This is a genomic window from Mycobacterium colombiense, assembly GCF_003284935.1.
GTDB lineage: Bacteria > Actinomycetota > Actinomycetes > Mycobacteriales > Mycobacteriaceae > Mycobacterium > Mycobacterium arosiense_A.
Genome location: NZ_QMEV01000011.1, coordinates 1 through 57,052 on the forward strand (window position 1 = coordinate 1; position 57,052 = coordinate 57,052).

Genomic DNA, 57,052 nt, shown 5'->3' on the forward strand with positions numbered 1-57,052 from the left:
GCTGGTGCGCCAGCAACTGGACGGAATGGCCGCCGGCGAAGCCCGGCCGGCAGGCGGTGTCGCGCTGGGCCGCGGCGGACGACGACCGGCGCGCACCGCCGACACGGCGTCGGCGAACGGGCCCCCGCTGCGATACCGCATCGCGGGGTTCTTCACCAGCGTGATCTCGATGAGTTCGCGCACGTTGGGCGGCAGCTCCGCGGGCAGCGGCGGCGGCGGCTCCTTGATGTGCTTCATTGCCACCGTCAGCGCGCCGTCACCGGTAAACGGCCGCTTACCCGAAACAACTTCGTAGCCAACGACTCCCAGCGAGTACACGTCGCTGGACGGGGTGGCGTCGTGACCCAGCGCCTGTTCGGGCGCGATGTACTGGGCGGTGCCCATCACCATCCCCGTCTGGGTCACCGGTGCGGCATCGACGGCCTTGGCGATACCGAAGTCGGTGATCTTCACCTGGCCGGTCGGGGTGATCAGGATGTTTCCCGGTTTGACGTCGCGGTGCACCAGGCCGGCGGCGTGCGCCACCTGCAGAGCGCGACCGGTCTGTTCGAGCATGTCCAGCGCGTGCCGCAGCGACAGCCGGCCGGTGCGCTTGAGCACCGAGTTCAGCGGCTCGCCGTTGACCAGCTCCATCACCAGGTACGCGGTCCGGCCTTCCCCGTCGAGCTGGCTTTCGCCGTAGTCATGGACGGCGGCGATGCCGGGGTGGTTGAGCATCGCGGTGGTGCGTGCCTCGGCGCGGAACCGTTCGATGAACTCCGGGTCCTGGGAGAACTCCTGCTTGAGCACCTTGACCGCGACGCGCCGGCCCAGCCGGCTATCCACCGCCTCCCACACCTGACCCATGCCGCCGGTGGCGATCAGGCGCTGAAGGCGGTATCTGCCTGACAGCGTCACACCAACTCGCGGGCTCATGGTCCTCCCTGTAGCGCAGCCTGGATCACAGCCCGTCCGATCGGCGCGGCGAGTGCACCCCCCGTCGCGGACAGGCGGTCGGCGCCATTCTCCACCAACACCGCCACCGCGACCTTCGGGGTCTGTGCGGGCGCGAACGCGATGTACCACGCGTGCGGCGGGGTGTGCCGCGGATCGCTGCCATGCTCTGCGGTACCAGTCTTCGATGCGATCTGCACGCCGGGAATGGCCCCTTTCTGCTGTGCGACCTTCTCGGCGCCGACCATCAGCTCTGTTAGCTTAGCGGCGACCTGCGGCGACACGGCGCGCCGCTGCTCATACGGGGCCGTGGTGCTGATGGTGGTCAGGTCGGGCCCCTTGAGGCTGTCGATCAGGTAGGGCTGCATCGTCACCCCATCGTTCGCGATGGTCGCGGCGATCTCGGCGTTCTGCAGGGGCGTCATAGCGACATCCTTCTGGCCGATGCTGGTCATTCCCAGCGCCGCGGCGTCCGGAATGATCCCGATGGTCGATTCCGCGACCTGCAGCGGGATGACACTGGGCGTGCTGTCCAGCCCGAACGAGTGCGCCATGTTGCGCAGCGCGTCGGATCCCGTGAGCATTCCGAGCTGGACAAACGCGGTGTTGCAGGACAGCGCGAAGGCCTGCTGCAGCGACACCGTCGGCTCGCTTCCACACGGTTCCCCACCGTAGTTCTCCAACGATGCGGTGCTGTTGGGTAGCGGAATCGAGCGCGCGGCCGTCAGCTGCTGGGTGTCGGACGCACCGGCCTGCAGCGCCGCCGCGGTGGTGATGACCTTGAAGGTGGATCCGGGCGGGTAGGTCTCCGAGATGGCGCGGTTGGTCAGCGGATTGTTCGGGTCATCCCGCAACTTCTGCCACGCCTGGGCTTGCACCTCGGGGTCGTGCGACGACAGCAGGTTGGGGTCATACGACGGCGACGACACCATCGCCAGGATCCGGCCGGTCGACGGCTCGAGGGCGACGACGGCGCCCTTGCAAGGCGGACCGCCGCAGCCCTGCTGCATCGCGTCCCAGGCGGCCTGCTGCACCCGCGGCTTGATCGTGGTGTCGACGTTCGCGCCGCGCGGATCGCGACCGGTGAAGAAGTCGGCCAGCCTGCGCCCGAACAACCGCTCGTCGGAGCCGTTCAAGAGCGGATCCTCGGCACGCTCCAGGCCGGTACTGGAATAGCGCAGCGAGTAGAACCCGGTGACCGGCGCGTACACCGCGGGGTTGGGGTAGACGCGCAGGAAGCGGTAGCGGTTGTCGGTGGCGGCCGAGTAGGCCAACAGCTGGCCGCCGGCCACGATCTGGCCGCGCTGGCGCGAATACTCGTCGAGCAGGACCCGCTGGTTGCGCGGGTCGGCACGCAGCGAGTCGGCGGCGAAGACCTGCGTCATCGTGGCGTTGATCAACAGCAACACGATCAACGCCATCACGGTCACCGAGATCCGGCGCAGGGAGGCGTTCATACTTTCTCGATCACCTCGGTGCCGGCCGCCGCGATCGACGGCTCGTTGCGTGCGCGGGTACGCAAGGGACGACGGGCGCTGTGCGAGATGCGCGCCAGGATGGCCAGCAGCACGTAGTTCGCCAGTAAGGACGAGCCGCCGTAGGACATCCACGGGGTGGTCAACCCGGTGAGGGGAATGAGCTGGGTTACCCCGCCGACGACGATGAACAGCTGAAGGGCCAGCGTCGACGCCAGCCCCGCGGCGAGCAGCTTGCCGAAGCTGTCGCGGGTGGCGATGGCCGTGCGCAGGCCGCGCACGATGACGATGGTGTAGAGCATCAAAATGCTGGCCAGGCCCACCAGCCCGAGCTCTTCGCCGAACGCGGCGATGATGAAGTCGGTCGAGGCGGCGGGCACGGTGTCCGGCTGACCGTTACCGAGGCCGGTGCCGAAGATGCCGCCGGTGGCGAAGCTGAAGAGCGACTGGACGATTTGGTAGCCGCTGCCGTCGGGGTCGGAGAACGGATCCCACCACATCTGCACCCGCACCCGAACGTGGGCGAAAATGTAATACGCGACAACGCTTCCCGCGACGAACAGCACCAGGCCGATGCCTACCCAACTAAAGCGTTGGGTGGCAAGGTAGACCACCACCAGAAACGACGTGTAGAGCAATAGCGAAGTGCCGAGGTCTTTTTCGAAGGCCATCACGCCGACGGAGATCACCCACGCCGCCAGCAGGGGCGCGAGGTCGCGGGGACGGGGCAGCGTCAGTCCCATGAAATGCTTACCGACGCTGGTGAAAAGGCCCCGCTTGGCGATCAGCACCGCGGAGAAAAAGATCAGCAGCAGAATCTTGGAGAACTCGGCGGGCTGAATTGAGAAGCCGGGCAAGCGAATCCAGATCTTGGCGCCGTTCTGTTCGGACAGCGATGCCGGCAGCAGGGCGGGGATCACCAGGAAGATCAGACCGACCAGTCCGCAGATGTAGCCGTAGCGCGCCAGCTGCCGATGGTCTTTCAAGAACGTGACCACCAGAGAGAACGTCACTACGCCGATCAGGGTCCACAGCATCTGCTGGGTCGCGCTGGGGTGGTGCCGGCCGCTGAGCTGATTGGTGACCAGATCGAGCCGGTGAATCATCACCAGGCCAAGTCCGTTGAGCAACGCCACAATTGGCAGCAGCAGCGGATCGGTGTAAGGCGCGAAGCGCCTGACGGCCATGTGTGCCGAGCCGAAGACGACGAGAAACACCAGCCCGTAGCTGATGGCGGTCCAGTGCAGGTTGCGCTCTTGGTTGGCTTCGACTATCAGCAGCGCGGCGACGGTGATCAGTGAGGCGAAGCCCAGAAGCAACAACTCGGCATTGCGCCGGGTGGGCAACGGGGGGGTGACCGCGACCGGCGGCTGGAGTTGTGTGGTCATGCCACCGTCCGGCAATCGATGCCCGGTTGTGGTGGCGGCCCGGGAAGCGCGGTGACTGTCTGCGACGTGGTCGTCGGACCTGCCGGCGCAGAGTTCGCGGGGCCGTTGGCGCTCGTGCTCGGTGCGGGAATGGCGCTCGAAGAGCTGGTCGTCGGTGGTGCCGGTGCTGCTGTGGTGCCGGATTCTGGTGTTCCGCTGCGGGGGGTGGATGATGCGGGCGGCGACGTGGCGCGCGGGGGCGGACAGATCGGCAGCAGATACTCGGCCAGCAGTTGCCGCAGTTGCGATTCGGCCTGGTCCAGGCTGCCGCCCGGCAGCCCGGTTTGCACCTGAACCTGTCCTGGCCGGCGCAGGTCTTGCGGCGTCATCAGCTGGCAACTGGAATGGCCGCCGGTCTGCCCGTAGCTGACCAGGGACAGCTCGTTGCGGGTGTTGAGGCAGCCCACCAGGTAGGGCTGCTGCAACGGCACACCCAGCAGCGTGCCCTGAATGCCACGGACGATGGAGATCTTGCCGCTGTATTCCGCGACGTAGTAGTTGCGTTGGATGACCCACCATCCGACGGTGAGGCCGGCGAATACCACTAGCACCGCCAGCGCGACCGCGAAGAACATCTTCCGCCGCGACCAGCGCGGCCGGTTCGGTGTTTCCGGTTGCGGCGCAACGCGTTTGGCGGACTCATCGCGCGGCCGGATCGCAGAGGCGCGTCCGGCGGAAGTGTTCGGCAGGGTCATCTGATCCTCGTCGCCGGACACCGCGCCGGCGAGGATCGGCTGGGTCTGCCCGTAGTCGTAGTCGACCACGTCGGCGACCACGACGGTCACGTTGTCCGGGCCGCCGCCGCGCAGCGCCAACTCGATGAGCCGGTAGGCGGCCTCGGCCACGTCGGGGATCTGCAGCGCCTCGAGAATGGTTTCGTCGCTCACCGGATCCGACAACCCATCGGAGCACAGCAGATAGCGATCGCCCGCGCGCGCCTCGCGCATGGTCAACGTCGGCTCCACCTCGTGACCGGTCAGCGCCCGCATGATCAGCGACCGCTGCGGGTGGCTGTGGGCCTCTTCCCGAGTGATCCGGCCTTCGTCGACCAAGGTCTGGACGAACGTGTCGTCCTTGGTGATTTGAGTGAGCTCGCCGTCGCGCAGCAGATAGCCCCGCGAGTCACCGATGTGCACCATCCCGATGCGGTCGCCGGCGAACAGGATCGCGGTGAGGGTGGTGCCCATCCCCTCCAGCTCGGGTTCGGCTTCGACCTGCGCGGCGATGGCCGCATTGCCGGAGCGGACCGCGTCGTCGAGCTTGGCCAGCAGATCGCCGCCCGGCTCGTCGTCGTCGAGGTGGGCCAGCGCGGCGATCACCAGCTGGGATGCCACCTCACCGGCGGCGTGGCCGCCCATGCCGTCGGCCAGCGCGAGCAGTCGCGCGCCGGCATAGACCGAGTCTTCATTGTTGGCGCGTACCAGGCCGCGATCGCTCCGCGCGGCATACCGCAGGACCAGCGTCACGGGCGCAACTCGATCGCCGTTTTGCCGATCCGAATCGGCGTTCCGATTGGAACTCGTACCGCAGTCGTCACCTTCGCCCTGTCAAGGTAAGTACCGTTGGTCGATCCTAGATCCTCGACGTACCACTCCGAGCCGCGCTGAGACAGCCGGGCGTGCCGCGTCGAGGCGTAGTCGTCGGTGAGCACCAGCGTGGAGTCGTCGGCCCGTCCGATCAGTACCGGCTGTCCACTGAGGGTGATGCGTCCGCCCGCCAGCGCCCCTTCGGTGACCACCAGATAACGGGCCGCATGCCGGCGCTGACGAGAAGGCAGCAGCGTGCTGCGCAGTGCCAACCCCCGTCGCACCATGACAGCACCGGTGGGCGCGTAGATGTCTGTCCGAAGGATTCGCAGTACGGACCAGATGAATACCCACAGCAGCATTAAAAACCCGGCGCGCGTCAGCTGCAGTACCAGTCCCTGCATCTGGCGTCCTTTCCGTCCTAGCGTCGCATCCCTAGTGCCCGTGACTCCGAGCAGATCGGCTACGTCACGATACTTGGACGGCGGTCGACACGGGGCGAAGCACGGCAGCGTTAAGCCCAGTGGCTTAGTGGATCCGGACGATGATCTCCGAATGGCCCAAGCGGATCACGTCGCCGTCGGCGAGCTGCCACTCCTGGATTGGTGCGTTGTTCACCGTGGTGCCATTGGTCGAATTCAGATCCGAGAGCAGCGCGACCTGTCCGTCCCAGCGGATCTCGAGGTGACGCCGTGACACGCCGGTGTCGGGCAACCGGAACTGAGCGTCCTGGCCGCGCCCCACGATGTTGGAGCCCTCGCGGAGCTGGTAGGTGCGACCGCTGCCGTCGTCGAGCTGCAGAGTGATCGTGGTCCCGCCGGCCCCATAGCCGCCTTGGCCGTAGCCGCCGTAACCACCCGCCTGCTGGCCGTAGTCGGCGGGCTGACCGTAGTCGGCCTGCTGGCCGTAGTCCGCCGGCTGCCCGTACTCCGCCTGCTGGCCGTACTCGTACTCGGGGCTGGCCGCCTCGGGGTAGCCGCCGGCCTGACCGCCGTACGTGCCGCCCTGCGCGTGCTCGGAGTACTGGGTGTACTCGCCGGAGCCGTAGTCCTGGCGGCCGTATCCCCCGCCCTGCTGGTAGCCCTGGTCGTAGCCACCGCCCTGCTCGGGATAGGCGGGTCGTTGTTCTGGCGGGGCGTAACCGCCCTCGTCCTGGCGGGCCGGACCACGACCGTAATCGCCGTATCCGCCGTAGCCCTGCTGACCGCCACCCTGCTGACCGCCGGGGGGCCCGTAGCCGCCGCCTTGGCGGTAGCCCTGGTCGTAACCCTGGCCGCCGTAACCGCCGGGGGCGGGCGGACGCTGCTCGTATGACTGCGGGTAACCGCCCTGCCCCTGCTCGGGGTAGCCGCGCTGATCTTGGTAGCCCTGCTGAGGGGGATAGCCGCCCTGCCCTTGCTGGTCGGGATAGCCGCGCTGTTCTTGGTAGCCCTGCGCCGGCGGGTAGCCGCCGTGCCCCTGCTCGGGGTAGCCGCCCTGCTCCGGGTAAGCGCCCTGGTCGGGGTGTCGGGGCGGCGGGTAGCCCTGCTGAGGCGGATAGCCCCCCTGCTCGGGCGGATATCCGCCCCGCTGGTCGGGTGCGCCCTGCTGGTCCGGGCCACCACGTGCCTCGTCCTGGGGACGCCCATAGCGGTCGTCGTAGTACTCGTCGCCGGGGCGCCCTGGCCCCTGAGCCCCGCGGTAGCCAGAATTGTCAGTCATTGCTGCTACTCCTCGTTCTTCGCCGAACGCATTATTTGATTGTGGCCGGACGGGATCGTCGACCGTCGGGCGGGGCTGGACATCAGGGTTGACAGCACCGCGGGCGCGGTACTGGCCGGTGTGCAGGTTCGTCGACTGCTCGAACCGGACGACCACCTCACCATACGTTTGCCACCCCTGTTCGTGGATGTAGTCAGCCAAGTACCTCGCGAAAGCGCTCGACGTGAGATCCGGATCGGCGCTCACCTTCTCGAAGTCGTGCATACCGAGGGTAATGATGTATTCGTTGGGGGCCAAAAGGCGATTTCCGTGAAGCTGCTGCACGCCGTCACGCGCTTCGCGGCATAACAGGGCTTCGACCTCTTGGGGAACGACCGATCCACCGAATACCCGGGCGAAGGCATTGTCTACCGTCGCCTCGAGTTTGCGCTCGATGCGCGCGACCAGCCCCCGTTGGCTACCCATGTCCTACCGTTCGTGTGCACTTGCCATGAGGTATTGCCGGTGGACGGCAAACGAATCACCCCGGTGCTGAATCACTCCCGCATGGTATCGGGACATCGTGTCGCCGCGGCACTTTCGAAATCGTGAGAACTGCATCGGCCCAGTTCAGAGCGATGCGGGCGGACCGGTGCGCAGCACGCGACGGTGTACGGGCCCACTGCGGCGGTTCGGGGATCGGGCCATTAGAGTGATATGGTCCATCGGTTGTTTTTCCGGGCGAGTGGCGGAATGGCAGACGCGCTGGCTTCAGGTGCCAGTGTCCTTCGGGACGTGGGGGTTCAAGTCCCCCTTCGCCCACACTGAGCGGTTCTACGAAAGGTCACGGCCTCGCAAGAGGTCGTGACTTTCGTGTTTGTGGGAAAGGCTTCTCGCCCTGCTATGGGTCGACGACGTGGTAGGTGCCGCGGCCCTCGATGACCGCGTCGCCGGCGAAGGTCAGGATCTCGTTGACCAAGTTCCCGCTCTGGTTGCGGTAATTGATGACGATCGTGTCGACGCCTTGGTAGACGCCTTCGACGGTGAACCGGAGTCCGGGGATGCGTGCGACGGCCTCGGTCCAGTACCGCCGTAGGGCGTCCTTACCGCGAACGACGCCGCCCGTCGCCGGGAGGAGCTCGGCGGCTACCGGTGACGTGAACACGACGTCGTCATGGAAGTCGGCGAGTACTGCTTCGACGTCATGGGCGTTCCAATTGCGCACCCATCGTTCACTGAACTCGACGGCATCGACATTCATGCTCTGCACCGTAGCGGCGGGGTCCGGCGCGGCTCAGAGTTGATGGCGGATGTCGAGAAGGTGGTGCTGCAGTTCGTGCGCGGTGTGGACGGCGACCCAGCGCAACGACCGCTCGCTGGTCTTGGGATAGTGATAGACGACCGTGCGATCCCAGTCCGTGGCGGAGAGCCGAAGGAGCACATTGCCGAATAGTGCTGCGGCGTCGGTGAGTTGGCGCGCGACCGCGGCGGGGTCCTGTTCGTTGTAACCCTCGTGTTCAGCACGCTCTTCGCGGCCCATCGGCACGCAGTCGGCCCCGTTGTGCCGCCGGGCCGCGAGCACTCGTTCGCGCTGCACCAGCAGCACATCCCGCAGATGGCACGCGTACTCCAGCGGGGACCAGACGTCGGGACGCGGACGCCGCCGCACGTGGACCCCTTTATTGCACAGGAGCGCAACAACTTCGGCGGCCTGGGCGCGGATGTCGTCGGCAGCGGCTGTGGCGCGCCGCAGGTCATAGGTGAATCCGCAGCTCGCGCAGGGGTCTGTCACCTGATCATCCTTGCAGCCCGCGCATCTGCGCAGAACACTTGTCCTGGCGGCGCCGGAGCAGGGACCACGAAACGTGTTGCAGCGCTACCCATTAGGCGACTGCGCGCGGGTCGCCGGGCCACATCGGCCGCGACGGTGAGACAACCCACACTTTGCAATTAGGGTAGCCTTACCTAAATCAGCGCGGTATGGTCCCGACATATGACTTTCGCCAATCCCCCTGTGCCCCGCGCCGTTGACGAGCAGTCGATCAGCGCCCCGACGCACCAATACACAAGTGCGACAGCCGATTTAACGGACGCTGAGGTTAGCGCATGAACGTGCTTGCCGCCGCGATGCGTGAGGCGATGACCCGGTCACCGCATGACTTGATGGTGTTGGACAAAGACACGGACGCATGGTCGGCGTGTCCGTGGCCCGAAGTCCATGGGATCGCCGAAAGCGTCGCTACGCGGCTGCTGCAGCAGGATCACGTCGGCGCCGTGGGGCTGGTCGGCGAGCCGACCGTCGAGCTCGTCGCCGCCATTCAGGGCGCGTGGCTCGCGGGCGCGGCGGTATCGATCCTCCCGCGCCCGCGGCGCGGCGCCGACCCGTCCGAGTGGGCGCACAGCACCTTGAGCCGGTTCAGCGGAATCGGCGTCAGCGTCGTCCTCAGCCACGGGGCCACCTTGCGCATTCTCGCCGATGCCGAGTCCGCCTTGACCGTCTGCGACCTCGGCGAGGCCGGACGCACCCGGACATCGAACACCCTTCAGGGAACGCAGGATTCGGCGTTCGCGATCCTTCAGGGGACGGCCGGCTCGACCGGCGATCCCCGCACGGCCGCCCTGTCGCCCGCCGCCGTGTTGAACAACATGCGGGGCATCGCCGACCGGCTACGGCTCGACGGCTCGTACGACCGCGGATGTTCGTGGCTGCCGATCTATCACGACATGGGCTTGGCCTTCGTCCTCAGCTGCGTTCTGAGCGGGATGCCGTTGTGGCAGGCGCCGACGGGCGCGTTCTCCGCCGCACCGCTGCGCTGGGCGGAATGGCTGTCGGCCAGCGCGGCGACGTTCACCGCCGGACCGAATTTCGGGTACGCCACGCTCGGCCGCTTCTCGGGCCGCGTGTCGGACGTCGACCTGGGACCGCTTCGGATCGCGATCAACGGGGGAGAACCCGTCGACTGCACGGGATTCCAGCAGTTCGCGACGGCGATGGCGCCGTTCGGCTTCCGGGCATCCGCGTCGACTCCCGCCTACGGGATGGCCGAGTCGACGTGCGCCGTCACGATGCCGGAACCCGCAACGGGATTGCGCATCGACGAGCGCACCGAATCCGGGAGACGCCAAACGTACGCCGTGTTGGGCCGCCCTGTTCCCGGCATGGAGCTGCGAATCAGCCCGGGCGAGAACACGTCTGACGATCGGATCGGGGAGGTCGAGGTCCGCGGAACCTCCATGATGACCGGCTATTTCGGCGATTCCAGCTCCCCCGCTGGTCTCGATGAGGGCTGGTTTCGCACGGGAGACATCGGCTACCTGGTCGACGGCGAGCTGGTGATCTGTGGGCGCTCGAAAGAGGTCATCACCATCGCCGGCCGCAACATCTTCCCCACCGAAATCGAACAGGTAGCAGGCCAAGTCGACGGTGTACGGCAAGGCGCGGTGGTTGCGGTGGGGTCCGAATCCGGGCCCGCCCAGTCCCGGTTGCTAATCGCCGCGGAGTTTTTGGGTTCGGACCACGATGTGACCCGAAGCGCGGTCATCAAACGGGTCATCTCGGTGTGCGGCGTGACCCCGGCCGACGTCGTCTTGATGCCGCCGGGATCGCTGCCCCGCACCTCCTCGGGCAAGCTCAGGCGACTCGAGGTGGGCCGGCAGCTTGCCACCTGAGGCAGGCGGCGTCGTGACGACCGGCGTGGCGGCAGCCGCACTCCCCCGTGAGCTCACGGATATCTCCGAGGCCGTCCGCACCGTTCCACCCTCCGCCGATACCGGAATTGCTGTCGCCGAGCAAGATTCGCGTCACCGATCCCGACGGAGCAGATGTATTTGGAGATCTACCGGCCCGCCAAGGATTCCATCGCCCGCGTTAGGACAGCCATCCATACGATCTCGACTGCACGGCGTGACGTAAGCGGATCGCACTGTCATCGCCGCTCGCGGTGCGGGTCAGCGCCTAACCCGTGCTCCGTGACCCGCGACGCCGGGTGAATTGACCAGCGTGCCTTGATCAGTACGCTTACGTGCAGCTCAGGAGGTCGGGAATGGGTATTGACGTCGAATGCTCGTCTCCGACGCGAATGCACGCCCGACCGTTCCGCCGTGAGACGCAAAACCCTAGCTAGGCATCTACGGTGTCATGGGACTTCCCTACATAGATGAGCGGGCGCTGGTCGCCGAAGCTGGCGGCGACCCCTGGGCGATTAACGCGAGCCTGCAGGCTGGCAGCCCGTTGCATATTTCGAATCTCGCCGGTGCCTTCCATCGCGCGGGCCGATGCACCGCGGAGTCTGACAACGCTTTCCAGCAAGCCCGCACCCGCTTCGAAGCCGCCTGGAATCACCAGGACGGCGGTCATCCGATCAACGACTCCGAAGAAGTCCAGCGGGTGGTGAAATCTCTTGGAGCGCAGTCGTTGCAGCTACCCAAGATCGCTGCGGACCTCGAGAACATCGCCGCGGCGTTGGCCGACGCCCAAAAGGCAGGCTCAGCGCGGATCGCGGCGTTGGACGCGCAGTTGAAGAGCATCTCGGACTCAATCGCGCAGGCCGTCAACCTGTTGAACAACGACAAAAGCCTCACCGCCGCGGACAAGGATGCAGTGCATGCGTTCATCAACACATGTGAAGACGACGCCCTCCGGGACACCAAGGCGGCGCTAGCTGCACTGCAGTCAATTCGCAACGGCTACTCCGACGGCCTTAAGAAGTCGCTGGATAGCCTGCATGCCGAAGGGTATGACGGCGCGCCCCTCCACGGAGCCGACGCTGACGGTGTCGCCCCGCCGTCTCCCGCCCAACAAGCCGCACTGGCGGAGATCCGCCAAGTCACCAAACAGGCGGTGGCGGACCAACTGGCCAAGGTACGCGCTGCGCGGGACGCTCTCAATAAGGCCGCGGCCGACACGTACACCCACGGCCCCGGGTCGCCGGAAGCCGAGGCCGCCAATGCCAGGCTGCCCAAGCTCAAGGACGATCTGGCGAAGGCTCTCGACGACCTGCGCAAGATACCCGACTACACCGCCATCGATCCCGCGTCGGTGAGCATCACCCCCGACGGGCATTTCATGTTCACCTATAACGACAAGGGACAGCCCGTACAGGTAATCGGTCAGCTCAAGAACGGAACGGGCGAGTTCTTCGACCAGGCCACCGGCACCTACTACAGCTTCAACGGCGGCAAGTTGACCGGCATGCGCACACCGGATCCCGGGCAAGTGGAAGCCACCCCCGAACCGCTATGGACCGCTATCACCCTGGCGGTCGGGGGGCCGGGGCTGAAGGCTGGCGGGGAGGCGCTTTTACAAGGCGCGAAGGCGCTATTCGGTCGAGAAGCGTTTGAGGGCCTGACGTCCGAAAGTCTGACGGCCAGTGGCATGAGCGGGCCAGAGTTGCGTGCCGCCCTGGCCGAGGCGGATCTTCCCCCGCACGGCGCACCTGGGATTGGAGGTGAACCCGTCCCCGGCACGCATCCTCTTGAGCCGCCTCCGGTCGAGCACGCTCCGCCGGCCGCCGATGCACCCGTCGACCATGCGCCAGCTGGGCCTCACGCACCTGTGTTGCCCGACAGCCCGCCACCCATTGCGATTGACCCAGCGCATCCGGAATTCATCCTCGACGACCCCCTGCGCTACATGCCGCCCGAGTTGCGAGCGCTATCTGAACAGCATCTGACCGGCAGCGGCGAAACCGTCCTCGGACCATTCCAACCGGAGAACGGAGGCCCCTCCTACATCGACGTCGCACGCGACCACAATGCCAGTTATTTTGATCTCGGCGATGCGTGGTATTCATTCACACCCACTGAGCAACTGGCTGCCAATCAGCATGTATTGGATGTCGCGATCGCAAACCGGGACACTATTACACTGTCAGTACCATATGACGAGATCAAGCCCAACACCTTCACTGCTGCCGAGATCCAATATCTCAAAAACCACGGCTATCAAAGGATCGGCGACTCTACCTTTGTTCCACCACAATTGGGAGGTAGGCGATGAGGACCCTATTAGAGTTTTACCTTAACTACTTCGATTTCTTGTACCTCGACCCGCGCTACCGGATTACAAATTCGAAGACAGGGAACGCCACCATCAATGGCTCATTGACCGTGACGGGACCAATTATCACGTGGCTGGTGGTCAACGACCGCGGACAGATGCAAATCTCACTAGCGCCCACGTGCCTTGCGTTGCCGCGAAACTGGTTTTGGGTCTCGCTCATCAAGCAATATATCAACCATGAACCCGAAATCGAGTACCTCTCCGCGACCGATGAAGTTGAGTGGATGCGCCAGAACGCCACTCGTGTCGAAGAGCTTTTCTGCAACGCGTCTACAGTGGCGAACGTGTGTGAAGAATTGAAGGAGTTGAGACGCGCTAATGCAGACAAATATTGGTCACAATAGCCTGAGGACGGGCCTGGCCAGATCCGACCTGTTGTCTCGCACAAATAGGATCCGGAGAAAATGAAGACATTGCTGGAGTTCTTCATTGAAAACTTCGGGTTCTTGTATGTGGACCCCCGCTACCGCATTACAGATTCGGTCACGTCCGGCATACCCACAATCAACGCCGGCCTGAATCTGACGGGCCCACTTCTCAGCTGGTCTTTAGACAACGATCGAGGAATCCTGGGGTTTGCCGTCGCACCGACTGAACTGGCAGGCTCACCGGACAACTGGTTCCGAATATCGCTCATTCGACAGCACCTCGACGACTACGACGAGCTGAACCGTGCAGACCCCGTGGAAAAGGCGACGTGGACTCGCACCAACCTCGCCCGCATCGAAGAAATGTTCTCTTCAGCTAACGCGCAAAGGTCGTGCGAAGAGTTAATCGCCCTGCGAAAGGCGCAGGCGGATAAGTACTTCGGCCCGCCCATTACGTAGCCCTGCACACGCTACACCAATGCACCTCGCCGCTTAGCTCCGCGCCTACGAGCGCACCCACCGCGAGATCTCGGGAGTGACCGGATCGGTGATGTCGTCGAACTCGGGATGTTTCTTGAGCACCGTGCCGATCATCGAGCACACCGGAACGATCCGCTTGCCCTCGTCGCGCGCCTCGTTGAGCGCCTGCTCGACAAGGATCGTCGCGAGCCCACGCCCGCCATACGCCGGATCGATTTCGGTGTGGTAGAACACGCGCTGATCGCCGCGATCGGCAAAATCGGCCAGCCCCACCGTTTTACCATCGACGGCGATCGTGTACTTGCCGTCCTCGAGGCGAACCGTGGCTTCGGCGCCGGTCTTATCGGTTGTCATCTGTACTTCCCTCTCTGTGCGGTACTTGCCGTGGCCGCAGCCGTGCGGTCGGCAGCGGTGGAGCGGGCAGCCGGGCGAGTGCTCCCCGGTAGCCCCGGACGGCGCCGAATCGGTCGTCGGCGTCCTCCCACTGTTGTCGGTAGCCGACGATGTCCTCGTGGCTGCGTCCGACGAAGTTCCACCACATCACCAGCTCCTCGGTAAATGGCGCGCCGCCGAGCAGCAGCACCCGCGCGCGCCTCTCCCCCGCGTTGCGCACCTGCAGCTGCGCCGGCCCGGGGCTTCGATACGCCAATTCGGCGATCGTCAGGCCTGTCCCGTCCACGTGCACAGCCCCGGAGTCACACAGCACCCCGTGCTCGAAGGTCGGGTCAACGTCGATATCCAGCGTAGTCCCGGCGTCGAGATCGATCTGGGCGCCTAGTAATGGCGTGAATGTCGGTACCGGCGAACGACTTCCGGTCAGCTCACCGAGGAAGACCCGAACCTGCGCGCCGGGCAACGCGACTGGCGTGGGCACGTAATGGGTGAAATCCCGCCCGGCGTCGCGGCCGGATGCGGGTAGGGCGACCCAGAGCTGGACACCGTGCAAGGGGGCGCCGGACTCCGCCGATACCTCCGAATGGCAGATGCCAGCCCCGGCGGTCATCAGATTCAACTCGCCGGGCCGAACCGCCGCATGAACGCCAGCGCTGTCACGGTGCTCCACTTCCCCACTGAACAACCAGCTGACGGTCTGTAGTCCCGTGTGCGGGTGCGGCGGTACATCCATGCGCGCGGCCACCGGGCCGTAGTGGTCGATGAAACACCACGCGCCGACGAGTGAACGCTGCCGTTGCGGCAGCGTGCGTTGCACCCGAATCGCCCTCGGGCCGCCCAACGGCACCTCGCGCGGCTGCAGCACGTGCACCAGCGGCGGGGCGTCACGCTGTGGTGAGGCGGCGCAGGCGAGTTCGGCCGGCGCGACCTCTAGGTTGCTCATCGTCCACCCTCCGTCGCGGGGCCCGCAAGCAGCGCCGTCATCCGCGACCGTACCCGGCGCCCTACTTGCGCGGGGGCCGCAGCACCTTCATCGCCAACCGCATGATCGGCTCGGGCACCCGATCCTTCATCGACAGCGCGCTATCGGCGGCCCGGGATCGCAAGGGCGTGCCGCGCCCGAATACCCGGTTCAACGGTCCGCCGGACGGCTCGAGCACCACATGCAGCGGCGGGGTCCCGACGGCGGCACCCAGCGCGTTGGAGATGACCATCCGCTGGATCTCGCTGGTCCCCTCAAAGATGGTGTACAGCTTGGCATCCCGATACCATTTCTCGACCGGATGGTCGGTGATGTAACCCCAGCCGCCCATGGTCTGGATGGCGCGTTCGGTGGCCATGACCGCGACTTCGCTGGCGGCCATCTTCGACATCGAACCCTCGCCCCGCTCGAAGGGAACGTTGTTGGCCGCCATCCACGACGCGCGCCAGGTGAGTAACCGGGCGGCGTCGATCTGGGTGGCCAGCTCCGCCAGCGGGAAGGAGATGCCCTGATTGTCGATGATGGGGCCGCCGAAGGCCTCGCGCTCGGTGGCATACGCGGTGGCGTATTCGAGTGCCGCGCGCGCGATGCCGATCGCCTGGGCGGCGACCATGGGCCGCGTCTGCTCGAAGGTGCCCAACGTCGCTGAACCGGACCGCTTGCCGCCCGCCACCACTTCCCTGGCCTTGGCGAGCTTGTGGTCGAGCTTCTCTTGTCCGCCAAGGAGATTGGCTCCCGGAACGCGCACCCCCTCGAAGGCCAATTCGGCGGTATGGGAGGCTCGGCAACCCAGCTTGTCCAGCTTGCGCACCAATTTCAGGCCGGGCGTGCCGCCGGGCACGACGAACAATGCCTGACCCCGGTGGCCGAGCTCCTCGTCGACCACGGCGTTGACCACGTGCACGTTGGCGATGCCGCCATTGCCGATCCACATCTTGTGGCCGTCGATGATCCAGTCGTCGCCGTCGCGGCGCGCGTGGGTGCGCAGGTTGCGCACGTCGCTGCCGCCCTCGGGCTCGGAGATGGCCAGCGCGGCGAGCTTGAGATCCCCTGGCGTGCCGAAACATTCAGGGGCCCACTCCAGCATCTGTTCGGGGGACGCGGCCTGCCCGATCGCCGACAGTGCCAGCGCCGGCATGACGATGGCCAGCCCGATCCCGGCGCAACCCCAGAACAGCTCCTCCATGAACATCGGTAGGGAGATGCCGGTTGGATCACCGATGAGATCGCGGTAAAACAGCGGGCTGTAAAAGCCGCGCCGCGCCGCCTCCTCCAGCACCGGCCACGGGAACTCCTGCCGCTGGTCGTACTCGAGGGCTACCGGGCGGATGCATTCTTCGGCGAACTCATGTGTGCGCCTGGCAAGGTCGTGTTGTGCGGCCGTCGGGGTCAGGTCGAACGTCATGGGTGCGCCTCTGGGTCGACAGACTGGTCTTGCCGACCCCGACTACCCCGTTGACCGGCTCAGCAAACTGCGCGCCGGGGTGCCGCCGAAATGTCAGGCGGCCGAACGAGGTTTGACTTGCGCCAGCGGCAGGTGCAGCACCACCGCGGGCACCGCGACGGCCTCGTGTTCGTGGCGTGCCAGCAGCGCGGCGTTCTCGGGCAGCTGCCGGGCATTGATCTCGCCGGAAGCGATGCGTCGCAGGACCTCGTGCGCCTGGGCCAACTGTTCACGCTTGCGGTATTGGCCGCCCGGCAGCTTCACGCCGGCCCACACGCCGTACTCCTCGCGGTGCGCGATGGCATGCGCGGCGCACCGGCGCTGTTGTGCCAGCGGGCAGCGGCGCAGGCATTGGATCCGCGCCTCGGTGGCCGACCGCTCGTATGCGCGCGCCTTCGCGGCGCCGTCACCACCGTCGTCGTCGGGGTAGCCGAACCACAGTTCCGGGTTGGCTGCGCAGGGGTGTCCCATGTCGGTCTCCTTGTCGAGCGTGAAACGTAGATAGAAGCGTATACAGAGCGGCGGGCAGAACGCAAGAGAAACGTGACAGAAACGTATAAACCTATAACCGGGAGCCCGGCTGTGTAATATCCGGCCCATGGCGGGGAGCGTGCGGTGACCCGTGAGTCGGCCGGGGCGGCTATCCGCGCGCTGCGTGAATCGCGCGATTGGTCGCTAGCGGATCTCGCCGCCGCGACCGGCGTCAGCATCATGGGGCTGAGCTTTCTGGAGCGTGGCGCCCGCAAGCCCCACAAAAGCACAGTTCAGAAGATCGAAAACGGCCTCGGTCTGCCGCCGGGCACCTACTCCCGGCTGTTGGTGGCCGCCGATCCGGACGCCGAACTGGCGCGGTTGATGGCCGCCCAGCCGCCGGCCCCGATGCCCGCGCGGCGCAGCGGACCGGTGGTGGTCGACCGTCACAGCGACACGGAAGTGCTGGAAGGCTACGCCGAGGCACAGCTCGATGCGCTCAAATCCGTCATAGATCGATTGCCGGCGACAACATCAAACGAATATGAGACGTATATTCTGTCTGTGATCGCGCAGTGCGTGAAGGCCGAGATGCTGGCCGCCAGCTCGTGGCGGGTGGCGGTGAACGCCGGCGCCGACTCGACCGGGCGGCTGATGGAGCATCTGCAAGCCTTGGAGGCCACGCGTGCGGCGCTGTTGAAGCGGTTGCCGAACAGCCTGAGCGCCCGCTTCGACCGGGCGTGCGCACAGTCGTCGCTGCCGGAGACCGTCATCGCCGCCCTCGTCGGCGTCGATGTCGACGAGATGTGGGACATCCGCAATCGGGGAGTGATCTCGCCCGGCGCCCTCCCCCGCGTACGCGCCTTCACCGATGCCGTCGAGTCGAGACAAGAGGGTGCAAGCCAGGACGACAACGAGGGATCATCATGAGTCACAGCGACCTCGAGGCGCTGAGCAGGGCCCACCAACTATTTGCCGGCCGCACCCAGCCGTCGTCCCTGGACACCGCCGCCGGGCACTACCGCAACGTGTTGCTGCGAGCCGGCCGGCTGGGCAACACGATGGCGCACGGCGGCTACCAACTCGCGGTCGATCACAGCCGGCAACGCCTGGCGGAGGCAGCGGGCACCGACGCCGCGGTCACTGACGTCATCGCAGGCGCGCACCGTGACCGAGCACAGGCCGGCGCTCTGACTCGGACCGTCCTGGACGCGGCCCTCGCCGATGCTGCCACGACGCCGTCCACGCCATTGGCCCAGCGAGAGGCGATGCGGCGCCGCGCAACTCGGCTGCGAGCGCAGCGGGCCCATGTCTTGTCGGCCCGCGTGCGTGCGCGACGGCGCCACGCGGAACTGCTGGCCTTGCGCTATCGGCTGCGGCGGCTCGGGATCTCGGGGCTGCGCGGCGTGCAGGCCGACCGCGCCGCGTTGGCGGTGCGGGCGGCACTGTCCCGGTTGGGGCGACCGTACGTCTGGGGCGCGACCGGACCCGACCAGTTCGACTGTTCCGGCCTGGTTCAGTGGAGCTATGCGCAGGCCGGTATCCACCTGGATCGCACCACCTATCAGCAGATCAACGAAGGGATCCCGGTGTCCCGCTCTCAGGTGCGGCCCGGCGATCTGGTGTTTCCGCACGCCGGGCACGTGCAGCTCGCCATCGGGAACAACCTCGTCGTGGAGGCGCCCTACTCGGGGGCCTCGGTGCGAATAAGCCGACTGGGCAACAACGTTGCGATCCGCAGGCCGATATGACAAACCGAGACCGCCCGGCACCGCGGGCACGACGAAAAGGGTGAGCCGATGCCGGAACAACCCGGACCTTCGTTAGAGGCCGTCGAGGCGCGGCGCTCGGCACTGGCGAGTCAGCACGGCGCCGCATCCGAAGCCGACCGTTTGCTGAACGAGCTGCTGACCAGCGCTCACGACGCGGCGCGCGAGAGCGTCAGGCGACTGGACTCCATCGCCGAACAGATCGACCACGCGACCGTGCACCAGGCGGACCTCGCCCTCGATACACCCATGGGGGCCCGCGAGTTTCAGAAGTTCCTGATGGCCAAGCAACGCGAGATCGCCTCGGTCGTGGCCGAGGCGCGCGAATTCGGCCAGGCCAAAAAGGCTGTACTACAGAGCCTTCGGGCCCAGTACACCGCGGAAAACGGCTAGCCGGAACCAGTCCACACCCGTCCAGCACACTGAATTGTCACCAGCTATGCCCCTGAGTACCGTCGCCCGACATGGAGGGGTCGCGTCGTTTCCCGCAGCAGCGTTCGAGCAGACTGCGCCGCCGCCTGCCGGACTGATGTCCGCGTATGACGACCTGCTCGCCGCGGTCAAATATGTGCGAGACCGCACCGGTGATCCGAACGCATGGCAGACGGGATTGGCGCCGCAGGAAGTGACCGCCGTAATCACCCCGGCCACCCGCCCCGAACAACTCGAGGCGATCTTGCGCAAGATCCGCCAACAGCACGCGGACGTCTTCGGCGTCACAACAACGACCAACCCGCCCGCCGAGAACGCGTTACCGCCGGATCGCGAGTCAGGCGAAGCGGCGGATGCCATCGCGCACGCCGAAGCCGCTCTCGCACAACAGAACTCGGCCAGCTCACAACTGGACATGCAGGTGGTCTCGGCCATCCTGAACGCGCACCTGCGTGCGGTCGACGGCAGAGACGCGCTGACCAGGTTGCAACACGAGACCGAAGCAGCGGTGCGGACCAGGTCCGACCTGGACACGCCGGCGGGGGCGCGCGACTTCCAGCGGTTCCTCATCGGCAAGCTCCGAGATATCCGCGAGGTCGTGCTCAACGCCAGCCTGGACGACACGTCAAAGTCAGCGCTGATGGCCGCCTGGACATCGCTGTATGACGCCTCCAAAGGCGACGCGAAGGCGCCAGGCGAGCAACCGGGCGCGGCGGTGGCCGTCGGCGATGCACCGGCGGGCGGAGTGCCCGAGGATCCCGGCGCCGAGTGGGATCCGCTGCTGGACTCCTTGTTCGGCGACGACGACGGACTGCTAGGCGGCGATGTCCCGGGACCGGATCCTGCCGCCGGCGCCGCGATGCCCCCCGCCCCGCAGCAGCCGAGCGCACCGGCCATGCCCACCTTCGGTGGCGGGTCGCTGCCGGGTCTGGGTTCGGTGCCCGCATCCATGGCCGGTTGGGAAGGGCCCGGCGGTCTTCCGCTCTCCGGATTGCGCGGCGCCGACGGGGCCGACCCGGCTCTGGAAGAACTGGCCGACGACGACCTGCCGGACGCCCAAGACCCGGATCCGAGCGCCCAGGACGCCTCGAACGACGCCGGCGACGGGACCGACGACGGGCCGGACTCGCCGCCGGAAGAGCCGGCGGCCGGTCCCACACCGGTGACCCTGCCCGACGGCGAGACGATCACCGCCGCCAGCCCGCGGTTGGCCGCCGTGATCGAGGCAGCCGTCAACGGCACCCCGATAGCGGACGCCTTCCAACAGCAGGGAATGACCATCCCCGCACCGGGAACCGCGGTTTCCAACCCCATCGATTCCCTGCAGGTAAGCCCCGGTGATATCGGAATGTTCACCGATCGTCACGCGTTGGCCCTCAGCCCTGGCAAGGCGCTCCTCGATGGCCAAATTCAACACATCGGCACCGTGAGCGGCCCGAGCTTCCTAGGCTGGGAGCATCCGCCGGCGGCGACCGCGGCACCAGCGACGCCGGCCAAGCCTGACCCACCGACACCTACCCGGCCGGCGACCTCGTCGACCACCTGACAACAATGAACCCACCGGCAGCGCCGGCGGTCGTCAACAGGAGACAGCGGATGGCAGATTCGATCCATGTAGTGCCTGCGCACCTACGTCAGGCTGCCGCGCACCACCAGGACACCTCGGAGTATTTGCGTACCGTCCCGTCGTCGCACGCCGCGATCCAAGAGAGCCTCGATTCACTCGGGCCGATCTTCGGCGAACTGCGGGACGCGGGTCGCGAGCTGCTCGAACTGCGACGCCAGTGTTATGAGCAGCAAGCCGCCGACCACGCCGATTTGGCCGACAAACTGACCGATTCGGCGGCGATGTGGGAACAGCACGAGCAGGAGTCGGCAGGGAAGTTCGGTGACATCGTCGACCGCGGTCGATGACCGACGCTAATCCCGCTTTCGACACCGTTCACCCAAGTGGACACATCCTCGTCCGCTCCTGCCGCGGCGGCTACATGCACAGCGTCGCGCTGAGCGAAGAGGCGATGGAAACCGATGCCGAGACGCTGGCGCAGGGCATTCTGCTGACCGCCGACGTCTCTTGCCTCAAAGCGTTGCTGGAAATTCGCGACGAGATCGTCGCCGCGGGGCACACGCCGTCCGCGGAGGTTCCGACTCCCCGGGATCTCGATGCGGCCATCGAGAAGTTGCTGGCGCACAAACTGCGTCGCCGCAGCGGCGCGGTTTAGCGACCCTCAGCCGAGCTGCCGCCCTAGCGCAGCCACGGCTTGGCGACGCTCGGATCGGGCGCGATGCCGGTGGGCGGCTCTACTGGATTGGGGCCGAACAACTCTCGTGCGCGAGCCAGCAAGGAGCGCACCTCGTCGAGTTGCTGCTGCAGTGCAGAATCAGCCATGTCCTCACGCTACCCAGGGCCGTGTGGCCGCACAATTCACTGACCGCACAAGTCGTTGGCCGGGTCCCGGTACGCTTAGCCGGTGGCGGTCTTCGGTCGGATGTCGGCGCGCCAGCGCCTCCGGAGAGCTACCCGGGAATCCCTGGCGATGCCGGCTTTCAGCTCTCCTATCGACTGCACCCCGTGGGTGACAGGCGGGTTGTGGCCTGCCGAATTGTCGACGGTGACGGCCGAAACGGCAACCCTCGCTGAACATCTCAAGGCCGATCTGCAACGAATTGCGCACGCCGCCAACGACGAACTGAAGCTACTCAAGCGCGCCGGCATGGCCGAACCGTCGCGCCAGGCGGCGGAGGCACGGGTCATCGAAGAGGCCCGTGCCCGCGCGGTGCGCCGAGTCGAATCGACGATCCGCTACCTGCATACGGTGCAGACCGGGGCCCGATCCCCCGCTCCTCCCCCGCCGCGGCCTCAGGCGTCCCACCCGGACCTGGACAAGACGCAGGTGCTGCCGACAGTCCGCAAGGACAAAGCCGCCCCCGAAGCGCCCGCGCCGGGCCGACCAGAGCCGACACCGCCGGAAAGAAGGTGGCGTCGTCGAGAGTCCGTGGTCGAGCCCGATCCCGGAAGCGATTCGTCGCCGACGGCTGGGCGGGAACCCGCCGACGTGTCCCACCTCGACGAGACACAAGTCATCCCGGTGATCCGGGCCGAGCCGGTTCTGCCGGCGCCGCCGGAGCCTGCGCCCGAGCCGGCCTCGGACCAGGCCGACTCCGGCCGACACCACGCGGTGGTCGAACCGTCCACCGAGAGGAACGAACCGGAGGCGCCCAGCGAGCCGGCCACTCCCGCGGACGCGGCCGCCGACGTAGCCCATCTTGACGAGACGCAGGTCATTCCGGTGATCACGGAGCCCGAGCCCGAGCCCGAGCCGGAGCCCGAGCCCGAGCCGGTGCCCGAGGTGCCGGTGCAGCGTGCGCCCGAGCCGGCACCGGATCAGGCCGACTCCGGTCGCCACCACGCGATCGTCGACGAGCCGGTCACCGCCAGGGCGGGGCCCGAGGTGTCCCGGCAAGAGGTCGCAGCCGCTGTCATCCCCGACGCGACTGACACCCCCGCGCCCGCCGAGCCCGCGGCTGCCGAGCCCGCGGCCGCCGAGCCCGAGACGGCCGCCTTCGCCGCCGTCCGACCGCCCGACGAAAAACCTTTGCCGCCAAAGAGATTCGACGATCAGCGGCTGAACCGGCTGCTCGAATTCGTGGTGCGCCAGGAGCCGCGCCTCAATTGGGCAATCGGAGATCGCGCCGACGGCACCACGATTCTGGTCACCGACCTCGCGCACGGGTGGATCCCGTCGGGCATCAGCCTTCCCGCGGGCGTTCGGTTGCTGGAACCCGAGCCCCGCAGCGGCCGGGTGGCCGCACTGATCGGCGAAACCGCCCGCGTCGTCACTTACACTCCCGGTGATTCGCTGCGCCGCTCGGCCGACTTCGCTGCCACCCGATCGTCGGTGGAACCGCGCGCGCTCCCCGTCATCGACGACTTGGCGAACGTGCTGAGTGCGGCCATCCGCGGCCGTGACGACCTGCCCAAGATCGTGCCCCGCTTGGCACAAGCCGCCGCTGCGGGAACCGTCGTCGTCGACCAGGAGGTCGACGTGCTGCGGGTCCATCTCGATACCGCGCGTTACCAGCTGCTCGTTCAGTATCCGAACGTCAATTCGGCGTTGCTGCTCAAGTGCCTGTTGATGGCCGCCACCGAGGGCATCGCCAGCGGCGACTCGGTGTCCGCCAATTACCACCTCGCCTGGTACCAAAAGCTGGTCGCGTAACCGTCCGACAGTTTGCCCGTGCACCTGTTCGCGTCTGAATTGACGCTGGTAGGAGGGCTAGACGATACTGTCATGGTGGCCGGTTCGGGCAGTCGCGCGAATCTCAGCGATAAGGATCTCGTCGAATCGGTTCTTCGGGAACTGAGCGAGGCGGCCGACAAGTGGGAAGCCCTTGTGGCCCAGGCCGAAGCCGTCACCTACAGCGTCGACCTGGGTGACGTCTATGCGGTCGCGAATTCCGACGGCCGGTTGCTCAAGCTGACGTTGCATCCCGGGGTGATGACCGGGTACGGCCACGGGGAGCTGGCCGAGAGGCTGAACCTCGCGATCACCGCACTGCGCGAGGAGGCCGAGGCGGAGAACCGGGCGAGTTACGGCGGTCCCCTGCACTGACACGCGTTACGCGCTCATCGCCCGGCGCTCGGCCTGATGGACGCCGGCTCTCTTCGCGCGTTATGCGCTCATCGCCCCGCGCCGGGAGGTCCCGCGAAGGCCTGAGCGATCTGCAACCAGCGCCGGGCGTCGTCGCCCTGGGCGGTGAGGTCGAGCGCGCTCAGCGGCCGCCGTTGGGTGACCAGGTAGCAGAAATCCTCGGCGGACCCACTGACCCGCTGCTCGGCCTCGGCCGGCCCCCACGACCAGGTGTCGCCGCCGGGTCCGCGCAGCTCGACCAGGAACGGCTCGGCCGGTGGCGCCAGATTGTTGACGGCAAAGGCGAAATCGCGGGTGCGCACCCCCAGGTGAGCGATCGAGCGCAGGCGTTCGGTCGCGGGCCGCGTCACGCCCAGCGCATCGGCGACGTCGAGGCCGTGCGCCCAGGTCTCCATCAGCCGCGCGGTGGCCATCGATGCGGCGCTCATCGGAGGGCCGAACCACGGAAGTTTGCGGCCGGCCGGCACCGCGAGCAGCTCCTCGTGCAGCCGTCTCCGGGTGATCCGCCAGTCGGCGAGCAGCTCGGCGGGCGTCAGGGCCGCCAGCTCTTCGGCGCCTTTGTCGACGAAGCCCGTCGGGTCCGCGGCGGCGCCCGCCAACACCTCGGCGAATCCGAGCTCATCGGTGACCGCGATCAGGGCGACCCGATCCGTCCACAGCAGGTGGCCGATCTGATGAGCGATGGTCCAGCCGGGCGCCGGGGTCGGATCGGCCCAGCGTTCGGGCGGCAACGGCGCCACCAACTCGTCGAGGGCGTCGCTTTCGGCACGCAGGTCGTCGACCATGGGTGCGGGACCGGTCATCGGAGCCCGCGACTCTCGGGTGCGGCCGTCGGACAAAGCACGTCTGTACTTTAGCGATCGTTCGCCGGCTCGCCGCGGCGCCCGATGACGCCGTGCACGGCCAGGCCGACCAGGTAGAGCACCGAGCCGAACAGCGCGAACGCGGGCGCGTGCCCATCATCGGGAATCAGGATGCCGGCCACCGTAATGGAAACGATGAACGCGACCCAGAACAGCGCGTCCTGCACGGCGAACACGTGCCCGCGAAGGGCGTCATCGACGTCCATCTGGATCGCGGTGTCGGCGCAAAGCTTGACCACCTGCCCGCTGATGCCGAGCAAAAAGCCGCAGGCGACCATCACCGGAAGCAGCAGTTTGGCGCCGGCGACCTCGATGATCGCCGACGCCGCCAATGCGCCGTTGGCAGTCGCATAGCGCCCCCACCGGCGGATGGCGGGTGGTGTCAGGACGTTGGCTACAAAGGCGCCCAGCCCCGCCGCGCCGAAGAACACCAAGGCTGTGCCGAATCCCCCGCCCTTGAGGTTGGGCATGTGATGGACCAGCAACAAGACCAGCAGCGAGTTGATCCCGACGACCATCCGGTGGGCGGCCAAGCCCGACAGGGTGGCGGCGACCGTGGGACGTTGCGCCACCGTGCGCACACCGTGCAGCCAGCCGGTGATCACCGCGTAGATGACCGGCCCGTGGATCGCCCGCCAGGTGTCGTCGGGGCCCAGGACGCGGGCACCGAACCGCCACGACAACAGCAAGGCGATCGACACGGGAACCGCGGTGATGAACACGATCGCCGAGGCACCCTTGTCGCTGGCGCCGAAGATGAACCGGGGCACCAGCATGAAGTTTGCGCCGAAAAACGCCGCGATGGCCCCGGACGCGGTGGCGACCGAGTTCATCGTCACCACCTGCTTGCGCGGCACCACGTGCGGCAGCGACGCCGACAGGCCCGACCCGACGAACCGCGCCAAACCGTTGGCGAACAGCGCACCCAGCAACAGCGGCAGGTCACCGGCGCGCAGCGCCAGGATGGTGCCGATCGCCGCGATCAGGATCAGCCGGCCCACGTTGGCGCCGACCAGCACCAGCCGCCGATCCCACCGATCCATCAGCGCGCCGGCGAACGGTCCCAACAGCGAATACGGCAGGAACAGAACCGCGAAGGCGCGCGCGATGGACAAGGGATCCGCGGCCCGGTCCGGGTTGAACAGCAGCGCCCCGGCCAGCGCCGCCTGAAACAAGCCGTCGCCGAACTGGCTCGCCACGCGCACCTCAAGCAGCCGCCAGAAATCTGGCAAACCGCGCACCGACCGCCAAACCTCGACGGGTGCGCTGGACTGCATCCGGGTGGGGATCACCGAAACCGACTTCCAGGGTTGGGTTGGAAAAGCTCGCGCGCGAAAGGGCGGTCCCAACAACAGTACAAATCTCCGCGGCCTTGCCCCGCGATTGCCCTGGGCCACGATGCACCGGATGCGATGATGGTGTGGTGCCCCCGCAGGACGATCCAGAGGACTACGTAGCACCCGCCGCGCAACGGGTGCGCGCGGGCACCTTGCTGCTCGCCAACACCGATCTTCTCGAACCGACGTTTCGGCGCAGCGTGATCTACATCGTCGAACACAACGACGGAGGCACGCTCGGTGTCGTGCTCAACCGCTCCAGCGAAACCGCGGTCTACAACGTGTTGCCGCAGTGGACCAAGCTGTCGGCCAAGCCGAAGACGATGTTCATCGGAGGACCGGTGAAGCGTGACGCCGCGCTGTGTCTGGCGACGCTGCGCGTCGGCGCCGATCCCCACGACGTGCCGGGCTTGCGGCACGTGGACGGCCGAGTGGTCATGGTTGATTTGGACGCCGACCCCGACCTGATCGCGCCGTTGGTCGAAGGGGTGCGGATCTTCGCGGGCTACTCGGGCTGGACCATCGGTCAGCTCGAAGGCGAAATCGAACGCGACGACTGGATTGTGTTGTCCGCCTTGCCATCCGACGTCCTGGTCGGACCGAGGTCGGACCTGTGGGGCCAGGTCCTGCGCCGCCAGCCGCTGCCGCTGTCGCTGCTCGCCACCCACCCCATCGACATCAGCCGCAACTAGGGGCTCTCCCCCAGGTTTCGGGTCAGGGGCACGATTGCGTGCAGCCCGCGCAGCTGCCGGCGCAGGCGGGCGCCGCCGCTTCCTGACGCAGCGCGAAGCGTGCGCTCTGCCAGGAGCCCGCGGCCAGCGTTCCCAGCGCGCCCATCACACACACGATGAGCACCACCAGCGCGGTGTCCGGGACGGCGGCCATGGCGACCGCGCCGCCGGCGGCCAACATCACCGCGGCCGCCAACTGGGTCGGCGCCATCGCGCGCAGCGCCAACGCAGTGGCACCGACATTGTGATTGTGCGCCAGCGACCAGGTGCCGAACCCCGCCGAGGCCACCGCCGCACACATGCACAGCACGCCCGCAATCAGCATGGGGTCACAATACGAGCCGGGTGACCGGCCCGCGAACCCGGCCGTCGTCAGTGCTGCAGGAACGAGAAGTTCGGCAGCGGGGGCAGGCCCGGCACCATGGCCAACAGGCTGGGGGCGTGCTGCTGGGTCTGCGCGGGCAGCCCGACCGGCGCCGCCGGCGCGGTCTGGGCGAGCGGTACCAGCGGAGTCGCGCCGGGTGCCGGGGCAACCGGAACCACGGGAGCGGCAACCGGCGCCGGGGCAACCGGAACCACGGGAGCAGCAACCGGCGCCGGGGCGATCGGTGCCACCGGAGCAGCAACCGGCGCCGGGGCGATCGGGGCGGCCACGGGCGCCTGGGCCGGCAATCCCACCGGCGCGGCGGCGGGCGCCTGGGCCGGAGCCGGCGTGGTCGCCCCCGGGGCGCTGACCCGGAAGCCGTTGATGATGGCGTCGGTGGCCGGTGCGTCGGCGACGCTGACCGCACGATCCGTGGTCACGGCCAGCGACACGAGGTACTTGTCGTGTCCCGACGTCGCGATGACGTGGCGGCGCGACGTGTTGAGCGTCAAGTCACCGTCGCGGTAGGTGCCCTCGACGATCGACGACGGGAAGCCGCCGAAATCGGCCATCGCTGCGTTGGTGGGCTGCCACGCCGGAAGCTTCTGGCTGTCGACGTAACCGTGGGTGATGGCCTCCTTCGGATCGAAGGCGCCGACCAGCTTGTACACCACGACCTGCGCGTTTGACGAATAGATACTGCTGCCCTGCCGGTCGGCGATCACCGCGAACGCGTCCGGCACGTTGGGATCGGGCACCTGCGTCCAGCGCGCCGGCACGGGCAAGGTGATGTCGAGCGCCTTGAAGCCCTGCGGCTTCTGCGGCTCGAACTTCACGCCCTTCGACTGCAGGAATTCGCGGATCGTTCCGGACGTCGCGGGAGCCGGAACCGGCGCCGCCGGGGTGACCGCCGCGGGCACCGTCGTCCCAGGCGTCGCGGCGGTGGCCGGCGGGGTGATCTGGTTGCCGGCCGGCGGGGCCGCGAGGTACCTGCTCGGCGGCACCAGCTCGGGCCCAAGGTTCTGCGGTGCCGGCGCGGGAACCGCGGGGACGGGCGCCGGTGCTGGAGGCAACGGGTCAGCCGATGCCGTGCCGCCCGCAACAACCGACAGGCCCATCAGGCCAGCGACCATACCGCCGAGGAGTGCCCGGTGGACGGGGACGATCTCAATCATCTGCGTCGGTCCTTCCAATGGCTCAGTACCAGAAGCCGTCGATAGGGGCTGACTGTAACTAGAGGTCAAAGGCGGTGAATAGGCTCGAAATACACCTGGGATGAACCTCTGATCGCCGCGCAACGGAACCGAGACCAACCTGTGGCCGGCGAACTCGCCGTGTCGGCCCTTATACCCTGTTCAGGTGACCGACTCCCCGACCACGTCGCCGGCGAGCAGCCCCGGCGCCGCTACGCCCGACTCCGACGCGCCGCCATATCGCTACACCGCGGCGCTGGCGGGTCGTATCGAGGGCGCGTGGCAGGAGAACTGGGCGAAGCTCGGCACCTTCAACGTGCCCAACCCGGTCGGTTCGCTGGCCCCGGAAGACGGGTCGCCGGTTCCGGACGACAAGTTGTTCGTACAGGACATGTTCCCCTACCCGTCAGGGGAGGGTCTGCACGTCGGCCACCCGCTCGGTTACATCGCGACGGATGTCTACGCCCGCTATTTCCGGATGACCGGCCGTAACGTGTTGCACGCGTTGGGGTTCGACGCCTTCGGGCTGCCGGCCGAGCAGTACGCGGTGCAGACGGGGACCCACCCGCGCACCCGGACCGAGGCCAACGTGGTGAACTTCCGGCGCCAGCTGGGACGCCTGGGCCTCGGCCACGACAGCAGGCGCAGCTTCTCCACCACCGATGTCGAGTTCTACAAGTGGACTCAGTGGATCTTCCTGCAGATCTACAACGCCTGGTTCGACACCGCCGCCAACAAGGCCCGCCCCATCGCGGAGCTGATCGCCGAATTCGATTCCGGCGTCCGCGGCCTCGAGGACGGCCGGGACTGGGCCGGGCTGTCGGCGGGGGAGCGGGCCGACGTGATCGACGGCCACCGGCTGGTCTACCGGGCCGACTCGATGGTGAATTGGTGTCCCGGTCTGGGCACCGTGCTGGCCAACGAAGAGGTCACCGCCGACGGCCGCAGCGACCGCGGCAACTTCCCGGTGTTCCGGAAACGGTTGCGGCAGTGGATGATGCGAATCACCGCCTACTCCGATCGGCTGCTCGACGACCTCGAGGTGCTGGATTGGCCGGAGCCGGTCAAGACCATGCAGCGCAACTGGATCGGCCGGTCCACCGGGGCCAAAGCGCTGTTCGCGGCGACCAAGTCCAATGGCGAGGCGGTCGATATCGAGGTGTTCACCACCCGGCCCGACACGCTGTTCGGCGCCACCTATTTGGTGCTGGCCCCGGAGCACGACCTGGTCGACGAGCTGGTCGCCGCCTCCTGGCCGGAAGGCACCGACCCACGCTGGACGTATGGGGCCGCGACACCCGCAGCTGCCGTCGCCGCGTACCGGCAGGCGATCGCGTCGAAGTCCGACCTCGAGCGCCAGGAGAGCAAGGCGAAGACCGGCGTCTTCTTGGGCAGTTACGCCGCCAACCCCACCAACGGGAAACCGGTGCCGATCTTCATCGCCGACTACGTGTTGGCCGGGTACGGAACCGGGGCCATCATGGCGGTTCCCGGCCACGACCAGCGTGACTGGGACTTCGCCCACGAGTTCGGCCTGCCGGTCGTGGAAGTGATTGCCGGCGGCGATATTTCGGAGGCCGCCTATGCCGGCGACGGGGTGCTGGTCAACTCCGGCTACCTCGACGGGCTGGATGTGGCCGCGGCCAAGGAGAAGATCACCGCCCGCCTGGAAGCCGAGGGACGCGGCCGGGCGCGCGTCGAATTCAAGTTGCGCGACTGGCTTTTCGCGCGCCAGCGGTACTGGGGTGAACCGTTCCCCATCGTCTACGACACCGACGGGCGTGCGCATGCACTCGACGAGGCGGCACTGCCGGTCGAGCTGCCCGACGTGCCGGATTACTCGCCCGTGCTCTTCGATCCCGATGACGCCGACAGCGAGCCCTCGCCGCCGCTGGCCAAGGCCACCGACTGGGTGCACGTCGAACTGGATCTGGGTGACGGCCTCAAGCCCTATCACCGGGACACCAACGTGATGCCGCAGTGGGCCGGCAGCTCCTGGTACGAACTGCGCTACACCGATCCGCACAACTCGGAACGGTTCGCCGCCTTGGAAAACGAGGCCTATTGGATGGGTCCACGCCCGGCTGAGCATGGGCCGCGGGACCCGGGCGGGGTGGACCTGTACGTCGGCGGCGCCGAACATGCCGTGCTGCACCTGCTGTATGCGCGCTTCTGGCACAAGGTCTTATACGACCTGGGCCACGTCAGCTCACGGGAGCCCTACCGCCGGCTGGTCAACCAGGGCTACATCCAGGCCTTCGCCTACACCGACGCGCGCGGGTCGTACGTGCCGGCCGAAGAAGTGGTCGAGCGGGACGGCCGATTCTTCTGGCCGGGGCCCGGGGGAGAGGTCGAAGTCTTCCAGGAGTTCGGCAAAATCGGTAAGAGCCTGAAGAATTCGATCTCACCCGACGAGATCTGCGACGACTACGGCGCCGACACCCTGCGGGTCTACGAGATGTCGATGGGGCCGCTGGAGGCCTCCCGCCCCTGGGCCACCAAGGACGTCGTCGGAGCCCACCGCTTCCTGCAGCGCGTGTGGCGGTTGGTCATCGACGAGCAGACCGGTGACACCCGCGTGGTCGACGGGCCCGCCCAGGAGCTGGCCGCCGGCACGCTGCGAGCGCTGCATCGCACCATCGCCGGGGTCGCGGAAGACTATGCGGCACTGCGGAATAACACCGCTGCGGCCAAACTGATCGAATACACCAACCACCTCACCAAGGAGCACCGCGACGCGGTGCCCCGCGCGGCGGTCGAGCCGCTGGTGTTGATGCTGGCCCCGCTGGCCCCGCATATGGCCGAGGAGCTGTGGCTGCGGCTAGGCCACGAGACCCCGCTGGCGCACGGTCCGTTCCCGGTTGCCGATCCCGCTTACCTGGTCGAGGACACGGTGGAGTACCCGGTGCAGGTGAACGGCAAGGTCCGCGGACGAGTGGTGGTGGCCGCCGATGCCGATCAGGACACGCTGAAGGCTGCAGCCCTCGCCGATGAAAAAGTTCAGGCGTTCTTGGCGGGAGCCAACCCGCGCAAGGTGATCGTGGTCCCCGGCCGGCTGGTCAACCTGGTCGTCTAGCGCCCGGTGGGTCGCAGCACCAGCTCGTGGACGTGGCCATCGGGCGGGGTGGTCACCGCATGGGCGACCGCTGCCGCGACGGTTTCGGGCTTCAAGAAGTTGGCGGGGTCATAGGTGCCGCCCTCGAACTCGACGAGTTCGCGCTGCATGTCGCTGTCGGTGCGACCCGGATAGATCGTCGTCACCCGCAGCTCCGGTTCGTCGCCGCGTAGCGAGTCCGCGAAGGCGCGCAGCGCGAACTTGCTGGCCGAATAGGAAGCCATGCCCCGCGACGCGTTGCGCCCAGCGCCGGAGTTGATGAACACCACCTGGCCGCGGGCCCGGCGCAGCGCGGGCAGCAGCGCCAGCGTAAGTTCGACCGGCCCAAAGACGTTCACGGCGAAGGTGGCCCGCCACTCGTCGATGTCCGAGTCGGCGACGCTGCCGGGTATGGCCAATCCCGCGTTGTGCACCAGCACGTCGAGCTCGTCCACGACTTCGCAGGCGGCCTCGATGTCGCCGGAGTCGGTGAGGTCCAGCGGAAATGTGGTGGCGCCGAGCCGCTCTGCGACCGCGTCGAGCCGATCGGATGGCCGGCCGGCCAGTAGCAGGGTGTGGGTGGGGGCCAGCGCCGCGGCGATGGCCGAACCGATACCGCCGCCGGCGCCGGTGATGAGTGCATTGGGCATGCCCGGCAGTTTACCCACAGCGTGGAGCGCGGGCTAAAGCTGTTGCAGCAGCGGCCTTTTCAGGCTTCCTTCCGCGCGGGCGGCACCCCCGCGGGTCCGGACGTCGGATCACCGGAGGCCAGCCGTTCCAGGGGCGCCAGCGCCTGCATCAGGGTGTTGAGGTCCGACGTCGGCAGCTGGCTCAGCATCGCGGCCAGGGAAGCGCGGCGATTGGCCAGCGACTCACCGTGCACGGCCCGCCCCCGCGGCGTGATGTCCACGAGCACCGCACGAAGATCGGACGGGTCGCGGGACCGCTTGACCAGTCCGATCTTTTCGAGACGGCGGATCGCGACGGTCGTGGTGGGGGTGCGCACCCGTTCGTGTGCGGCGAGATCGGTCATCCGGATCGGGCCCTGGTCGAGCAAGGTGACCAGGATCGACAATTGCGCCAGGGTCAGCTCCCCGGCCGCCGCACCGCTGGGGTCGCCCCGGCGCAGAATCGCAAACAATTTGGACAGCGCTCGGTGCAAACCCTCGGCGAGCTCGGCTACCTCGGCCGGGTTCGTTTCGCTGTCCGCCATAAATCGGGAGTCTATCCCGATATGAGGTGCTTACAAGGGAGCTATTGCCCACCAGTTGTTGCAGATCAAAGGACTTGGGACAAAAACCGCTGCAGCCGTTGGGTCTCGGCCGCATCGAATATCTGCTCGGGAGGCCCCGATTCCACAACCTTGCCGTGATCCATAAACACGACGGCGTCGGACGCCGACCGTGCGAATCCCATTTCGTGGGTTACCACAACCATTGTCATGCCGTCGGCGCCGAGATCGGCAATGAGTTGCAGTATTCCCTTGACCATTTCGGGATCCAGCGCGGAGGTTGCCTCGTCGAAAAACATCACCTGTGGTGCCATCGCCAACGCGCGCGCGATCGCGACCCGCTGTTGTTGACCACCCGACAGCATGCCGGGGCGGGCAGCGGCCTTGTGTTTCAGGCCAACTCGGTCCAGCTGTGCCATCGCCAGGTCGCGGGCCTCGTCCGCGGGCAGCCGGCGTAACTTGCGCGGCGCCATCACCACGTTGTCCAGGACGCTGCGGTGCGGGAACAGGTTGAAATGCTGGAACACCATGCCGATCCGCTGGCGGAGCTCGTTGGGATCGTCGCGCAGCACCGATCTGCCGTCCAGCAGAATGTCGCCGCTGTCAGGCTCATACAGGCGGTTCAGCGTGCGCAGCAGGGTCGACTTGCCCGAGCCGGACGGCCCGATGATCGCCACGGTGCTGCCGGCGGGTGCCTCGATGTCGACACCGCGCAGCACCTTGCTCCCGCCCAGAGTTTGGTGAACCTCTTTGGCCGCCAGCGAGACTGACGCACGCCGGTGAATGGCGGAGGTCACGTGATCTCCTGGCCGAACGTCGTCGCGAGCATGTCGGCCTCGTCGTCGGGCGCGGCGGCGCGCCGGCCGCGACGGAGCCGGGTGTCGATGTAATTGACCAAATGCGTGAGCGGAATGGTCAATAGCAGGTAAAAGAGGCCGGCTGCCACCAACGGCGAAAGGCTGCCGGTTTGGGCGTTGAGGTCCCGTCCCACTTGGAACAGTTCTCGCTGGTCGGCGATCAGGCCCAGGAAGTACACCAGCGCGGACGCCTTCAGCAGGCCGATGGCCTGATTGACCAGGGCGGGCAAAACGCGTCGGATCCCCTGCGGCACCACCACCAGCCGCATCGCGGTGACATAGCTGAAGCCCAGTGCCCGGGACGCTTCCAGTTGTCCGGGGTCGACGCTTTGAATTCCCGAGCGCAGGATCTCGCCGATGTAGGCGGCGGCCATCAATCCGAGTGCGGCGATGCCGAGCGGGTACGGGTTCTTATTGGTCAGGCCGCTCACCAGTGGGCCGACCCCCATCCCGATGAGCAGGATGATCACCACCTCGGGCAGGCCTCGGAAGATGTCGGTGTACACCCGAGCGGGCCAGCGCAGCCAGCGCCGGTGCGAGATTCCGGCCATTGCCAGCACCATGCCGAGCGCCAGGCCGATCACGAGGGCGCTGTTGGTCAGGATCAGCGTGTTGGGCAACCCGGTGGCGAACAACATCGGGATGGCTTGTCGGTACATGTCCCAGTCGAAGAAGGAATCACTCAGCTGGGCCAATGCTGATTTCGGCGCGGGCGGCCCCGCCGGTGACCGGTGCTGTTTCGCGATCGCGGCGAAGTCCGGCAACCTGGGCATGGGCGCGGCTTTGGAACCGGGTTTCCAGCCGGGCGGCAGCGACCTTGGCACCCACTGGCTGTACAGGTGCGCCCAGGTGCCGTCGGCGATGACGGCGTCCAGCCCGGAATTGAGTGCGTCGATCAACGGCTTGTTGCCCTGCGCGACCGCATACGCCACGAAATTGCCTGGGCTGTAGGTGTTCGCGGCGACCACCGCCGGATCACCGGGGCGAATGACGGTCGCCGCCAGGGTGCCCGGCGCCACCCACGCATCGATCTGGCGGGTCTTGAGGCTGGCGTACAGGGTGGCGAAGCCCGGGTACTTCACCGGTTGCAGGTGCAAGACGTCGACGACGTAGGACTCCTCGACGGTTCCTTGCACGACGCCGATGCGCTGGCCGGCCGCGAGGTCGCTGAATTTGTGGATGGCCGAACCTGGCGGTACCACCAGCGAATAGAAGCCGAAGTCGTAGCCGTTGGTGAACGACACCGTGCGCCGGCGGGCGTCGGTGGCTTTCACCGCCGCCGAACCGACGTCGAAGCGCCGCGACGCCACCTGGGCCAGCAGCGCGGAGAAGTCGGTGCTCACGAAGCGGACCTGCAGACCCAGCTTGTCGGCGATGGCGCGCAGCAATTGGTTGTCGAAGCCGCTGAATTCGCCGGTGGGGTTGATGCAGATGTTGGGCGGGGCGTCCGACAGCGTGCCGACCGTCAGCACTCCGGGCACCCCCAGGCCCAGGGCGCCGGGGTCGACCGCGCCGAGCGGCTCGACCGACGCCGTCGTGTCGCGGTCGTCCTCACCGGTGGTCGGGTTGTCCGTCACGTCCTTGGGCAGGGTCCGCGCGCTGTCCACCCCGGCCGGCGCGCATTGATTCCAGTCCGCGGCCGCGGGCGCCATCGGCCCGCCCAGCGCGAGGCCGCAGACCATGAGGACTGTCGCGGCCAGGGCGGAGGCCCTTCCGCGGCGCTTGGTGTGCCGGCCCACGCGCAAACTCATCAGTGTCACCGTAACGACTGAACGGCGACGCGGCCCGGTCAGCGTCGATTCACAGCACCAGCGATGGTTCGCCGCAGATCGTGCTGGCGTCGGCGATGACCTGCAGCGCGCCGGGAACCACCCGGCTGACGTCGTCGGGCGGGGTGAAGACCCGCCGCCGGAACAATTCGGCAAGCATGGTCTGGGCCATCAGATAGGAGCGGTCGACGCACGCCGTCCGCGCGGCGTCGGGGTCGCGACGGTGTATCGCCGCGGTCTCGTCCTCGTAGAACGGCAGCATCTCGTCGCGGCCGCCCTGATAGGTCGTCCAGAACAGCCGGGGGATGAGGTTCTGCGAGGCGCGAATCGTGGCGTGCAGGCGCGGTCCGGCGTACTCGTCGTTGACGGTGCGCCGATATTCGGCCGCGAGGTCGGTGAAGGCGCGTGAATCCTTGGCGGTGCGCAGCGAACGCAGGAGCGAATCCAGCTGTCCGAGGATCCGCGGCGTCGGATTCGTGGCCGCGCGAGCGGAGGCAATCCCATTGAGCAGTCCGTCGAGCTCATGATGCTCGAGGACGGTGGCTTCATCGAACCGCTCGACGAAGGCGCCCCGGTGGTAACGGGTCGACACGATGCCGTCGTGTTCGAGTTGGACCAGCGCCTCTTGAATGGGCACCCGGCTGACTCCCAAACCCAGCGCAATTTCGTTGCGGTCGACGCGGTCCCCACTGCGCAGCTTTCCGGTCAACAACAGGTGGAGGATGTGCGAAACAACCAGGTCCTTTTCTTTGACCCCGTATTTCTTCGGCATCTTTTTGTTTGAGTCTCTTTCACACCGGGTTCGGCCATCTAGCGGTGAGAGTTTCTCATGAATTGACGCGCGTGTTTCGGTGTTTGGGCGGATGAACCTGAGTCGAATGTGGCGCGCGCGGTTTTAACGGGTATTGCGCCACTTGCACAGTGCTTCGGCGGAGGTCAGGTCGTAGTCCGGACCATTGACGCCGACGGTCAGCAGCGTGACGCCCAGAGCGGCCAGGCCTTCGGCGTTGGCGAGCAAGCCGTCGAGGCCCTCGCCGCGGCGCACACCGCTGTTGTCCTCGACACCGGCCGACCGCTCGATGGTGGACGGGTCACGCCCCACGGCCGCGCAATGTTCTTCCAGCACGGCGGCGGCGGCCGGATAGGTGTCGACGGTGGTGAAGCCGTGCCAGATGTCACCGTATTCGGCGACCATCCGCAGGGTCTTTCGCGGGCCCTTGCCCCCGATGAGGATCGGGATGTGACGGGTGGGAGCGGGGTTCAGTTTGGTCAGCCGACTTTGGATCCGGGGCAATGCGGTCGCCAGGTCATCCAGGCGGCTGCCCGCGGTGCCGAATTCGTAGCCGTACTCGTCGTAGTCCTTTTGTTTCCAACCCGATCCGATGCCGAGGATGAGGCGGCCGTCGGAAATGTGGTCGACGGTGCGGGCCATATCGGCCAGCAACTCCGGATTCCGATAGGAGTTGCAGGTCACCAGCGCACCGACCTGAATGTGCGACGTCTGCTCGGCCCAGGCGGCGAGCATCGTCCAGCATTCGAAATGCGCGCCGTCGGGGTCGCCGTAGAGCGGGAAGAAGTGGTCCCAGTTGAAGGCGATGTCGACGCCGATGTCCTCGCAGCGGCGCACCGCGTCGCGGATCTGGGCGTACTGCGGAGCGTGTTGCGGCTGTAGCTGGACACCGATGCGGATCGGGAACTCGGAGGTCATGGCACCACCGTAGGCTCAGCGCCCGTCGAGCACCCCGCGCAGGATGTCGATCAGCGCGCGGGGCTGGTCACTTTGCACGGAGTGTCCCGAATTCTGTACGACGTGCGCCGACCGGAAATGCCTTGCGCGACGGCCCAGCTCGGCCGCGTCCTCGTCGTTGACGAATCCCGACGAGCCGCCGCGCACCAGGGTCACGGGCGCGGCCAAGGCGTCGACGTCGTCCCACAGGCCGGCGAAGTCGGGGAAGGTGCGGATGGCGTCGTAGCGCCACGTCCAGTTGCCGTTCTCCAGCTTGCGCGAGTTGTGGAACACCCCGCGGCGCAGGGCCTTCACCTCGCGGTGCGGCGCGGCGGCGACCGTGAGGTCGAGCATGGCCTGAAAGCTGGGGAACTCACGTTCCCCGTGCATCAGCGCCACGGTGCCCTGCTGCTCCTTGGTCATCTCGGAATGCCGTTGCAGCGCCGACGGCGTGACGTCGATCAGCACGAGCTCATCGACCAGCTCGGGCGCCACCGCGCCCACCCGGATCGCGGTCAACCCGCCCAGCGACATGCTGACGACCAGGTCCGCGGACGCGGCGTGCTCGCGCAGGATCGGCACCAGGGCGTCGGCATTGCGCTGCGGTGAATAGTCACCGTCCTCGCGCCAGGCGGAATGGCCGTGGCCGGGAAGGTCGACCGCCAGCGCGGGCTCGCCAAGGCCGACGACGATGGTGTCCCACGTGTGTGCGTTCTGACCGCCACCGTGCAGGAACACGATGCGCGGCGCGGTGCTGCCCCAGCGCAGCGCGCTGATCTTGGCCTCGCCCGTGCCGGACTCGACCCGCTCGCCGTCGGGCAGTGGGCCCGAGACCCCGGCCTGCTCGGCATTTTCGGACAGCAGCGCGAATTCGGAAAGCCCGGCCAGTTCGTCTTCGGAGATCTCGGTCACGATCTTTGACCCTAGACCCGCCACCATCTACAGGACATGACGGCGGCGAATGCCGTGAAAGCGTTCCCACATCGCGGCGGCGCGCTCCGACGCGCTCACCATGGCGGTGTCTGCGGGCAGCGCGTCGAGAAGGTCGTCGTGCGCGACCACCCGGGTGCCCAGCACGGCGGGTTCGCCCTCGAGCATGTGGCGATAGGTCAGGTTGCCGCGTTCGAAGCCCTGGGTGTCCAGCCAGTTGTGCACGCCGGGATCACGGTGAGCCATGACCAGACGGATCCGGCCGTCGCGGTCGACCGTGGTGCGGCTCGGCGTGTAGCTCACCGGGCGGTACAGATAGTCCATGCTGTTGAAGAAGACGCCCATGTTGGTGAACATCCATAGCCCGTCGTGGGCGTCGAATTCGACGATCAGCGCCTCGTCGCTCGCCAGCTCCCAATACATGTTGGCGGCGGCACGCCCGCGCTTGCCGTCGGCGTCGCTCGCTCCGACGCGCGGGAACGTGTTCGGGTGCTCGGCGTCGACGCCGCGGTAGTTGAAGGGGTATTCGGGCCAGTCGGACATCAGGCCGGTCACGAAATCACCGGCCCAGCCCATCGCCTCGACCATGTCGGCGGGGGTGGGCAAGGGCTTGGGGGAGTCCATGTCGATGCGTTCGATGCGCAGCTGCGCCGGAGATTCATCCCAGCGGTCAAAACCCTGCCGGATGAACAGCTTTCGCGACTCGAGCGTGGTGGGCAACCAGTTCGGCGCGCGCTGGGGGCCCCCGATGTAGAGCTCGAATTGACCGTCGTTGCCGATGTCGAGCTGATGGCCGAGCAGATTGGTCTGCGGGGTGTCGCCGAACGGTTCGTGCAACACGCCCGGCCCGGCTGCGCGCCGGCCTTGGACGGTGACGTTGAAAAAGCGCGAGGTGCCGCGGGTGCCGGTGAGCCGGTAGGTCGAGTGCCCGTCGATCCAGGCTTGTTGATAGGTGAAGTCGGCGCAGTCCCCGCCGAGTTTGCGGGTGGGACCGCAAAAGGCGTGTAGCACCGGGTATCTGGTGTTGCGGGTTTCGAGGGCCAGATCGAAGGCCTGGCCGAGGTTCTGGGTGAGGAAGCGGTAGGCGTCGACGCGCTGCAGCGCGGCCGCGGGGTTGGCGTCTTTGAAGACGCGTTCACCCGCGCGCTGCAGCCGGGCGCAGAAGTCGGTCCATGCCGATTGCAGCGCCGCGTCGTCGGATCCGTCGCCGAAACCCATTGTCAGGCACCCAATCTGTGCAGCATCGTGCCCACGACGTCGCACGCGCGCCGCGCGGCGCGCAAGCGGCCCTCGGCTTCGATGCGGGGACCAATCAGTTCGAGGTCGAATCCATGCGCGTAGCCGCCGGCCAGCGCCTGGGCGACGAACGCTTCGAGCGGAATAGCGCCGTCGCCGGGCACCGCGCGACCCGGGAGCGCGCGGTCGCCCAGCACATAGTCGCTGAGCTGAATGAGCTCGGTTCGTGGCAATGCCCGCCGCACCATCGCTTCGAAATCGCCCTCCGCCCAGCAGTGGAACAGCTCGATGCAGACGCCGAGCCCGCTCATCTCGGCCAGTGCGATGGTATCGCGCAGGGTGTGGGCGAGATGGATGTCGGCGTAGAGGCTGGACGCGTTCTCGATCGCCAGCGCCACACCCGCCCGCTGCGCGTGCTCCACGCAGGGCGCGATCATGGCGCAGAAGCGATCGGCCGCCTGCGGCCACGTCAGCGCGCCCCGACCGCCCGTGAGCAGGTAGACCACGCGCGCGCCCACCGTCGCCGCGGCGTCGATGACCGACAGCAGCGCGTCCCGCGCCGCCTGCGGGTCGGCGTCGAGCCGGCCGCCGCCGAAGGTGTGGCATACGGCCTCGACGGTGTAGTCGTTGCGCTGCAGGAGTTTTGGGAAGGCCGGATCGAGCACCTGGCTGTCTAGGATGCTCAGTCGCGAGACCCCCAGCGCCGTCCAGTGGTTCTCGAGCGCGGTCAGCGGCTCGCCGTAGAAGGTGACGTTGTGCACCGACAGCCGTTTGTGCGCAGCCGCCACGTCAGCCTCGGTTCTCGATCTCGACGCCGAATCGCTCACGGAAGGGCCGGAATTCGGCGTGCAGCGCATCGAGGTCTTCGCCGATGTCGGTCAGCAACTGCGTGGAGTAGCGGAATTTGCCGTAGCGGTCGCCGCGGTTGTTGGCAAGGTAGTCGCGCATGGCGGATTCGGCTTCGGGCGTGACTTCGCGGCCGGCGAAGGCGTAATACCGCCGGACCGTCGCCACCTGATCGGCGATGAAATCGGTGTAGCGGACGTGCAGAATGCGTGGGTCATCGACCAGGGGGTTGCGCATGGTGTTGGCGACGCTGGCGCGGGTGAGCTCCAGATGCATCTTCGCCAAGGCGTGCAGGTCGACGGGACCGACCATGCCCTCGGCGATGTCGGCCATCATCATGGTGCGCGACGCGGCGACCTGAACCGGGTCGCGGTGCAACCAGACGAGGGTGGCGTCGGGATAGGTGTCGAACGTCTCCTGGAGGCGGAATCCGTGGAAACCCTTGAGCACCCAGTACTTTCGTGGGCGGCCGTATTGCATCTGTTGCAGCATGGCCTTGTGTAATCGGTATTGTGCGGCCGGGTCGGTGGCCAGACCGCCGACCAGCGACTGCATCGGCACGCGCCACCAGGCGGTGGGGGTCATCACCCGAAAGTCGAACGCCCAGGTGCGTTCGTCTTCGGGCAGGCCGTCGCCCAGCATGTCGTTGTAGGGGTGGCTGTGCAGCCATTTCGGCATCTTGGCGTTGATCTCCCGCCAGTCGGCGTCGGCGCGCGCGCGGCGGTCGTCATCGGGCGCGGCTAGACCCGGCGGCGGGGACGGGTACATCACCTCCCAGAACCGCAGCGCCCGGGCGTGCGGGTCCACCGACATCAGGGCATGCATAAGCGTTGTCCCCGAACGGGGTTCGCCGGTGACGAACATCGGCGACTCGATCACTTCGGCGCCGATCGGGTAGCGGTTGCGGTCCTCGATCAGTTCCAACCGTGACGTCAGCAGCCAGCGACACACCTGCGCGGCTTCGAAACGTCCGTCGGCGTCCAAGCCGAGACTGTTCAGGTGGTCGACGGCGACGGCGAAACGCTCCGGCAAGGTGGGATCGCCGTAGTCGCGCAGCCCGGTATCCGCCTCGGCGGCGGCGAGCATCTCCGCGGCGTCCAAACGTGGTGTCACGCCGGACCTCCGCATAGCCGCACCAGTTCATCCTCGGCCGCCAGGACGTTCGCGGTCGAAGCCTGCGCGTATCTCAATCCGGCCATGGCGCCGTAGTCGAGTATTTTCGGTACGCGCAGGCCGGCGTCCACATAGGTCTTGACGATCTTGGCGACCTGTTTGGGTGTGCCATGGGGTACGACGGCCAGCACCATCTCGGGCCGCACGTTGTCCAGGAATTCCACGATCCGCTCTCGGGTCAGTACGGCGGGGTCGATATCCTGGAATCCCCGCCAGCTGTCGCCCATGGGGTGTTCAAAGCCGAAGTCGTGCAACGTTTTTGCGGACACCTGCAGTAGAAAGGCCTTGACGAGCGGTGCCTGCAGGATCTCGGCGAGGGCGTCGTCGTCCGCACCGATCAGGCAAACCTGGATGAAGCAGGGGGTGATCGCCAGCGGATCGCGGTCGGCGCGCTCGGCGGATTTTCGCACCGCGGCCAGCATCTGGGCGTAGTGCTCGGGGGTCCACGCACCCGCCGGCCACCACCCGTCGGCATACCGGCCCGCGATGTCGAGCATCCGCGGGCCGCTGGCGCCGATCCAGATCGGAGGTATGCGGCCCGCATAGGGTTCGGTGTCCAATCGGGCATGGTGCAGCGTGTAGAACTGGCCCGCGAAGTCGACCGGGCCGTCGCTGCTCCACAGCAGCCGGATCACCGCTAGCGCTTCCTCGAATCGGCTGACCGAACGCGAAAAGTCGAAGCCGTAGGGCAGCGTGTTCTCACTCTCGCCGCTGCCCAGTCCGAGGATGAAGCGGCCCTTGGCGAGGTGATCGATGGTCAGCGCCGTCTGCGCGAGCATGGCGGGATGACGGCGCACCGTGTCGACGACGGCGCTGACCAACGGGACCCGTTCGGTCAGCACGGCGGCCGCGGCCGCCACCGCGAGCCCGTCGAGGTGGCGGTGCGGCGAGGGGGAAGCCGTCGCCAGTTCGGTGAACTCGGGCGTCCAGATCGAGTCGGGCCAGAAGCTGACCATGTGATCGGGCAGCCAGATCGAGTGGTACCGGCCGCTGTCGAGGTCCGCGAGGCGGGACAGTTCGAGGGGAAGCGTGGTGCGGAGGAACGCCGCGGGTTGAACGGTCATCGAGACATGATGCTAAGCAGCTGCACAGCATCGTGTCGATGGTTTGGCCCCTAACGGCCGCGAGCGTAACGCGGTGGCGGATTCTCGAGGTGAAAATCGCCGTGGCGTTACGCTCGCGACACGGGTGGTGCGCCGAAGGGCCTTAGCCCGAAATGATGAATTCTTCGAGCTGAGCGCGCGCGATGTCGTCGGGCAGCTGCTTGGGCGGGCTCTTCATCAGGTACGCCGACGCCGGGATCACCGGGCCGCCGATGCCGCGGTCCTTGGCGATCTTGGCCGCGCGCACCGCGTCGATGATGACGCCCGCGGAGTTCGGCGAGTCCCAGACCTCGAGCTTGTACTCCAGGTTCAGCGGCACATCACCGAAGGCGCGGCCCTCGAGCCGCACGTAGGCCCACTTGCGGTCGTCGAGCCAGCCGACGTGATCGGACGGGCCGATGTGCACGTCTTTGGTCTTGAACTCGCGCTGCAGGTTGGAGGTCACGGCCTGCGTCTTGGAGATCTTCTTGGACTCCAGCCGCTCACGCTCGAGCATGTTGAGGAAGTCCATGTTGCCGCCGACGTTGAGCTGCATGGTGCGGTCGAGCTGCACGCCGCGGTCCTCGAACAGCTTGGCCATCACGCGGTGGGTGATGGTGGCGCCGACCTGGCTCTTGATGTCGTCGCCGACGATCGGGACACCGGCGTCGGCGAACTTCTTGGCCCACACCGGGTCGGAGGCGATGAACACGGGCAGCGCGTTGACGAAAGCCACGCCCGCGTCGATGGCGCACTGGGCGTAGAACTTGTCGGCCTCTTCGGAGCCCACCGGCAGGTAGGACACCAACACGTCCACGTTGGCCTCGCGCAGCGCCTGCACCACATCGACGGGCTCGACGTCGGACACCTCGATGGTGTCGGCGTAGTACTTGCCGATGCCGTCGAGCGTCGGACCGCGCTGCACCGTCACGTTGGTGGGCGGCACGTCGGCGATCTTGATGGTGTTGTTCTCCGACGCGAAGATCGCCTCGGACAGGTCGAAGCCGACCTTCTTGGCGTCCACGTCGAACGCGGCGACGAACTTCACGTCGCGGACGTGGTACTGGCCGAACTTCACGTGCATCAAGCCGGGCACGGTGCTGTTCGCGTCGGCGTCGTAGTAGTACTGCACGCCCTGAACCAGCGAAGACGCGCAGTTACCGACGCCGACAATGGCGACTCGTACCTCCGACTGCGCCTCTGCCGCCTTCGGCGGTTGGTTCTCACTCATATGGGCGTTCTCCTAACCTCTAACCTCTGACTGGGATGCTGGGTTCGTGCAGGGGTTTACGTTTGCTCGGAGAGGCCGGGCATAGCCCGCTCCGCAGCAATGAGCTCGTTGAGCCACTTGACTTCGCGCTCACTGGACTCGAGCCCCAATTGATGAAGCTGACGGGTGTAGCGGTCGAACGAGCTACTGGCCCGCGCAACGGCTTCACGCAGACCTTCCCGCCGTTCCTCGACCTGACGGCGGCGGCCCTCCAGAATGCGCATGCGCGCCTCTGCCGGAGTCCGGTTGAAGAAGGCCAGGTGTACCCCGAAGCCGTCGTCGGTGTAGTTGTGGGGACCGGTGTCGGCCACCAGCTCACCGAAGCGCCGGCGGCCTTCGTCGGTCAGCTGGTAGACCCGCCGGGCCCGCCGGACCGGCGTCCCGGCCGGCGCTGCGTCCTCGGCGATCAACCCGTCTGCCTGCATGCGACGCAGGGCCGGGTAGAGCGAACCGTACGAAAACGCCCGGAACGCACCGAGTAAACCGGTCAGCCGTTTGCGCAACTCGTAGCCGTGCATCGGCGATTCGATCAGCAGACCCAGGATGGCGAGCTCTAGCAACCGAATCACCTCCCTGAAAGTTTTGCGTCTGGTTACGACGGTTCGACGCCTCGCGCAATCGTATCGTCTCGATATATTAGCCACAACACCACCGGCTGTTGGTTTGTCGTTCGTCACAAAGCAGGGGTGATGAAATGCGCCGGGGGACCCGTCTTTACGTGGGCAGACTCATCTGCTTGACGGTCCCGTCACCCGTGAACGAGATGTAGCCGCCGCCGTAATCGCTGGAGACATACAGCGACAGGGAGAGGGCCCCCGGTGTGGTCGGGTCGGTCGCCGGCTCGACGATCAGGTACGTGGTTTTCACGTCGGAGGGCTTCATCCGCAGCGTCTGCGGGGCGCCGCGCATGATGGCGACCGTCTTCGTGACGTCGAATTTGCTCAGGTCGACCGGGGCGGGACCGTCCGAGGAGCTCCTGGCCGAGCTGGACGGATCGCCCCAGCCGCCGCGGTAGGTGTAGGCCAGCACCCGGCGGTCGTCGGCGGGGTCCGGCCGGTCCAATGCGGCGTAGGTCGGGTAGATCACCAACCGGTAGCCGATGGTGTCCCCGAATCGTGTGCGCATCTGCTCGAGCAGCCCGGTCAGTCCGCCAACCGAATGCAGCTGCGTGGGCGGCGTCAACACCACGGCGCTGACTCCGTCGGGTTTGGCTCCCGGGTCGGTCGTGAAGTCCAGCGGCGAGCGCGTGTTGCCGTATAGGCCCCACCCGATCCCCACGCCGAGTAGTACCGACACCACGAAGGCGGCGGCCGGCACTGCCCACCCGCTTACCCGCGGCACCTTGGGCCGTGAGTCAAGGGCTGGCAGCTGCCGCCCCGAGTTGCTTTGCAGGTCGTTCACCAGGGCATGCAAGTCGCCCAATGTGACCGCCTTGGTGGCCGCGCTGATCCTCTCCCGGTGTTCCTCCGCGGAGAGCTCGCCGTCGGCCAGGGTGGCGTCGAGGACCGTGCAGGTGTCCTGGCGGTCGGTGTCCTTGGCGCGGGTAGTCGTGGTCACCCCGCCGGCCAGCGGTGCCCCGAGCCATTTCGCCACCGGGATGATCGTAGAAGTCCGGTGTCGGTTTGGCGCAGAAATCACCGTCGATCGCCCGGCACGGACCGCCACGGTTTCGGTTGCGTATCACCGCTCGGGATGGCGACGTACTCTGGTGGGCGTGCGACTGCAGCGACAAGTGGTGGATTACGCGCTTCGGCGGCGCTCACTGCTGGCCGAGGTGTACTCCGGCCGCACCGGTGTGTCCGAGGTGTGCGACGCGAACCCGTATCTGCTGCGCGCCGCCAAGTTTCACGGGAAACCGAGCCAGGTCGTGTGCCCCATCTGCCGCAAGGAGCAGCTGACACTGGTGTCGTGGGTGTTCGGCGAACACCTGGGTGCGGTGTCGGGCTCGGCCCGCACGGCCGAAGAATTGGTGATGCTGGCAACCCGGTTCGAGGAGTTCGCGGTCCACGTGGTGGAGGTGTGCCGGACCTGCAGCTGGAATCATCTCGTGAAGTCCTACGTGCTCGGCGCGGCGCGCACGGCACCTCCGCCCAGGGGGACCGGCCGCACGCGGACGGCGCGCAACAACGCCCGCACGGCCATTGAATAACGAAGGACGCCACAGCCAGTCGTCCGGTGACCAACGTGGGCCAGCGACTGAGCATGTAGGCAATCAGAGCCCCAACGAGCGTCCGGACCCTAACCGTCCGGACGCCGGTCCGCCGGATCCTGCGCGCCCGAGCGCCCCGCCCGGCTCCAACCGTCGCCGTCAGGCACCGCCCGACGACCGACTGACCACGATCCTGCCGGCCGTGCACGACGACCGGGCGCCTCGACGTTCCGATCCCATCGAAGAAGTCAAGGCGGCGCTGGCAGGCCCGCCCTCCACGCCCTTGCGGCGCGACGCGCTCGACGAGGTGAAGGCCGCGCTGGACAGCCGGGGGCCGACCTCGGGCCGGCAAGAGCGGGCAAGCCTCGGCGGTGGTCCGCCCGCCGGACCGCCCCCGCCGGGACGGCGCGGCGGCCCGGGTGGACCCGGCGGTCCCGGCGGCCGGCCCCTCCCGCCATGGCGAGACTGGACCTGGACCGACCAGATCAACTGGCTGTGGGTGCGGCGCGCCGCCTATTTGTGCGCGGCGGTACTGGTGCTCTTGCCGATCGTCACGTTCGCGATGGCTTACTTCATCGTCGACATTCCCAAGCCGGGTGACCTTCGCACCAACCAGGTGTCGACCATCCTGGCCAGCGACGGCTCGGAGATCGCCAAAATCATTCCGCCCGAAGGCAATCGGGTCGACGTCAACATCAGCCAAGTTCCGGTGCATGTGCGCCAGGCGGTGATCGCCGCCGAGGACCGCAACTTCTACTCGAATCCTGGTTTCGATTTCGCCGGTTTCGTGCGCGCGGTGAACAACAACCTCTTCGGCAGCGGCGACCTGCAGGGCGGGTCGACCATCACCCAGCAGTACGTGAAGAACGCGCTGGTGGGCTCGGCCCAGCACGGCGTCAGCGGCCTGATGCGCAAGGCCAAGGAATTGGTCATCGCCACCAAGATGTCGGGGGAGTGGTCGAAAGACGATGTCCTGCAGGCCTATCTGAACATCATCTACTTCGGCCGGGGCGCGTACGGAATTTCGGCCGCCGCCAAGGCCTACTTCAACAAGCCCGTCGAACAGTTGACGGTCTCCGAGGGCGCGCTGCTGGCGGCGCTCATCCGGCGGCCGTCGACGCTGGACCCGGCGGTCGATGCTCAGGGCGCCCGCGCCCGTTGGGCGTGGGTGCTCGACGGCATGGTGGAGACCAAGGCGCTGTCGCCCAATGACCGTTCCGCGCAGGTATTCCCACCGACCGTGCCACCGGATCAGGCGCGGGCGCAGAACCAGACGACCGGGCCCAACGGGCTGATCGAGCGTCAGGTGACCAAAGAGCTCATGGAACTGTTCAACATCGACGAGCGGACCCTGAACACCCAGGGTCTGCAGGTCACCACCACCATCGATCCAAAGGCCCAGCAGGCCGCGGAGAAGGCGGTGTCGAAGTACCTCGACGGCCAGGATCCCGATATGCGCTCGGCCGCGGTCTCGGTCGACCCGCACGACGGCGCCATCCGCGCCTACTTCGGCGGCACCGACGCCAACGGGTTCGACTTCGCTCAGGCCGGGCTGCAGACCGGGTCGTCGTTCAAGGTGTTCGCGCTGGTGGCCGCGCTCGAGCAGGGCATCGGGCTGGGTTATCAGGTCGACAGCTCCCCATTGACGGTCGATGGCATCAAGATCACCAACGTGGAGGGTGAAAGCTGCGGCACTTGCAACCTCGCCCAGGCGCTCAAGATGTCGCTGAACACCTCTTACTACCGGTTGATGCTCAAGCTCAAAGGCGGACCGCAGGCCGTCGCCGACGCCGCGCACCAAGCCGGCGTCGCGACCAGCTTCCCCGGCGTGGCCCACACCCTCTCCGAGGATGGCAAGGGCGGACCACCGAACAACGGAATCGTGCTGGGCCAGTATCAAACCCGGGTGTTCGACATGGCCTCTGCCTACGCCACGCTCGCGGCCTCCGGCGTCTATCACCGCCCGCACTTCGTGCAGAAGGTCGTCAACTCCGACGGCCAGGTCCTCTTCGACGCCGCCAACTCAGACGACAAGAACGAGCAGCGCATCCCCAAGGCCGTCGCCGACAACGTCACCGCGGCCATGGTGCCGATCGCCGCCTATTCCCGCGGCCACGCCCTGGCCGGGGGCAGGCCGTCGGCCGCCAAGACCGGCACCACCCAGCTCGGTGACACCACCTCGAACAAGGACGCCTGGATGGTCGGCTACACGCCGTCGCTGTCGACCGCGGTGTGGGTGGGCACGGCCAAGGGCGACAGCCCGCTGGTAACGGCCTCGGGCGCACCGGTTTACGGATCGGGGCTGCCATCGGATATCTGGAAGGCGACGATGGACGGCGCCCTCCAGGGCACCTCCAACGAGTCCTTCCCCAAGCCGACCGAGATCGGCGGTTACGCGGGTGTGCCCGTCGCGCCGCCCCCGCCCCCGCCGCCATCGGAGACCGTCATCCAGCCCACCATCGAAGTGGCGCCCGGCATCACCATCCCCGTCGGGCCGCCCACCACGATCACGGTGGCGCCACCGGCACCCGGCGGCGGCCCGCCGGGTGGTCCCGAGCCGGGCGGTCCGGCGGGGGGTCCGTTTGGTGGCCCGCCGGGTGGTGGCCCGCCGGGTGGTGGCGTCCCGCCGGGTGGACCCCAAGCACCGCCACCGCCGCCGTGACCGACGCCGGGGAGCACGGCGCCACCACTTCACCGCAGCGGCTGGCCGCGGATCTGCGGAGCGCCGACAACCGAGATTGCCCGAGCCGCAACGACTTCCTGGGCGCCGCACTCGCCGACGTCGTGGGTGGCCCGGTGGGCTGGCATGCGCTGATCGGTCGCTCCCGGCTGATGACCCCGCTGCGGGTGATGTTCCTGATCGCGCTGGTCTTCCTGGCGTTGGGGTGGTCGACCAAGGCGGCGTGCCTGCAAAGCACCGGCACCGGAACCGCCGATCAGCGGGTGGCCAACTGGGACAACCAACGCGCCTACTACGAGCTGTGTTACTCCGACACCGTGCCGCTGTACGGTGCAGAGTTGTTGAGCCAGGGCAAGTTTCCGTACAAGTCGAGCTGGGTCGAGACCGATTCCACTGGCGCCCAACAGATCCGGTACGACGGCCAGCCCGCGGTGCGCTACATGGAGTATCCGGTGCTGACCGGGATCTATCAGTACGTATCGATGGCGCTGGCCAAGACCTACACCGCGCTGAGCAAGCTCGCGCCGCTGCCCGTGGTCGCCGAAGTGGTGATGTTCTTCAACGTCGCCGCCTTCGGGCTGGCGCTGGCCTGGCTGGCCACCGTCTGGGCGAGCGCTGGCCTGGCGGGGCGACGGATCTGGGATGCCGCACTGGTGGCGGGTTCGCCCATTTTGATTTTTCAGATCTTCACCAATTTCGACGCGCTGGCAACGGCATTCGCGATGGCCGGCCTGCTGGCCTGGGCGCGACGAAAGCCGATGCTGGCGGGCGTGCTGATCGGACTAGGTGCCGCGGCGAAGCTGTACCCGTTGCTGTTCCTGGGCCCGATGCTGCTGCTGGGAATCCGGACCGGGCGGCTGCGCGCGTGGGTCCGCACCGCCGTGGCGACCATAGTGACCTGGCTGGTGGTGAACCTGCCGGTGCTGGTGTTCTTTCCGCGCGGGTGGTCGGAGTTCTTCCGGCTCAACACGCGGCGCGGCGACGACATGGACTCGCTGTACAACGTCATCAAGTCGTTCACCGGATGGCGGGGCTTCGACCCCAAACTCGGATTCTGGCAGCCGCCGACGGTGCTCAACACCGTTGTCGCCGCGCTGTTCCTGGCGTGTTGTGTGGCAATTGCCTTCGTCGCGTTGACCGCCCCGCAGCGGCCACGGGTGACGCAGCTGGTGTTTTTGGTGGTCGCGGCGTTCCTGCTGACCAACAAGGTATGGAGCCCCCAGTTCTCGCTGTGGCTGGTGCCGCTGGCGGTGCTCGCCTTGCCCCACCGCCGGCTGCTGCTGGCGTGGATGACCATCGATGCGCTGGTCTGGGTGCCGCGGATGTATTACCTGTACGGCAACCCCAACCGCTCCCTGCCCGAACAGTTCTTCACCACCACCGTGCTGCTACGCGATATCGCGGTGATCATGTTGTGCGCCTTGGTGATTCGTCAGATCTACCGGCCCGGTGAGGACTTGGTGCGTTGGGGCGGACGGGTCGACGATCCCGCGGGCGGACCGTTTGACCGCGCACCGGACGCCCCGCCCGGTTGGTTGCCCGACTGGCTGCGGCCCGCGGGGTTGCGCCGCGCGGCCGCACCGGCCGAGCGGGCTGACGAGCAGGCCCCAGTGACAAGCGGCGCGCCATGATCCGCGCCGATGACGACGATCCCGGCGTAGCCGGGATGGGAGGAATGGCGCCATGATCCAGGTCGCCATCCCGCTCTTTCCGCGATTCACCGCGCTCGACGCGGTGGGGCCATACGAAGTGCTGCAACGCATCCCGTCCATCGACGTCGTGTTCGTCGGGCACCACCGCGGTGAGGTACGCACGGAGAACGGGATGCTCGGTGTCAGCTGCGACGCCACCTTCGACGACGTGGACGCGCCCGACGTGGTGGTATTCCCCGGCGGCATCGGCACCCGACAGCTGATCCACGACGAGACGATCCGGGCGTGGCTGCAGGCGGTACACCCCCACACCCGGTTCACCACCTCGGTGTGCACCGGGGCCCTGCTGCTGGCGGCGGCCGGACTGCTCGACGGGCTCACGGCCACCACGCACTGGCGGGCCGCCGACCTCCTCAACGGTTTGGGCGCCCGGTACGTGCCGCACCGGGTCATCGAGCACCTGCCGCAGCGGATCATCACCGCCGCGGGTGTGTCCAGCGGCATCGACATGGCGCTACGTCTGGTGGAACTGCTCGTCGATCGCGAGGCCGCGCAGGCCGCTCAGCTGCTCATCGAATATGACCCGCAGCCGCCGTTCGATTCGGGCGCGCTCGCCAAGGCCGACGCCGCGACCGTGGCCAGGGCCGACGAATATCTGGCCGCCCGCCAATAGCGAGGTTGCCCGACCGCCCGGATTTTTCTGGTCAGCCCGTAATCCGGTAGCCTGATGCGGTTGCCGACGCAGGCGACCCTCCTGCCACGGATCGTCCGTGGCCGCTTGAGACCAGAGGAGGTGGTGAGGTTTCCATGCGTCCATACGAAATCATGGTCATTCTTGACCCCACGCTCGACGAACGCACCGTTGCCCCGTCCTTGGAGACGTTCCTCAACGTCGTCCGCAAGGACGGTGGATCCGTCGACAAGGTGGACATCTGGGGCCGGCGCCGCCTGGCCTACGAGATCGCCAAGCACGCCGAGGGCATCTACGTCGTCGTCGACCTGAAGGCCGAGCCGGCGACGGTGTCCGAGCTCGACCGTCAGCTGAGCCTCAACGAGTCGGTACTGCGCACCAAGGTGATGCGCACCGACAAGCACTAACAGTCTTGGCTGCGTCGCGTGCTTCTGGTCGGCGCACCTGCTTAGGCTGTGGAGAGCTCAGCGAAAGTACGCTCATGACACCCACCACCCGAGCGGCGAGGAACAGCGTGGACCGAGGAGGAAACTGTGGCTGGTGACACCACTATCACTGTTGTCGGAAACCTGACCGCCGACCCCGAATTGCGGTTCACCCCGTCGGGTGCCGCCGTCGCGAACTTCACCGTGGCGTCGACCCCCCGGATCTATGACCGCCAGAGCGGGGAATGGAAAGACGGCGAGGCGCTGTTCCTGCGGTGCAACATCTGGCGCGAAGCCGCCGAGAACGTGGCGGAAAGCCTGACCCGCGGTGCCCGGGTGATTGTCACGGGCCGGCTCAAGCAGCGCTCGTTCGAAACTCGTGAAGGCGAGAAGCGCACCGTCGTCGAGGTCGAGGTCGACGAGATCGGCCCCTCGCTGCGTTACGCCACAGCCAAGGTCAACAAGGCCAGCCGCAGCGGCGGTGGCGGCGGAGGCGGCGGCTTCGGTGGCGGCGGCGGGGGCGGGGGCTCACGCCAGCAGTCGGCGCCGGCGAGCAGCGCACCGGCTGACGACCCGTGGGGCAGCGCGCCCGCCTCGGGCTCGTTCGGTGGCGGCGACGACGAACCGCCCTTCTGATTTGCAAAAACTTCAGTAATAGAGAACGGAAAGAAAAACAGACATGGCCAAGTCCAACAAGCGGCGGCCGGCTCCGGAAAAGCCGGTCAAGGCACGCAAATGTGTCTTCTGCGCCAAGAAGGATCAAGCGATCGATTACAAGGACACCGCGTTGCTGCGTACCTACATCAGCGAGCGCGGCAAGATCCGTGCGCGTCGCGTCACCGGCAACTGTGTGCAGCACCAGCGTGACATCGCCATCGCGGTGAAGAATGCCCGCGAAGTGGCGCTGCTGCCCTTCACCTCCTCGGCGCGATAACCGCCGAGGGCCTACCGAAAGTACGAAACGATGAAGCTGATTCTGACGGCTGACGTCGACCATCTTGGTGCCGTCGGCGACACTGTCGAGGTCAAGGACGGTTACGGCCGCAACTTCCTGCTCCCGCGCGGCCTGGCGATCGTGGCCTCCCGCGGCGCGCAGAAGCAGGCCGACGATATCCGCCGGGCCCGCGAAACCAAGGCGGTGCGCGACCTCGGGCACGCCAACGAACTCAAGACGGCGATCGAGGCGCTGGGCCCGGTCTCGCTGCCGGTGAAGACCGCGGCCGATTCGGGCAAGCTGTTCGGCTCGGTGACCGCCGGCGATGTCGTCGCGGCGATCAAGAAGGCCGGCGGTCCCAACCTGGACAAGCGGATCGTGCGGCTGCCCAAGTCGCACATCAAGGCCGTCGGGACACACCCGGTGGCGGTGCACCTGCACCCCGAGGTCGACGTCGAAGTCGCGCTCGAGGTAGTCGCGCAGAGCTAAGCACCCGACATTTGCTCGTTCCCGGCGGTGGCCATAATCGGCCACCGCCGGCTTCGTTGTGCTGCGGGCACTCCGCCGCCCAGGGTTGCCAAGCGTCGCGGACGTACGCCCTGGCGAACTAGTTCTGGGGTGCATTCGGGGAGTGCGCTTTACCGTCCCGTAACGCGGGGAAAATATGGCGGAAAGCCAACACGCCCGGGGCAGTAACCTGCGACGACACGCCGTAGAGATTCTTGTCCACACGAAATTGATGGCGTTGTATGGCCGGTAACTGCGCCGATGTCCCACCCCTTTGCATTAATCCACAGGTTCTCCACACCCCGCTCAACACAGGTGTCGACGGATATGCACACACGATGCACAGCTTCATAAACAGCACCCCCTTTGCGTACTCGCCAGCAACGCCTAACGTCGTCCCGGCGCCGGGCGTGCGGGTGCCATGAGGCGCAGATTGTCGGCGTCTTGACTTACCCTCAATATCGAGTATCGAATGTATGTTCGCATGCGTGAATCAGGGGAGGAGGGAATCCGTGGCGGTCGTCGATGACTTGGCGTCGGGCATGGATTCTTCGCCACCTAGCGAGGACTTCGGGCGGCAGCCCCCGCAGGATATGGCGGCCGAGCAGGCGGTGCTGGGCGGCATGCTGCTGAGCAAGGACGCCATCGCCGATGTGCTCGAACGGCTGCGGCCCGGCGACTTTTACCGCCCCGCCCATCAGAACGTGTACGACGCGATCTTGGACCTCTACGGCCGTGGTGAGCCGGCCGACGCGGTGACGGTCGCCGCGGAACTGGACCGCCGCAACTTGCTGCGCCGGATCGGCGGGGCGCCGTATCTGCACACGCTGATCTCTACGGTGCCGACGGCGGCCAACGCGAGCTACTACGCGACCATCGTGGCCGAGAAGGCGCTCCTGAGGCGTCTCGTGGAGGCCGGCACCCGGGTGGTGCAGTACGGCTACGCCGGCGCCGAGGGTGCCGACGTGGCCGAGATCGTCGACCGCGCGCAGGCGGAGATCTACGAGGTCGCCGAGCGCCGGACGTCGGAGGATTTCGTTCCGCTCGAGGATCTGCTGCAGCCGACGATGGACGAGATCGACGCCATCGCCTCCAACGGTGGCGTCGCGCGCGGCGTGCCGACCGGTTTCACCGAACTCGACGAGGTGACCAACGGCCTGCATGCCGGCCAGATGATCATCGTCGCGGCTCGACCTGGGGTGGGCAAAAGCACCCTCGGATTAGATTTTTTGCGGTCTTGCTCGATCAAGCACCGCATGGCCAGCGTGATCTTCTCGCTGGAGATGAGCAAGTCCGAGATCGTCATGCGGCTGCTGTCAGCGGAAGCGAAGATCAAGCTCGCCGACATGCGGTCGGGCCGCATGAGCGACGAAGACTGGACGCGGCTGGCGCGGCGGATGAGCGAAATCAGCGAGGCGCCACTGTATATCGACGACTCGCCGAACCTGACCATGATGGAGATCCGGGCCAAGGCGCGCCGGCTACGGCAGAAATCCGACCTGCGTCTGGTCGTGGTCGATTATCTGCAGCTGATGTCGTCAGGCAAGAAGGTCGAGTCGCGGCAACTCGAGGTGTCCGAATTCTCGCGTCATCTCAAGCTTTTGGCCAAGGAGCTCGAGGTGCCGGTCGTCGCGATCAGCCAGCTCAACCGCGGTCCCGAACAGCGCACCGACAAGAAGCCGATGTTGTCGGACCTTCGTGAGTCGGGATCGCTGGAGCAGGATGCGGACATGGTGATCCTGCTGAACCGGCCCGACGCGTTCGAGCGCGACGACCCGCGCGGGGGAGAGGCGGATTTCATTCTCGCCAAGCACCGCAACGGCCCCACCAAGACGGTCACCGTCGCGCACCAGCTGCATTTGTCGCGGTTCACCAACATGGCCCGGTGATCTGGCCGCTGCTCAAAAGAGACGTCAGCGGAAACGGATGTTCAACGTCGCCAGGCCAAATATCTTGCGGCCAGCCGACTTTGCGCCGACGAGCACGACTCCGCTGCGGGTTTCGGGGTCCAGTGACTTGATCCGGCCGCTGTATTCGATATCGGCGCCCTCGGTGGCCGACACGATCACGGGTTGGGACAGCCGCACCGCGTAGCGGGTAACCGCACCGGGATCGCCTGACCATGCCGAGCCGAATCCGGCGCCCAACGCCATGGTGAGCATGCCGTGGGCGATCACGTCGGGCTGGCCCGCCAATTTGGCGAGGTTCTCGTCCCAATGGAGCGGGTTGGCGTCGCAGGCCACCCCGGAGTAGTTCACCAGGTCGCCACGCGACAGTCGGGCGTGGCGGACCGGTAATTCGTCGCCGACCTTGACGTCATCGAAGGATCGCGTCCCCGGGGTGCGGGTCGAGCCGCCGTGCGCGATCCGCACCTCGTCCGCCGGGCGCACCGTCTTTTGGTAGTCCGCTTCGGAGTAGTCGATTCCGGCGAGGTTCACGTCGTGCATCATCACTTGCTCCGCGACGCCTCTGATCGCCGGATCGACATCCTCGGCGGTGACGCCCACGACGGTGGTGTGCAGGGTGTGCACCCGCTCGCCGGCGGTGTCGGTGAACGTGTTGGTCACGGTGATCAGGTCTCTGCCGGCGATCCTGCGCACCGATGACAGTTCGACGTCAATGTGCAGCTCGTCGCCCGCCACGATCGGCCGGTGCTGCTCGAAGACTTCTTCGGTCTGAAGGTACATCTCGTAACCGATGACCACCGACTCGAACAGGTGCCGATTGGCTGCCATGGCCGGGGCCGACGTGAACGTCAGCGGCGCCACCAGGTCCGAATATCCCAGTTGAGCGGCGGCGTCGAGTTTCCAGTGCGCAGGGTGATAGTCCTGCACGGCACGGGCGAACTCGCGCACCTTCTCGCGGCCGACCTGGTAAGTGTCGTCGATCCGGTAGTAGTGGCCGACCCGCGCTTCGAGTGCCGACGCTTCTGCTGCTGTTGTCATGGATTGCCCAACTTTTCTGTCGGCCTGTTCACGGAAGCCGACCTACGCACACTAACGCGGCGCCACCAGGCCACCGGAGGCCGCAACGCCCGCGACGCCCGCTAACTCACCAGCGCTCGCCGCGCGAGGAACAACACGAGCAGAACAATCAGCACCCAATTGCTGACCGCATGCGCGGCGGCGGACTTGGCGACCGCACGTCGTCTCACCTGATCAACACGGTCCCGGCTGGCTGTTATCTGATACCCGAGGTTGTCGGCCCATTCGTTGCGTCGTCGCTCATTTTCCATCCGCACGCGTTCACGTTCTCTCTGCAATTCCGCCGCGGCGTCGGGGTGCTGACCGAGGTTGGCGGGCGGCGCGGGGTAGGGCAGACGTTCGTACTTGGGCATCTCTTGCGCCGCTGCCAGCTCCGGCCCGAGTGCCGCAATGGCACGCAAGTACACCATTAGGAAATACAGCCCGCTGATGGTCAGCGCCAAGCAAGCCGCGATCGGAATTCCCGCCCAAAAGTGGGTCAGCCCGAAGGCGACTTGCCTCGTCACTTTGCGGCGGACACCTTGCCGTTCGGCCCTATCGCGAAACGCCAGCTCTTCGGCATGGGCTAACCACGGAACCACAGCGGCCGCGAGGATTGGCACCGCAACCCCCACGACTTTCCAGATCAAACCGCTCTGTCCGGTCTGTGCGAGAGTGACGTTGCCGCTATTGCCCAGCATCCGCCACCAACCCCAGCTGAGCAGCGGAAAAACGTTGACGAGCGCGACGTAGACAGCGACCACCACGGTGAGCTGGCCAATGGCCCCCGGAATCATCCACCAGCGCATCGCCATAACTGTTCGGCGATAGTCCTGGCGGAGACGCTCGTGCCGGACCACGCCGTGAAGCGACCGCAACAGGCTGGCAGCAATAAATGCTACGACGGCGACCGTCAGGACGGTCGCCGTCGTTCCGTGCAGCATCGTCACTCTGTCATTGTGACAAGCGCGACCGATACTTACGGATCGTTTATGGTGTGGCCCCGGGGATCGTCGCTGGACGTAGACTTTCCGGTTATGAACAAGGTTACGAGAGTCTTGTTTACGCTGTTGCTCGCCGCCACCGTCTCAACAACGTCGGTGAGCTGTGTACCTCCCTACTGCCCGCTCACCGGCGGCCCGGCCGTCATCTGCTAGTCACCGGCGGCCGCTGACGCGGTGAAACGCTCGCCGCAACGATTAGCCAACCCGTCGGGCCGGCACGCTCTCTTCGGAGCGCCGTGATGACGTGTGTAG

55 protein-coding genes, 1 tRNA gene and 1 pseudogene are annotated in these 57,052 nt (G+C 66.9%); 24 read left to right on the forward strand and 33 right to left on the reverse strand.

The window, feature by feature from the left end; genetic code table 11:
* The 6 genes from DQP57_RS07730 to DQP57_RS07755 form a co-directional block, all read right to left on the reverse strand.
* On the reverse strand, positions 1–915 hold a 915-nt coding region (locus DQP57_RS07730; RefSeq protein ID WP_133259227.1), incomplete at its 3' end, for a serine/threonine-protein kinase.
* Positions 912–2,390: a D,D-transpeptidase PbpA gene (pbpA, locus tag DQP57_RS07735; protein ID WP_112632425.1), complete on the reverse strand. Its 1,479-nt coding sequence runs from the start codon at positions 2,388–2,390 to the stop codon at positions 912–914. The genes DQP57_RS07730 and pbpA, both read right to left, overlap by 4 nt.
* Positions 2,387–3,796, reverse strand: a complete 1,410-nt coding sequence (locus tag DQP57_RS07740) for an FtsW/RodA/SpoVE family cell cycle protein (protein ID WP_112632426.1) — start codon at positions 3,794–3,796, stop codon at positions 2,387–2,389. Before DQP57_RS07740 ends, pbpA begins: the two co-directional genes overlap by 4 nt.
* A complete protein-coding gene (locus tag DQP57_RS07745; protein WP_112632427.1) occupies positions 3,793–5,301 on the reverse strand; it encodes a PP2C family protein-serine/threonine phosphatase in 1,509 nt (502 codons plus the stop codon). Before DQP57_RS07745 ends, DQP57_RS07740 begins: the two co-directional genes overlap by 4 nt.
* Complete coding sequence (locus DQP57_RS07750) at positions 5,298–5,765, reverse strand: FHA domain-containing protein FhaB/FipA (protein WP_007771646.1); 468 nt, start codon at positions 5,763–5,765, stop codon at positions 5,298–5,300. Before DQP57_RS07750 ends, DQP57_RS07745 begins: the two co-directional genes overlap by 4 nt.
* 124 nt (positions 5,766–5,889) lie before the next feature.
* Positions 5,890–7,527, reverse strand: a complete 1,638-nt coding sequence (locus DQP57_RS07755) for a DUF3662 and FHA domain-containing protein (RefSeq protein ID WP_112632428.1) — start codon at positions 7,525–7,527, stop codon at positions 5,890–5,892.
* Between the two features lie 253 nt (positions 7,528–7,780).
* Between DQP57_RS07755 and DQP57_RS07760 the strand changes: the two genes are divergently transcribed.
* Positions 7,781–7,863 (forward strand) — tRNA-Leu (locus DQP57_RS07760).
* A 79-nt stretch (positions 7,864–7,942) separates the two neighbouring features.
* Here the strand turns inward: DQP57_RS07760 and DQP57_RS07765 are convergent.
* On the reverse strand, positions 7,943–8,302 hold the full coding sequence (locus tag DQP57_RS07765) for a nuclear transport factor 2 family protein (RefSeq protein WP_112632526.1): 360 nt from the start codon (positions 8,300–8,302) through the stop codon (positions 7,943–7,945).
* A gap of 33 nt (positions 8,303–8,335) precedes the next feature.
* Positions 8,336–8,833 carry a DinB family protein gene (locus DQP57_RS07770; RefSeq protein WP_112632429.1) on the reverse strand — a complete coding sequence of 166 codons (498 nt, stop codon included), beginning with the start codon at positions 8,831–8,833 and terminating at the stop codon, positions 8,336–8,338.
* Positions 8,834–9,147: 314 nt separating this feature from the next.
* Here DQP57_RS07770 and mbtM point away from each other — a divergent pair, with 314 nt between their 5' ends.
* The 4 genes from mbtM (at position 9,148) to DQP57_RS07790 (ending at position 13,929) form a co-directional block, all read left to right on the forward strand.
* Positions 9,148–10,710, forward strand: coding sequence for a long-chain-fatty acid--ACP ligase MbtM (gene mbtM / locus DQP57_RS07775; protein WP_112632430.1), 1,563 nt, complete (start codon positions 9,148–9,150; stop codon positions 10,708–10,710).
* Between the two features lie 469 nt (positions 10,711–11,179).
* Positions 11,180–13,039 carry a hypothetical protein gene (locus DQP57_RS07780; protein WP_112632431.1) on the forward strand — a complete coding sequence of 620 codons (1,860 nt, stop codon included), beginning with the start codon at positions 11,180–11,182 and terminating at the stop codon, positions 13,037–13,039.
* On the forward strand, positions 13,036–13,446 hold the full coding sequence (locus DQP57_RS07785; RefSeq protein ID WP_112632432.1) for a hypothetical protein: 411 nt from the start codon (positions 13,036–13,038) through the stop codon (positions 13,444–13,446). Before DQP57_RS07780 ends, DQP57_RS07785 begins: the two co-directional genes overlap by 4 nt.
* A 60-nt stretch (positions 13,447–13,506) precedes the next feature.
* Positions 13,507–13,929, forward strand: a complete 423-nt coding sequence (locus DQP57_RS07790; protein WP_112632433.1) for a hypothetical protein — start codon at positions 13,507–13,509, stop codon at positions 13,927–13,929.
* A gap of 45 nt (positions 13,930–13,974) precedes the next feature.
* Here DQP57_RS07790 and DQP57_RS07795 read toward each other — a convergent pair whose 3' ends face one another.
* From DQP57_RS07795 to DQP57_RS07810, 4 genes are all read right to left on the reverse strand, one after another.
* Positions 13,975–14,304 carry a GNAT family N-acetyltransferase gene (locus DQP57_RS07795; RefSeq protein WP_112632434.1) on the reverse strand — a complete coding sequence of 110 codons (330 nt, stop codon included), beginning with the start codon at positions 14,302–14,304 and terminating at the stop codon, positions 13,975–13,977.
* Positions 14,291–15,286: a pirin family protein gene (locus DQP57_RS07800; protein ID WP_112632435.1), complete on the reverse strand. Its 996-nt coding sequence runs from the start codon at positions 15,284–15,286 to the stop codon at positions 14,291–14,293. The genes DQP57_RS07795 and DQP57_RS07800 overlap by 14 nt, the downstream gene beginning before the upstream one ends.
* Positions 15,287–15,347: 61 nt before the next feature.
* A complete protein-coding gene (locus DQP57_RS07805; protein WP_112632436.1) occupies positions 15,348–16,730 on the reverse strand; it encodes an acyl-CoA dehydrogenase family protein in 1,383 nt (460 codons plus the stop codon).
* 93 nt (positions 16,731–16,823) lie between these two features.
* Positions 16,824–17,240, reverse strand: coding sequence for a WhiB family transcriptional regulator (locus tag DQP57_RS07810; RefSeq protein WP_112632437.1), 417 nt, complete (start codon positions 17,238–17,240; stop codon positions 16,824–16,826).
* Between the two features lie 144 nt (positions 17,241–17,384).
* Here DQP57_RS07810 and DQP57_RS07815 point away from each other — a divergent pair, with 144 nt between their 5' ends.
* From DQP57_RS07815 to DQP57_RS07840, 6 genes are all read left to right on the forward strand, one after another.
* A complete protein-coding gene (locus DQP57_RS07815; RefSeq protein ID WP_112632438.1) occupies positions 17,385–18,170 on the forward strand; it encodes a helix-turn-helix domain-containing protein in 786 nt (261 codons plus the stop codon).
* Positions 18,167–18,991 (forward strand): C40 family peptidase, encoded by an 825-nt coding sequence (locus DQP57_RS07820; RefSeq protein WP_112632439.1) that lies wholly within the window; start codon positions 18,167–18,169, stop codon positions 18,989–18,991. The genes DQP57_RS07815 and DQP57_RS07820 overlap by 4 nt, the downstream gene beginning before the upstream one ends.
* 48 nt (positions 18,992–19,039) lie before the next feature.
* Positions 19,040–19,402, forward strand: coding sequence for a DUF4226 domain-containing protein (locus tag DQP57_RS07825; RefSeq protein WP_112632440.1), 363 nt, complete (start codon positions 19,040–19,042; stop codon positions 19,400–19,402).
* Positions 19,403–19,538: 136 nt separating this feature from the next.
* Positions 19,539–20,987: a DUF4226 domain-containing protein gene (locus DQP57_RS07830; RefSeq protein WP_112632441.1), complete on the forward strand. Its 1,449-nt coding sequence runs from the start codon at positions 19,539–19,541 to the stop codon at positions 20,985–20,987.
* 50 nt (positions 20,988–21,037) lie between these two features.
* The gene (locus DQP57_RS07835; RefSeq protein ID WP_112632442.1) at positions 21,038–21,355 is read left to right on the forward strand and encodes an ESX-1 secretion-associated protein; all 318 of its coding nucleotides are present in this window, start codon (positions 21,038–21,040) and stop codon (positions 21,353–21,355) included.
* The gene (locus DQP57_RS07840; RefSeq protein ID WP_112632443.1) at positions 21,352–21,663 is read left to right on the forward strand and encodes a DUF2694 family protein; all 312 of its coding nucleotides are present in this window, start codon (positions 21,352–21,354) and stop codon (positions 21,661–21,663) included. The genes DQP57_RS07835 and DQP57_RS07840 overlap by 4 nt, the downstream gene beginning before the upstream one ends.
* A gap of 23 nt (positions 21,664–21,686) precedes the next feature.
* Here the strand turns inward: DQP57_RS07840 and DQP57_RS26830 are convergent, their stop codons facing one another.
* Positions 21,687–21,830, reverse strand: coding sequence for a hypothetical protein (locus tag DQP57_RS26830; RefSeq protein ID WP_165821772.1), 144 nt, complete (start codon positions 21,828–21,830; stop codon positions 21,687–21,689).
* Positions 21,831–21,912: 82 nt separating this feature from the next.
* Between DQP57_RS26830 and DQP57_RS07845 the strand changes: the two genes are divergently transcribed.
* On the forward strand, positions 21,913–23,661 hold the full coding sequence (locus DQP57_RS07845) for a DUF5631 domain-containing protein (RefSeq protein ID WP_112632444.1): 1,749 nt from the start codon (positions 21,913–21,915) through the stop codon (positions 23,659–23,661).
* A gap of 72 nt (positions 23,662–23,733) precedes the next feature.
* Positions 23,734–24,054, forward strand: a complete 321-nt coding sequence (locus DQP57_RS07850; protein ID WP_112632445.1) for a DUF2710 family protein — start codon at positions 23,734–23,736, stop codon at positions 24,052–24,054.
* Positions 24,055–24,122: 68 nt separating this feature from the next.
* Here DQP57_RS07850 and DQP57_RS07855 read toward each other — a convergent pair whose 3' ends face one another.
* Entirely contained in the window at positions 24,123–24,896 is a 774-nt protein-coding gene (locus tag DQP57_RS07855) for a TIGR03084 family metal-binding protein (RefSeq protein ID WP_112632446.1), read from the reverse strand.
* Between the two features lie 50 nt (positions 24,897–24,946).
* Positions 24,947–26,318, reverse strand: a pseudogene (locus DQP57_RS07860) (MFS transporter).
* Positions 26,319–26,376: 58 nt separating this feature from the next.
* Here DQP57_RS07860 and DQP57_RS07865 point away from each other — a divergent pair.
* The gene (locus tag DQP57_RS07865) at positions 26,377–26,985 is read left to right on the forward strand and encodes a YqgE/AlgH family protein (RefSeq protein WP_112632448.1); all 609 of its coding nucleotides are present in this window, start codon (positions 26,377–26,379) and stop codon (positions 26,983–26,985) included.
* 22 nt (positions 26,986–27,007) lie between these two features.
* Here the strand turns inward: DQP57_RS07865 and DQP57_RS07870 are convergent, their stop codons facing one another.
* A complete protein-coding gene (locus DQP57_RS07870; RefSeq protein WP_112632449.1) occupies positions 27,008–27,349 on the reverse strand; it encodes a hypothetical protein in 342 nt (113 codons plus the stop codon).
* A 47-nt stretch (positions 27,350–27,396) separates the two neighbouring features.
* Complete coding sequence (locus DQP57_RS07875) at positions 27,397–28,563, reverse strand: LpqN/LpqT family lipoprotein (protein WP_112632527.1); 1,167 nt, start codon at positions 28,561–28,563, stop codon at positions 27,397–27,399.
* Positions 28,564–28,747: 184 nt separating this feature from the next.
* Between DQP57_RS07875 and leuS the strand changes: the two genes are divergently transcribed.
* Entirely contained in the window at positions 28,748–31,657 is a 2,910-nt protein-coding gene (leuS, locus tag DQP57_RS07880; protein ID WP_112632450.1) for a leucine--tRNA ligase, read from the forward strand.
* Here leuS and DQP57_RS07885 read toward each other — a convergent pair.
* The 14 genes from DQP57_RS07885 to DQP57_RS07950 form a co-directional block, all read right to left on the reverse strand.
* A complete protein-coding gene (locus tag DQP57_RS07885) occupies positions 31,654–32,325 on the reverse strand; it encodes an SDR family oxidoreductase (protein WP_112632451.1) in 672 nt (223 codons plus the stop codon). The genes leuS and DQP57_RS07885 overlap by 4 nt on opposite strands.
* A 59-nt stretch (positions 32,326–32,384) precedes the next feature.
* The gene (locus DQP57_RS07890; RefSeq protein ID WP_066861711.1) at positions 32,385–32,888 is read right to left on the reverse strand and encodes a MarR family winged helix-turn-helix transcriptional regulator; all 504 of its coding nucleotides are present in this window, start codon (positions 32,886–32,888) and stop codon (positions 32,385–32,387) included.
* A gap of 65 nt (positions 32,889–32,953) precedes the next feature.
* Positions 32,954–33,703: an amino acid ABC transporter ATP-binding protein gene (locus DQP57_RS07895; RefSeq protein WP_112632452.1), complete on the reverse strand. Its 750-nt coding sequence runs from the start codon at positions 33,701–33,703 to the stop codon at positions 32,954–32,956.
* Positions 33,700–35,514 (reverse strand): ABC transporter substrate-binding protein/permease, encoded by a 1,815-nt coding sequence (locus DQP57_RS07900; RefSeq protein ID WP_112632528.1) that lies wholly within the window; start codon positions 35,512–35,514, stop codon positions 33,700–33,702. Before DQP57_RS07900 ends, DQP57_RS07895 begins: the two co-directional genes overlap by 4 nt.
* A gap of 49 nt (positions 35,515–35,563) precedes the next feature.
* Positions 35,564–36,304, reverse strand: a complete 741-nt coding sequence (locus tag DQP57_RS07905; protein WP_112632453.1) for a GntR family transcriptional regulator — start codon at positions 36,302–36,304, stop codon at positions 35,564–35,566.
* Positions 36,305–36,427: 123 nt separating this feature from the next.
* Positions 36,428–37,240 (reverse strand): LLM class F420-dependent oxidoreductase, encoded by an 813-nt coding sequence (locus DQP57_RS07910; protein ID WP_112632454.1) that lies wholly within the window; start codon positions 37,238–37,240, stop codon positions 36,428–36,430.
* A 15-nt stretch (positions 37,241–37,255) separates the two neighbouring features.
* Positions 37,256–38,197 carry an alpha/beta fold hydrolase gene (locus DQP57_RS07915; protein WP_112632455.1) on the reverse strand — a complete coding sequence of 314 codons (942 nt, stop codon included), beginning with the start codon at positions 38,195–38,197 and terminating at the stop codon, positions 37,256–37,258.
* Positions 38,198–39,406 (reverse strand): DUF1214 domain-containing protein, encoded by a 1,209-nt coding sequence (locus tag DQP57_RS07920; RefSeq protein ID WP_112632456.1) that lies wholly within the window; start codon positions 39,404–39,406, stop codon positions 38,198–38,200. It lies immediately after the preceding gene.
* Between the two features lie 2 nt (positions 39,407–39,408).
* Positions 39,409–40,212 carry a sugar phosphate isomerase/epimerase family protein gene (locus tag DQP57_RS07925; protein ID WP_112632457.1) on the reverse strand — a complete coding sequence of 268 codons (804 nt, stop codon included), beginning with the start codon at positions 40,210–40,212 and terminating at the stop codon, positions 39,409–39,411.
* Between the two features lies 1 nt (position 40,213).
* The gene (locus DQP57_RS07930) at positions 40,214–41,383 is read right to left on the reverse strand and encodes a sulfotransferase family protein (RefSeq protein ID WP_112632458.1); all 1,170 of its coding nucleotides are present in this window, start codon (positions 41,381–41,383) and stop codon (positions 40,214–40,216) included.
* The gene (locus tag DQP57_RS07935; RefSeq protein ID WP_112632459.1) at positions 41,380–42,507 is read right to left on the reverse strand and encodes an LLM class flavin-dependent oxidoreductase; all 1,128 of its coding nucleotides are present in this window, start codon (positions 42,505–42,507) and stop codon (positions 41,380–41,382) included. The genes DQP57_RS07930 and DQP57_RS07935 overlap by 4 nt, the downstream gene beginning before the upstream one ends.
* A 142-nt stretch (positions 42,508–42,649) precedes the next feature.
* Complete coding sequence (locus tag DQP57_RS07940) at positions 42,650–43,756, reverse strand: inositol-3-phosphate synthase (RefSeq protein WP_112632460.1); 1,107 nt, start codon at positions 43,754–43,756, stop codon at positions 42,650–42,652.
* Between the two features lie 56 nt (positions 43,757–43,812).
* Complete coding sequence (locus tag DQP57_RS07945; RefSeq protein WP_066861963.1) at positions 43,813–44,355, reverse strand: PadR family transcriptional regulator; 543 nt, start codon at positions 44,353–44,355, stop codon at positions 43,813–43,815.
* A 154-nt stretch (positions 44,356–44,509) separates the two neighbouring features.
* Positions 44,510–45,388, reverse strand: a complete 879-nt coding sequence (locus tag DQP57_RS07950; protein WP_112632461.1) for a DUF1707 SHOCT-like domain-containing protein — start codon at positions 45,386–45,388, stop codon at positions 44,510–44,512.
* A gap of 121 nt (positions 45,389–45,509) precedes the next feature.
* Here DQP57_RS07950 and DQP57_RS07955 point away from each other — a divergent pair, with 121 nt between their 5' ends.
* From DQP57_RS07955 to dnaB, 9 genes are all read left to right on the forward strand, one after another.
* Entirely contained in the window at positions 45,510–45,944 is a 435-nt protein-coding gene (locus DQP57_RS07955; RefSeq protein ID WP_165821773.1) for a DUF5318 family protein, read from the forward strand.
* Positions 45,937–48,606: a transglycosylase domain-containing protein gene (locus DQP57_RS07960; protein ID WP_165821774.1), complete on the forward strand. Its 2,670-nt coding sequence runs from the start codon at positions 45,937–45,939 to the stop codon at positions 48,604–48,606. Before DQP57_RS07955 ends, DQP57_RS07960 begins: the two co-directional genes overlap by 8 nt.
* Complete coding sequence (locus DQP57_RS07965; RefSeq protein WP_112632462.1) at positions 48,603–50,255, forward strand: glycosyltransferase family 87 protein; 1,653 nt, start codon at positions 48,603–48,605, stop codon at positions 50,253–50,255. Before DQP57_RS07960 ends, DQP57_RS07965 begins: the two co-directional genes overlap by 4 nt.
* Before the next feature lie 52 nt (positions 50,256–50,307).
* On the forward strand, positions 50,308–50,949 hold the full coding sequence (locus DQP57_RS07970; RefSeq protein WP_112632463.1) for a DJ-1/PfpI family protein: 642 nt from the start codon (positions 50,308–50,310) through the stop codon (positions 50,947–50,949).
* Between the two features lie 134 nt (positions 50,950–51,083).
* Entirely contained in the window at positions 51,084–51,374 is a 291-nt protein-coding gene (gene rpsF / locus DQP57_RS07975) for a 30S ribosomal protein S6 (protein ID WP_007771721.1), read from the forward strand.
* Positions 51,375–51,500: 126 nt separating this feature from the next.
* Positions 51,501–52,028, forward strand: a complete 528-nt coding sequence (locus DQP57_RS07980) for a single-stranded DNA-binding protein (RefSeq protein ID WP_112632464.1) — start codon at positions 51,501–51,503, stop codon at positions 52,026–52,028.
* Positions 52,029–52,071: 43 nt separating this feature from the next.
* Positions 52,072–52,326, forward strand: a complete 255-nt coding sequence (rpsR, locus tag DQP57_RS07985; RefSeq protein ID WP_003874730.1) for a 30S ribosomal protein S18 — start codon at positions 52,072–52,074, stop codon at positions 52,324–52,326.
* A 30-nt stretch (positions 52,327–52,356) separates the two neighbouring features.
* A complete protein-coding gene (rplI, locus tag DQP57_RS07990; protein ID WP_112632465.1) occupies positions 52,357–52,815 on the forward strand; it encodes a 50S ribosomal protein L9 in 459 nt (152 codons plus the stop codon).
* A gap of 530 nt (positions 52,816–53,345) precedes the next feature.
* Positions 53,346–54,722 carry a replicative DNA helicase gene (gene dnaB / locus DQP57_RS07995; RefSeq protein WP_112632466.1) on the forward strand — a complete coding sequence of 459 codons (1,377 nt, stop codon included), beginning with the start codon at positions 53,346–53,348 and terminating at the stop codon, positions 54,720–54,722.
* A 24-nt stretch (positions 54,723–54,746) separates the two neighbouring features.
* On the opposite strand, the gene DQP57_RS08000 is transcribed toward dnaB, so the two are convergent.
* Together DQP57_RS08000 and DQP57_RS08005 are read right to left on the reverse strand one after the other, a co-directional pair.
* Positions 54,747–55,778, reverse strand: coding sequence for a fused (3R)-hydroxyacyl-ACP dehydratase subunits HadA/HadB (locus DQP57_RS08000; protein ID WP_112632467.1), 1,032 nt, complete (start codon positions 55,776–55,778; stop codon positions 54,747–54,749).
* A 101-nt stretch (positions 55,779–55,879) separates the two neighbouring features.
* Positions 55,880–56,746: a hypothetical protein gene (locus DQP57_RS08005; RefSeq protein WP_112632468.1), complete on the reverse strand. Its 867-nt coding sequence runs from the start codon at positions 56,744–56,746 to the stop codon at positions 55,880–55,882.
* Between the last annotated feature and the right edge of the window lie 306 nt (positions 56,747–57,052).

What these genes read in the sequence shown, in the direction of transcription:
- pbpA (WP_112632425.1), bottom strand. Translation starts at nt 2,390, where the DNA reads ATGAACGCCTCCCTGCGCCGGATCTCGGTGACCGTGATGGCGTTGATC.
- DQP57_RS07740 (WP_112632426.1), bottom strand. Translation starts at nt 3,796, where the DNA reads ATGACCACACAACTCCAGCCGCCGGTCGCGGTCACCCCCCCGTTGCCC.
- DQP57_RS07750 (WP_007771646.1), bottom strand. Translation starts at nt 5,765, where the DNA reads ATGCAGGGACTGGTACTGCAGCTGACGCGCGCCGGGTTTTTAATGCTG.
- DQP57_RS07755 (WP_112632428.1), bottom strand. Translation starts at nt 7,527, where the DNA reads ATGGGTAGCCAACGGGGGCTGGTCGCGCGCATCGAGCGCAAACTCGAG.
- DQP57_RS07765 (WP_112632526.1), bottom strand. Translation starts at nt 8,302, where the DNA reads ATGAATGTCGATGCCGTCGAGTTCAGTGAACGATGGGTGCGCAATTGG.
- mbtM (WP_112632430.1), top strand. Translation starts at nt 9,148, where the DNA reads ATGAACGTGCTTGCCGCCGCGATGCGTGAGGCGATGACCCGGTCACCG.
- DQP57_RS07780 (WP_112632431.1), top strand. Translation starts at nt 11,180, where the DNA reads ATGGGACTTCCCTACATAGATGAGCGGGCGCTGGTCGCCGAAGCTGGC.
- DQP57_RS07785 (WP_112632432.1), top strand. Translation starts at nt 13,036, where the DNA reads ATGAGGACCCTATTAGAGTTTTACCTTAACTACTTCGATTTCTTGTAC.
- DQP57_RS07790 (WP_112632433.1), top strand. Translation starts at nt 13,507, where the DNA reads ATGAAGACATTGCTGGAGTTCTTCATTGAAAACTTCGGGTTCTTGTAT.
- DQP57_RS07795 (WP_112632434.1), bottom strand. Translation starts at nt 14,304, where the DNA reads ATGACAACCGATAAGACCGGCGCCGAAGCCACGGTTCGCCTCGAGGAC.
- DQP57_RS07800 (WP_112632435.1), bottom strand. Translation starts at nt 15,286, where the DNA reads ATGAGCAACCTAGAGGTCGCGCCGGCCGAACTCGCCTGCGCCGCCTCA.
- DQP57_RS07805 (WP_112632436.1), bottom strand. Translation starts at nt 16,730, where the DNA reads ATGACGTTCGACCTGACCCCGACGGCCGCACAACACGACCTTGCCAGG.
- DQP57_RS07810 (WP_112632437.1), bottom strand. Translation starts at nt 17,240, where the DNA reads ATGGGACACCCCTGCGCAGCCAACCCGGAACTGTGGTTCGGCTACCCC.
- DQP57_RS07820 (WP_112632439.1), top strand. Translation starts at nt 18,167, where the DNA reads ATGAGTCACAGCGACCTCGAGGCGCTGAGCAGGGCCCACCAACTATTT.
- DQP57_RS07825 (WP_112632440.1), top strand. Translation starts at nt 19,040, where the DNA reads ATGCCGGAACAACCCGGACCTTCGTTAGAGGCCGTCGAGGCGCGGCGC.
- DQP57_RS07830 (WP_112632441.1), top strand. Translation starts at nt 19,539, where the DNA reads ATGTCCGCGTATGACGACCTGCTCGCCGCGGTCAAATATGTGCGAGAC.
- DQP57_RS07835 (WP_112632442.1), top strand. Translation starts at nt 21,038, where the DNA reads ATGGCAGATTCGATCCATGTAGTGCCTGCGCACCTACGTCAGGCTGCC.
- DQP57_RS07840 (WP_112632443.1), top strand. Translation starts at nt 21,352, where the DNA reads ATGACCGACGCTAATCCCGCTTTCGACACCGTTCACCCAAGTGGACAC.
- DQP57_RS26830 (WP_165821772.1), bottom strand. Translation starts at nt 21,830, where the DNA reads ATGGCTGATTCTGCACTGCAGCAGCAACTCGACGAGGTGCGCTCCTTG.
- DQP57_RS07850 (WP_112632445.1), top strand. Translation starts at nt 23,734, where the DNA reads ATGGTGGCCGGTTCGGGCAGTCGCGCGAATCTCAGCGATAAGGATCTC.
- DQP57_RS07855 (WP_112632446.1), bottom strand. Translation starts at nt 24,896, where the DNA reads ATGACCGGTCCCGCACCCATGGTCGACGACCTGCGTGCCGAAAGCGAC.
- DQP57_RS07870 (WP_112632449.1), bottom strand. Translation starts at nt 27,349, where the DNA reads ATGCTGATTGCGGGCGTGCTGTGCATGTGTGCGGCGGTGGCCTCGGCG.
- DQP57_RS07875 (WP_112632527.1), bottom strand. Translation starts at nt 28,563, where the DNA reads ATGATTGAGATCGTCCCCGTCCACCGGGCACTCCTCGGCGGTATGGTC.
- DQP57_RS07885 (WP_112632451.1), bottom strand. Translation starts at nt 32,325, where the DNA reads ATGCCCAATGCACTCATCACCGGCGCCGGCGGCGGTATCGGTTCGGCC.
- DQP57_RS07890 (WP_066861711.1), bottom strand. Translation starts at nt 32,888, where the DNA reads ATGGCGGACAGCGAAACGAACCCGGCCGAGGTAGCCGAGCTCGCCGAG.
- DQP57_RS07900 (WP_112632528.1), bottom strand. Translation starts at nt 35,514, where the DNA reads ATGAGTTTGCGCGTGGGCCGGCACACCAAGCGCCGCGGAAGGGCCTCC.
- DQP57_RS07905 (WP_112632453.1), bottom strand. Translation starts at nt 36,304, where the DNA reads ATGCCGAAGAAATACGGGGTCAAAGAAAAGGACCTGGTTGTTTCGCAC.
- DQP57_RS07910 (WP_112632454.1), bottom strand. Translation starts at nt 37,240, where the DNA reads ATGACCTCCGAGTTCCCGATCCGCATCGGTGTCCAGCTACAGCCGCAA.
- DQP57_RS07915 (WP_112632455.1), bottom strand. Translation starts at nt 38,197, where the DNA reads ATGGTGGCGGGTCTAGGGTCAAAGATCGTGACCGAGATCTCCGAAGAC.
- DQP57_RS07920 (WP_112632456.1), bottom strand. Translation starts at nt 39,406, where the DNA reads ATGGGTTTCGGCGACGGATCCGACGACGCGGCGCTGCAATCGGCATGG.
- DQP57_RS07935 (WP_112632459.1), bottom strand. Translation starts at nt 42,507, where the DNA reads ATGACCGTTCAACCCGCGGCGTTCCTCCGCACCACGCTTCCCCTCGAA.
- DQP57_RS07940 (WP_112632460.1), bottom strand. Translation starts at nt 43,756, where the DNA reads ATGAGTGAGAACCAACCGCCGAAGGCGGCAGAGGCGCAGTCGGAGGTA.
- DQP57_RS07970 (WP_112632463.1), top strand. Translation starts at nt 50,308, where the DNA reads ATGATCCAGGTCGCCATCCCGCTCTTTCCGCGATTCACCGCGCTCGAC.
- rpsF (WP_007771721.1), top strand. Translation starts at nt 51,084, where the DNA reads ATGCGTCCATACGAAATCATGGTCATTCTTGACCCCACGCTCGACGAA.
- rpsR (WP_003874730.1), top strand. Translation starts at nt 52,072, where the DNA reads ATGGCCAAGTCCAACAAGCGGCGGCCGGCTCCGGAAAAGCCGGTCAAG.
- rplI (WP_112632465.1), top strand. Translation starts at nt 52,357, where the DNA reads ATGAAGCTGATTCTGACGGCTGACGTCGACCATCTTGGTGCCGTCGGC.
- DQP57_RS08000 (WP_112632467.1), bottom strand. Translation starts at nt 55,778, where the DNA reads ATGACAACAGCAGCAGAAGCGTCGGCACTCGAAGCGCGGGTCGGCCAC.